At 67.3% G+C, this 56,786-nt stretch carries 50 protein-coding genes and 1 pseudogene; 28 read left to right on the top strand and 23 right to left on the bottom strand.

Annotated features, from left to right (window positions below):
* Positions 1–151: 151 nt before the first annotated feature.
* Positions 152–949: a sulfite exporter TauE/SafE family protein gene (locus V7787_RS29065; RefSeq protein ID WP_336090843.1), complete on the bottom strand. Its 798-nt coding sequence runs from the start codon at positions 947–949 to the stop codon at positions 152–154.
* Positions 950–1,224: 275 nt separating this feature from the next.
* Here V7787_RS29065 and V7787_RS29060 point away from each other — a divergent pair, with 275 nt between their 5' ends.
* The 4 genes from V7787_RS29060 (at position 1,225) to V7787_RS29045 (ending at position 6,038) form a co-directional block, all read left to right on the top strand.
* On the top strand, positions 1,225–3,297 hold the full coding sequence (locus V7787_RS29060; RefSeq protein ID WP_336090842.1) for a lytic transglycosylase domain-containing protein: 2,073 nt from the start codon (positions 1,225–1,227) through the stop codon (positions 3,295–3,297).
* 10 nt (positions 3,298–3,307) lie between these two features.
* Positions 3,308–4,204, top strand: coding sequence for a complex I NDUFA9 subunit family protein (locus V7787_RS29055; protein WP_336090841.1), 897 nt, complete (start codon positions 3,308–3,310; stop codon positions 4,202–4,204).
* Between the two features lie 186 nt (positions 4,205–4,390).
* Positions 4,391–4,768, top strand: a complete 378-nt coding sequence (locus V7787_RS29050; protein ID WP_336090839.1) for a PH domain-containing protein — start codon at positions 4,391–4,393, stop codon at positions 4,766–4,768.
* A 25-nt stretch (positions 4,769–4,793) separates the two neighbouring features.
* The gene (locus tag V7787_RS29045) at positions 4,794–6,038 is read left to right on the top strand and encodes a multifunctional CCA addition/repair protein (RefSeq protein ID WP_336090838.1); all 1,245 of its coding nucleotides are present in this window, start codon (positions 4,794–4,796) and stop codon (positions 6,036–6,038) included.
* Positions 6,039–6,577: 539 nt separating this feature from the next.
* Here V7787_RS29045 and V7787_RS29040 read toward each other — a convergent pair.
* The 3 genes from V7787_RS29040 to V7787_RS29030 all read right to left on the bottom strand — a co-directional run bounded on the left by V7787_RS29040 (position 6,578) and on the right by V7787_RS29030 (position 10,967).
* Complete coding sequence (locus V7787_RS29040) at positions 6,578–9,079, bottom strand: TonB-dependent receptor plug domain-containing protein (protein WP_336090837.1); 2,502 nt, start codon at positions 9,077–9,079, stop codon at positions 6,578–6,580.
* 284 nt (positions 9,080–9,363) lie between these two features.
* Positions 9,364–9,786: a hypothetical protein gene (locus V7787_RS29035; protein ID WP_336090835.1), complete on the bottom strand. Its 423-nt coding sequence runs from the start codon at positions 9,784–9,786 to the stop codon at positions 9,364–9,366.
* Positions 9,783–10,967, bottom strand: a complete 1,185-nt coding sequence (locus tag V7787_RS29030) for a class I SAM-dependent methyltransferase (protein ID WP_336090833.1) — start codon at positions 10,965–10,967, stop codon at positions 9,783–9,785. The genes V7787_RS29035 and V7787_RS29030 overlap by 4 nt, the downstream gene beginning before the upstream one ends.
* A gap of 170 nt (positions 10,968–11,137) precedes the next feature.
* Here V7787_RS29030 and V7787_RS29025 point away from each other — a divergent pair, with 170 nt between their 5' ends.
* Positions 11,138–12,013 carry a hypothetical protein gene (locus V7787_RS29025; protein WP_336090832.1) on the top strand — a complete coding sequence of 292 codons (876 nt, stop codon included), beginning with the start codon at positions 11,138–11,140 and terminating at the stop codon, positions 12,011–12,013.
* An 87-nt stretch (positions 12,014–12,100) separates the two neighbouring features.
* Here V7787_RS29025 and V7787_RS29020 read toward each other — a convergent pair whose 3' ends face one another.
* The 3 genes from V7787_RS29020 to tsaD all read right to left on the bottom strand — a co-directional run bounded on the left by V7787_RS29020 (position 12,101) and on the right by tsaD (position 14,811).
* On the bottom strand, positions 12,101–12,925 hold the full coding sequence (locus V7787_RS29020; protein ID WP_336090831.1) for a DUF6159 family protein: 825 nt from the start codon (positions 12,923–12,925) through the stop codon (positions 12,101–12,103).
* 404 nt (positions 12,926–13,329) lie between these two features.
* The gene (folB, locus tag V7787_RS29015; RefSeq protein WP_336090830.1) at positions 13,330–13,680 is read right to left on the bottom strand and encodes a dihydroneopterin aldolase; all 351 of its coding nucleotides are present in this window, start codon (positions 13,678–13,680) and stop codon (positions 13,330–13,332) included.
* Between the two features lie 108 nt (positions 13,681–13,788).
* The gene (gene tsaD / locus V7787_RS29010; RefSeq protein ID WP_336090829.1) at positions 13,789–14,811 is read right to left on the bottom strand and encodes a tRNA (adenosine(37)-N6)-threonylcarbamoyltransferase complex transferase subunit TsaD; all 1,023 of its coding nucleotides are present in this window, start codon (positions 14,809–14,811) and stop codon (positions 13,789–13,791) included.
* Between the two features lie 147 nt (positions 14,812–14,958).
* Here tsaD and rpsU point away from each other — a divergent pair, with 147 nt between their 5' ends.
* From rpsU to V7787_RS28985, 6 genes are all read left to right on the top strand, one after another.
* On the top strand, positions 14,959–15,174 hold the full coding sequence (gene rpsU / locus V7787_RS29005) for a 30S ribosomal protein S21 (protein ID WP_031371286.1): 216 nt from the start codon (positions 14,959–14,961) through the stop codon (positions 15,172–15,174).
* 163 nt (positions 15,175–15,337) lie between these two features.
* A complete protein-coding gene (locus V7787_RS29000) occupies positions 15,338–15,784 on the top strand; it encodes a GatB/YqeY domain-containing protein (RefSeq protein ID WP_336090823.1) in 447 nt (148 codons plus the stop codon).
* A gap of 117 nt (positions 15,785–15,901) precedes the next feature.
* Entirely contained in the window at positions 15,902–16,240 is a 339-nt protein-coding gene (locus V7787_RS53180; RefSeq protein WP_442965337.1) for an SEC-C metal-binding domain-containing protein, read from the top strand.
* A gap of 312 nt (positions 16,241–16,552) precedes the next feature.
* Positions 16,553–17,542, top strand: coding sequence for a YihY/virulence factor BrkB family protein (locus tag V7787_RS28995; RefSeq protein WP_336090821.1), 990 nt, complete (start codon positions 16,553–16,555; stop codon positions 17,540–17,542).
* A gap of 286 nt (positions 17,543–17,828) precedes the next feature.
* Positions 17,829–19,577 carry a DNA primase gene (gene dnaG / locus V7787_RS28990; RefSeq protein ID WP_336090819.1) on the top strand — a complete coding sequence of 583 codons (1,749 nt, stop codon included), beginning with the start codon at positions 17,829–17,831 and terminating at the stop codon, positions 19,575–19,577.
* 206 nt (positions 19,578–19,783) lie between these two features.
* Positions 19,784–21,205, top strand: coding sequence for a hypothetical protein (locus V7787_RS28985; RefSeq protein WP_336090818.1), 1,422 nt, complete (start codon positions 19,784–19,786; stop codon positions 21,203–21,205).
* Positions 21,206–21,250: 45 nt separating this feature from the next.
* On the opposite strand, the gene V7787_RS28980 is transcribed toward V7787_RS28985, so the two are convergent.
* Entirely contained in the window at positions 21,251–22,384 is a 1,134-nt protein-coding gene (locus tag V7787_RS28980; protein WP_336090816.1) for a dipeptidase, read from the bottom strand.
* Between the two features lie 243 nt (positions 22,385–22,627).
* Between V7787_RS28980 and V7787_RS28975 the strand changes: the two genes are divergently transcribed.
* From V7787_RS28975 to V7787_RS28960, 4 genes are all read left to right on the top strand, one after another.
* On the top strand, positions 22,628–24,607 hold the full coding sequence (locus V7787_RS28975) for a S9 family peptidase (RefSeq protein WP_336090815.1): 1,980 nt from the start codon (positions 22,628–22,630) through the stop codon (positions 24,605–24,607).
* Between the two features lie 159 nt (positions 24,608–24,766).
* The gene (locus V7787_RS28970; RefSeq protein ID WP_336090813.1) at positions 24,767–25,702 is read left to right on the top strand and encodes a DNA/RNA non-specific endonuclease; all 936 of its coding nucleotides are present in this window, start codon (positions 24,767–24,769) and stop codon (positions 25,700–25,702) included.
* A gap of 53 nt (positions 25,703–25,755) precedes the next feature.
* The gene (locus V7787_RS28965) at positions 25,756–26,130 is read left to right on the top strand and encodes a hypothetical protein (protein WP_336090812.1); all 375 of its coding nucleotides are present in this window, start codon (positions 25,756–25,758) and stop codon (positions 26,128–26,130) included.
* A 378-nt stretch (positions 26,131–26,508) separates the two neighbouring features.
* A complete protein-coding gene (locus tag V7787_RS28960) occupies positions 26,509–27,507 on the top strand; it encodes a bile acid:sodium symporter family protein (RefSeq protein WP_336090811.1) in 999 nt (332 codons plus the stop codon).
* A gap of 13 nt (positions 27,508–27,520) precedes the next feature.
* Here V7787_RS28960 and V7787_RS28955 read toward each other — a convergent pair whose 3' ends face one another.
* The 5 genes from V7787_RS28955 to V7787_RS28935 form a co-directional block, all read right to left on the bottom strand.
* Positions 27,521–28,843, bottom strand: a complete 1,323-nt coding sequence (locus tag V7787_RS28955) for a Xaa-Pro dipeptidase (protein ID WP_336090810.1) — start codon at positions 28,841–28,843, stop codon at positions 27,521–27,523.
* A gap of 151 nt (positions 28,844–28,994) precedes the next feature.
* On the bottom strand, positions 28,995–29,927 hold the full coding sequence (locus V7787_RS28950; protein WP_336090809.1) for a heme o synthase: 933 nt from the start codon (positions 29,925–29,927) through the stop codon (positions 28,995–28,997).
* Positions 29,927–31,105, bottom strand: a complete 1,179-nt coding sequence (locus V7787_RS28945; protein WP_336090808.1) for a COX15/CtaA family protein — start codon at positions 31,103–31,105, stop codon at positions 29,927–29,929. The genes V7787_RS28950 and V7787_RS28945 overlap by 1 nt, the downstream gene beginning before the upstream one ends.
* 64 nt (positions 31,106–31,169) lie before the next feature.
* Positions 31,170–31,763 carry a hypothetical protein gene (locus V7787_RS28940; protein WP_336090807.1) on the bottom strand — a complete coding sequence of 198 codons (594 nt, stop codon included), beginning with the start codon at positions 31,761–31,763 and terminating at the stop codon, positions 31,170–31,172.
* Positions 31,760–32,500, bottom strand: a complete 741-nt coding sequence (locus tag V7787_RS28935) for an SURF1 family protein (RefSeq protein ID WP_336090805.1) — start codon at positions 32,498–32,500, stop codon at positions 31,760–31,762. The genes V7787_RS28940 and V7787_RS28935 overlap by 4 nt, the downstream gene beginning before the upstream one ends.
* A gap of 93 nt (positions 32,501–32,593) precedes the next feature.
* Between V7787_RS28935 and V7787_RS28930 the strand changes: the two genes are divergently transcribed.
* A complete protein-coding gene (locus V7787_RS28930) occupies positions 32,594–32,821 on the top strand; it encodes a twin transmembrane helix small protein (protein WP_336090804.1) in 228 nt (75 codons plus the stop codon).
* Positions 32,822–33,224: 403 nt separating this feature from the next.
* On the opposite strand, the gene V7787_RS28925 is transcribed toward V7787_RS28930, so the two are convergent.
* The 5 genes from V7787_RS28925 to coxB form a co-directional block, all read right to left on the bottom strand.
* The gene (locus V7787_RS28925; RefSeq protein ID WP_336090802.1) at positions 33,225–34,103 is read right to left on the bottom strand and encodes a cytochrome c oxidase subunit 3; all 879 of its coding nucleotides are present in this window, start codon (positions 34,101–34,103) and stop codon (positions 33,225–33,227) included.
* 36 nt (positions 34,104–34,139) lie between these two features.
* Positions 34,140–34,805, bottom strand: a complete 666-nt coding sequence (locus V7787_RS28920) for a cytochrome c oxidase assembly protein (protein ID WP_336090801.1) — start codon at positions 34,803–34,805, stop codon at positions 34,140–34,142.
* Complete coding sequence (locus V7787_RS28915) at positions 34,802–34,945, bottom strand: hypothetical protein (RefSeq protein WP_336090799.1); 144 nt, start codon at positions 34,943–34,945, stop codon at positions 34,802–34,804. The genes V7787_RS28920 and V7787_RS28915 overlap by 4 nt, the downstream gene beginning before the upstream one ends.
* A gap of 74 nt (positions 34,946–35,019) precedes the next feature.
* On the bottom strand, positions 35,020–36,645 hold the full coding sequence (gene ctaD / locus V7787_RS28910; protein ID WP_336090798.1) for a cytochrome c oxidase subunit I: 1,626 nt from the start codon (positions 36,643–36,645) through the stop codon (positions 35,020–35,022).
* Between the two features lie 27 nt (positions 36,646–36,672).
* Entirely contained in the window at positions 36,673–37,638 is a 966-nt protein-coding gene (gene coxB / locus V7787_RS28905; RefSeq protein WP_336090797.1) for a cytochrome c oxidase subunit II, read from the bottom strand.
* A gap of 516 nt (positions 37,639–38,154) precedes the next feature.
* On the opposite strand from coxB, the gene putA reads away from it, so the two are divergent.
* The 4 genes from putA (at position 38,155) to V7787_RS28885 (ending at position 43,482) form a co-directional block, all read left to right on the top strand.
* On the top strand, positions 38,155–41,397 hold the full coding sequence (gene putA, locus V7787_RS28900; protein ID WP_336090796.1) for a bifunctional proline dehydrogenase/L-glutamate gamma-semialdehyde dehydrogenase PutA: 3,243 nt from the start codon (positions 38,155–38,157) through the stop codon (positions 41,395–41,397).
* Between the two features lie 361 nt (positions 41,398–41,758).
* Positions 41,759–42,406: a LysM peptidoglycan-binding domain-containing protein gene (locus tag V7787_RS28895; RefSeq protein ID WP_336090794.1), complete on the top strand. Its 648-nt coding sequence runs from the start codon at positions 41,759–41,761 to the stop codon at positions 42,404–42,406.
* 143 nt (positions 42,407–42,549) lie between these two features.
* A complete protein-coding gene (locus V7787_RS28890) occupies positions 42,550–42,933 on the top strand; it encodes a hypothetical protein (protein ID WP_336090792.1) in 384 nt (127 codons plus the stop codon).
* A gap of 96 nt (positions 42,934–43,029) precedes the next feature.
* Positions 43,030–43,482, top strand: a complete 453-nt coding sequence (locus V7787_RS28885; protein ID WP_336090791.1) for a DUF3574 domain-containing protein — start codon at positions 43,030–43,032, stop codon at positions 43,480–43,482.
* A 6-nt stretch (positions 43,483–43,488) separates the two neighbouring features.
* On the opposite strand, the gene V7787_RS28880 is transcribed toward V7787_RS28885, so the two are convergent.
* Both V7787_RS28880 and V7787_RS28875 read right to left on the bottom strand, forming a co-directional pair.
* Entirely contained in the window at positions 43,489–43,743 is a 255-nt protein-coding gene (locus tag V7787_RS28880) for a DUF2164 domain-containing protein (RefSeq protein WP_336090790.1), read from the bottom strand.
* Positions 43,744–43,780: 37 nt separating this feature from the next.
* Positions 43,781–44,479 (bottom strand): MOSC domain-containing protein, encoded by a 699-nt coding sequence (locus V7787_RS28875; protein ID WP_336090789.1) that lies wholly within the window; start codon positions 44,477–44,479, stop codon positions 43,781–43,783.
* 272 nt (positions 44,480–44,751) lie between these two features.
* On the opposite strand from V7787_RS28875, the gene V7787_RS28870 reads away from it, so the two are divergent.
* From V7787_RS28870 to V7787_RS28845, 6 genes and pseudogenes are all read left to right on the top strand, one after another.
* On the top strand, positions 44,752–45,393 hold the full coding sequence (locus tag V7787_RS28870; RefSeq protein ID WP_336090788.1) for a MerR family DNA-binding protein: 642 nt from the start codon (positions 44,752–44,754) through the stop codon (positions 45,391–45,393).
* Between the two features lie 233 nt (positions 45,394–45,626).
* Complete coding sequence (locus V7787_RS28865; RefSeq protein WP_336090786.1) at positions 45,627–46,646, top strand: HOASN domain-containing protein; 1,020 nt, start codon at positions 45,627–45,629, stop codon at positions 46,644–46,646.
* Between the two features lie 34 nt (positions 46,647–46,680).
* Positions 46,681–47,670 (top strand): HOASN domain-containing protein, encoded by a 990-nt coding sequence (locus V7787_RS28860; protein WP_336090785.1) that lies wholly within the window; start codon positions 46,681–46,683, stop codon positions 47,668–47,670.
* A 30-nt stretch (positions 47,671–47,700) separates the two neighbouring features.
* A pseudogene (gene purB, locus V7787_RS28855) lies at positions 47,701–49,035 on the top strand (adenylosuccinate lyase); the annotation flags it as partial.
* A gap of 118 nt (positions 49,036–49,153) precedes the next feature.
* On the top strand, positions 49,154–50,587 hold the full coding sequence (locus V7787_RS28850) for a class-II fumarase/aspartase family protein (protein WP_336090851.1): 1,434 nt from the start codon (positions 49,154–49,156) through the stop codon (positions 50,585–50,587).
* Positions 50,588–50,634: 47 nt separating this feature from the next.
* A complete protein-coding gene (locus V7787_RS28845) occupies positions 50,635–51,708 on the top strand; it encodes a class I SAM-dependent methyltransferase (protein WP_336090783.1) in 1,074 nt (357 codons plus the stop codon).
* 72 nt (positions 51,709–51,780) lie between these two features.
* Here the strand turns inward: V7787_RS28845 and V7787_RS28840 are convergent, their stop codons facing one another.
* Positions 51,781–53,169, bottom strand: a complete 1,389-nt coding sequence (locus V7787_RS28840; RefSeq protein WP_336090782.1) for an OmpP1/FadL family transporter — start codon at positions 53,167–53,169, stop codon at positions 51,781–51,783.
* 267 nt (positions 53,170–53,436) lie between these two features.
* Between V7787_RS28840 and V7787_RS28835 the strand changes: the two genes are divergently transcribed.
* Together V7787_RS28835 and V7787_RS28830 are read left to right on the top strand one after the other, a co-directional pair.
* A complete protein-coding gene (locus V7787_RS28835) occupies positions 53,437–54,132 on the top strand; it encodes a rhomboid family intramembrane serine protease (RefSeq protein WP_336090781.1) in 696 nt (231 codons plus the stop codon).
* 118 nt (positions 54,133–54,250) lie between these two features.
* Positions 54,251–54,565 (top strand): DUF1820 family protein, encoded by a 315-nt coding sequence (locus tag V7787_RS28830; protein ID WP_336090779.1) that lies wholly within the window; start codon positions 54,251–54,253, stop codon positions 54,563–54,565.
* 235 nt (positions 54,566–54,800) lie between these two features.
* Here V7787_RS28830 and V7787_RS28825 read toward each other — a convergent pair whose 3' ends face one another.
* Together V7787_RS28825 and V7787_RS28820 are read right to left on the bottom strand one after the other, a co-directional pair.
* Positions 54,801–56,267, bottom strand: a complete 1,467-nt coding sequence (locus V7787_RS28825) for a S41 family peptidase (protein WP_336090778.1) — start codon at positions 56,265–56,267, stop codon at positions 54,801–54,803.
* Between the two features lie 166 nt (positions 56,268–56,433).
* Positions 56,434–56,786: murein hydrolase activator EnvC family protein (locus V7787_RS28820; protein ID WP_336090777.1), on the bottom strand; the 353-nt coding region annotated here is incomplete at its 5' end.

The following is a 56,786-nucleotide window of genomic DNA, read 5'->3' as shown; positions in this document are numbered from 1 at the left end:
GATTGGCACACGCCGCGTTGCCGCCGAACGGCGGGACCTTGCAAGGTCCGCGAGGCCCGTTCAGGCTCGGCCGGACCCGACCTCGAGGCGGGCGGAAACGCGAGATCGGTCGCAGTGCCGGGCGGAATCGCGACGCGCGTGGACGCCGGACTCAACCGCCCAGCAACAAACTCACCGCGACCAGGATCAGGAATCCGGCGAACACCCGCTTCAAGGTGTCGCCATGCAGCTTGTGCGCCAGGCGGGTGCCGTAAGGCGCGGCGAACACCGAGGCGATCGCCACCCCGATCGCCGCCGGCAGATAGACGTAACCGATCGCGTGATCCGGCAACGCGCCGGGCGGCGCGTTGAAGGCGTAGCCGACCGCGCTGGCCAGACCGATCGCCACCCCGCAGGCCGACGACGTGCCGACCGCGCGCACCGGCGCCACCCCGCGCCAGACCAGCAACGGCACGGTCATGCTGCCGCCGCCGATACCGACCACCGCCGACACCGCGCCGATGCCCACACCGGCCGCGGTCAACGGCGTGCCTTGCGGCGCCGGCGCATCGGCCGCCAGCGCCGGGCGGTTCTTGCCGAACAGCAATTGCGCGGCGGCGATGAAGCAATACCCCGCGACGATCCAGCGCAGCCAATCGCCATCGATACGCACCGCGATCAAGCTGCCGAGCCAACCGCCGAGCAACAGGCCCGGCACCATCCAGCGCACCGTCGGCCACAGCACGCTGCCGCGCTTGGCGTGCGCGCGCGCCGATGCGGTCGCGGTCAGCACGATGCTGGCCAGCGAACTGGCCAAGGCGGTGTGCATGGCCGCTTCCTGCGGAATGCCGAACGCCGGCGCGATCCAGGCCAACGCGGCGACCAGCACCAGACCGCCGCCGACGCCGAGCAAACCGGCAAGGATGCCGGCGATGGCGCCGAGAACGAGGAAGACCAGCCAGATCGCCATGCGCATGCGTTCGGAGTGCGGATCCCCGATTCTGCACGCCCGTGCGCAAGCTGGATAGCCGACTGTAGGAGCTGCGCGAGCTGCGACCGCGTCAATACAACGACATCGAAGCCTGCGTGATCGATGCGGTTTCGCGGTCGCAGCTCGCGCAGCTCCTACAGTCGGCGCCCGCATCTACGCCGGCAACCGCTCGCCGCGCGACACGGTTCGCGATTCGCGCTCATCCATGCACCGCTCACATAAGACATTCATGCCCGCTCGGCTATAGTCCGACGATGCTCTCGCGCCCTCATTGCCTGCTGTTCGCCGCGCTCGCCGCGACCCTCGCCACCGCCGCCTGCGCGCAATCGCCGGCCGCCTCGCCGCCGCAGCCGGCGGTCAAGCCCGCGCCGGTGCGCAACGCCCTGCCCGCGCCCGCGGTCGATCCGTTGCTGCCGCGCGTGCGCGCCGCCATCGACGCGGCCGAACGCGGCCCGTTCGATGCCGCGCAATACGCCGACATCGCCCGCCACCCGCTGTACGGCTGGGTCGAATACCAGGCGCTGCGCCGCGGCATCGACACGCTCAACAACGGCCAGGCCCAGGACTTCCTCAATCGCCGCGGCCGCGAAGCCTCCGGCGATGCATTCCGCGACCTGTGGCTGGCCGCGACCGCGCGGCGCGAAGACTGGACCGGATTCCTCGCCGCGTGGTCGCCCAAGACCTTGGCCGGCAAGGACCGCAGCGTGGCGCTGCGCTGCGCCGAATTGAACGCGCGCCAGGCCCTGGGCCGGGTCGACGCGCAATGGACCGCACAGGCGCAGACGATCTGGCGCAGCAGCGGCAAGTCGCTGCCCGACGGTTGCGATGCGCCGTTCGCGGTGCTCGCCGCGCAGGGCGGATTGACGCCGGAGCTGCGCTGGGAGCGGATCGATGCGGCGGCGGCGGAGTGGCAGCCGGCGGTGATGCGCGCCGCGGCGCGCGGGTTGCCGGCCGATCAGTTGGCTCAGGCGAACGACTACGCGGCGTTCCTGGATAACGTGAATGAACGCGCGCTCGGCTGGCCCAAGACCGATCGCAGCCGCAAGATCGCCTCCTATGGCCTGGCCAAACTGGCCAAGGCGCAGCCGGCCAGCGCCGAAGCGCAATTGCCCAAGTACGCCAACGCGCTGGCCTTCACCGATGAAGACCGCGGCCGCGTGCTGTACCAGACCGCGCTGTGGTCGGTGGCCTCCTACGACGCCGAATCGGCGCGCAGGCTCAACGCGGTGCCCGAGGTCGCCTACGACGAACGCCTGCACGAATGGCGCGCGCGCGAAGCGATGTCGCGTTCGGACTGGGCCGGCGCGCTCGCCGCGATCCGCAAGATGGGCGCCAAGCAACGCGACGAATCGCGCTGGGAGTATTTCGAAGCGCGCCTGAGCGAACGCGCCGGCGACAAGGCCACCGCGACCCGGCTGTACCGCGAATCGGCCAAGAACGCCGACTTCCACGGTTTCCTCTCGGCCGACCGGCTCGGCGCGCCGTACACGCTGTGCCCGATCCAACCCACCGACAGCGCCGCGGCCAAGGCCGCGATCGCGCGCGATCCGGCGCTGATGCGGGCGATGGGCCTGTTCCAGATCGAGCGCACCGCCTGGGCGATCCGCGAATGGGACGACGCGCTGACCCGCTTGGACGACACCCAGCGGCGCATCGCCATCGAAGTCGCGCAAAGCTACAACTGGTTCGACCGCGCGGTGTTCTCGCTCAACAAGACCCCGCAGGAACAGCGCCTGTATTACTTGCGCTTCCCGCTGCACCACGGCGAAACCATCCGCCGCGAATCGCTCAAGAACGGCATCGACCCGGCCTGGGTCGCGGCCGAAATCCGCGCCGAAAGCATCTTCAACCCGACCGCGCGCTCCGGCGCCAATGCCATGGGCCTGATGCAGGTCCTGCCGGGCACCGGCGCGCAGGTGGCCAAGAGCCTGGGCCTGCCCTGGGGCGGCGCGGCCAGCCTGTACGACTCGGACACCAACATCATTCTGGGCACCGCCTACCTGCGCCAACTGCTCGACAAGTACGGCGGCCAGCCGTATTTCGCCATGGCCGGCTACAACGCCGGGCCGGCGCCGTTGTCGCGCTGGCAGTCGCAGCGTCCGGGCATGGACCCGGATTTCTGGATCGAGACCATCAGCTACAAGGAAACCCGCGAATACGTCGCCCGCGTGCTGGCCTTCAGCGTGCTCTACGACTGGCGCCTCAACGGCGATGCGCTCAACGTCAGCGACCGCATGCGCGGGGTGACCCAGGCCAAGCGCAAGTCCTTCGTCTGCCCGACCGCCGCGGCCACCGCCGCCGCGCCGCTGCCGTCCGAGACCGAGTGAGCCGCGCGCGATGGCCCAACCTCATGTCCTGATCCTGGGCGGCACCGGTTTCGTCGGCCGCCATCTGGTCGAACATCTGCTGCGCGAGCGCTGCCGCGTCACCGTGCTCAGCCGCGGCGTCGACCCGCACAAGAAGAAGCTGCTCTCGCGCGAGGCCAGCATCATCGAAGGCGACATCGGCAATCCCGATTTCCTGCGCGCGGTGCTCGACGACGTCGACGCGGTGGTCAATCTGGTCGGCATCCTCAACGAGACCGGCGACAGCGGCGCCGGGTTCGAACACGTCTACGTGGAACTGCTCGAAGCGCTGATCCAGGCCATGCGCGACATGGGCGTGATGCGCCTGCTGCAGATGAGCGCGCTCAACGCCGGCACCGGCCACAGCCATTACCTGGAGTCGCGCGGCCGCGCCGAGCAGCGCGTGCGCGCCTCCAAGCTGTCCTGGACGCTGCTGCGCCCCTCGGTCATCGCCGGCCCCGGCGACGGCCTGTTCTGCCGATTCGACGCGCTGCTGCGCTACGCGCCGGTGCTGCCGATGGGCCGCGCCGACGCGCGTTTCCAGCCGGTCTGGATCGGCGATGTCACCCAGGCCTTCGTCAACGCCTTGAACGACGACAGCCATATCGCCCGCAGCTACAACCTGGTCGGCCCGGACGTGATGACCCTGGGCGAGATCGTCCGCGCCAGCGCGCGCGGCCGCGGCCGCCTGCGCGCGGTGCTGCCGCTGCCCGAGGCGCTGGGCAAGCTGCAGGCCGAGATCGGCGAATACCTGCCGGGCAAACCGATCAGCCGCGACAACTGGCGCTCGTTGCAAACCGATTCGACCAGCGTGGAGAACGGATTGCTCAAGCTGGGCATTACCCCGACGCCGGTACTCCCCCGCCTGCCCGAAATACTCGGCACCTGACTTGTAGGAGCTGCGTCCCACGGGATTTCCTTCGGTCACGAGCTGCGACCGCGAAACCGCAGCTACGCCGTAAGCGTGGTTTCGCGGTCGCAGCTCACGCAGCGCCTACAGGGCGCCACCGCAACGACATCGCATCGACCCGCCTGCGCTAGGATGCGCGGCACACACACGCGAAAGGAACGCGCCATGGGTCTGCTCGACACCCTGCTCGGCCACGCCGGCGAAAAATCCACCGACAAGGTCAACGACGACTTCGCCCCGCTGCTGGCGCACGGCGAAACCGTGCAGCGCGCGTTCGGCGAAATCCGCGACCTGATCGTGTTCACCGACCGCCGCCTGATCCTGGTCGACAAACAGGGCGTGACCGGGCGCAAGACCGAATTCCTCAGCCTGCCCTACCGCAGCATCGTGATGTTCTCGCTGGAAACCGCCGGCCATTTCGATCTGGAATCCGAACTGCGGCTGTGGGTGTCGGGCCAGCCCAATCCGATCGTGCGCCACCTGGGCCGCAGCGCCGGCGCCGAGGACATCATCGGCTTGCTGGCGCAAAACGCGCCGCGCTAAGCCGCGCGCATTTGAGGTAATGAAGATGAAGGTGTACCTGGTCGGCGGCGCGGTCCGCGATTGTCTGCTCGGCCTGCCGGCCGGCGATCGCGATTACGTGGTCGTCGGCGAAACCCCCGAGAGCATGCTCGCCGCCGGCTTCAAGCCGGTGGGCAAGGATTTCCCGGTGTTCCTGCATCCGGACACCGGCGAGGAGTACGCGCTGGCGCGGACCGAGCGCAAATCCGGCCGCGGCTACCGCGGCTTCGTGGTCGACGCCGATCCGTCGGTGAGCCTGGAAGACGATCTGGGCCGGCGCGATTTCACCATCAACGCGATCGCCCGCGACGAAAGCGACGGCCGTCTGGTCGACCCTTACGGCGGCGCGCGCGACCTTCAGGCGCGGGTGCTGCGCCACGTCGGCCCGGCCTTCGTCGAAGACCCGTTGCGGGTGCTGCGCGCGGCGCGGTTCATGGCGCGCTTCCAGCCGCACGGCTTCACCGTCGCCGCCGAAACCATGGCGCTGATGCGGCAGATGGCCGAGTCGGGCGAACTGTCGGCCCTGGTCGCCGAACGGGTGTGGCAGGAACTGCGCCGCGCGCTGACCTGCGCCGCGCCGGCGGCGTTCGTGCGCACCTTGCACGATGCCGGCGCGCTGGCGGCGGTGCTGCCCGAGGTAGAGGCGCTGTACGGCGTACCGCAGCGGCCCGAATACCATCCCGAAGTCGATACCGGCGTGCACACCGAGATGGTGCTCGCGCAGGCCGCCAAGCTCGCGCCCGGCGACGACCTGATCGGCTTCGCCGCGCTCACCCACGACCTGGGCAAGGCGCTGACCCCGGCCGAGCTGCTGCCGCGCCACCACAAGCACGAGCAGGCCGGCCTGGAACCGTTGGCGGCGTTGTGCGCGCGGCTGAAAGTGCCGACCGAACACCGCCTGCTCGCCGAAGCGGTCTGCCGCGAGCACCTGATCGTGCATCGGTTCGACGAACTGCGTCCGCGTTCGGTGTACGAGTTGATCGCGCGCTGCGATGGTTTCCGCAATCCCAAGCGGATCGAACAGATGACGTTGGCTTGCGAGGCCGACAAGCGCGGCCGTTTGGGCTTGGAGGACACCCACTACCCGCAAGGCGCGGCGCTGCGCGAAGCCTTGCGTGCTGCGTTGAGCGTGCGCGCTGGCGATCTCGCGCCGGGTTTGAGCGGGCCCGCGGTGGGCGAGGCGATGCGGCGGGCGCGGATCGAGGCGATCGCGGTGGTGATCAAGGCGGCGAAGGACAGCGCAGGGCCGTAAGGTGTTGGCCTTGTCGCCTGCGCTGCTCCTACACAGCGGAGAACGCACTCATCCAGCAAAAAACAACGCACTCACCTACCGTCATTCCCGCGAAAGCGGGAATCCAGTGCCTTTCGTGCGAGAACGCTTGCAGTCGCTGGATTCCCGCGTTCGCGGGAATGACATTCTGGAGAGAGCGCTGAAGTCTCTGGATTCCCGCCTGCGCGGGAATGACGTTCTGGAAAAATGGCGCTGAAGGCTTGAGGCTCGCGCTTTCACTTCTGACTTGAGCGTGCACGACAAGAAACCGCACACCTACCTACCGTCATTCCCGCGAAGGCGGGAATCCAGGGCCTTTCGTGCGAGAACGTTTGAAGTCACTGGATTCCCGCGTTCGCGGGAATGACGTTCTGGAGAGATGACGCTGAAGTCTCTGGATTCCCGCCTTCGCGGGAATGACGTGCTGGGAGATACTCGGCAAACAGAAAAACGCCGCGCGAAACCCGCGCGGCGTTTTCATGTTCGAGCATGGCGACAGCCGAAGCCGCCGCCCGCCCCACTCAGAACCGGTAGTCGATCCGAGCGTAGTAGCTACCGCCGTTCATGCCGAACGGCAGCGTTTCCCAACCGTACTTGAAGCCCAGTTGCGGGAACGGCGCGCCGGTGTTCGGATCCCACTTGTCCGGGTAGGTGTCGAAGATGTTGTTGCCGCCCACCGACACGCTCAGCTGGTCGCTGAACTTGTAGCGCACCGCCAGGTCGGCCAGCCACTTGCCGCTCCAGGTCTGCTTGATCCCCGGGGTGAAGCCTTCGCCGGTGACCGGGCCGTAGTAGTTGGCGCGCGCGGTCCATTCCCAGGCGCCGGTTTCGTACACGCCCTGCAGCACGTGGTGCTGACGCGGCTGGCCCTTTTCGATCAGGGTCACCTGGGTGTCGTCGAACAAGGCGCTCGGCGAGAGGATGTTGGACTGCGAACGGCGCGCCTTCACTTCGGTCTTGTTGAAGTGCACCAACGCGGTCAGGTTCAACTTGGAACCGCCGGCGAATTCGGTGTTGTGGTTGGCGACCAGGTCGATGCCGGTGGTCTGGGTGTCGATGGCGTTGGTGAAGAACAGCACCTGGCCCACGCCGATCGGATCGAGGATCGCGCGGATCGGGCAGTTGCCGTTGCCCGGCGCGCACGGCTGGCCGTTGGTGCCGACGCTCTCGGGCTGGATGTTGCTGGAGAAGATGATGCGGTCGTCGATGTCGATGCGGAACACGTCCAAGGTCAGCGAGAAGCGATCGCTGGGCTTGAGCACGAAACCGATCGAACCGCTCTTGGAGGTCTCTTCCTTCAGCGGCTCGATGCCGAACGCGCGGGTCACCGCGCTGTCCTGACGCGCGGTCAGGGTATCGGTGAGCACGCCGGCGGCGTTGAGGTTGGTCGAGCGCTGGCTGTAGAACAGCTGCTGCACGCCCGGCGCGCGGAAACCGGTGGACACGGTGCCGCGGATCGCGAATTGCTCGGTCGCGTCGAAGCGCGCCGACAACTTGCCGGTGGTGGTGTTGCCGAAGTCGGAGTAGTCCTCGTAACGCACCGCGCCGCCGAGCAGGAAGCGATCGCTCAGGTTGGTTTCGGCGTCCAGGTACACCGCGTAGTTGTGGCGGCCGTCGTCGACCGCTTCGTTGGGCGAGAAGCCCGGGAAGCCCTGCATGCCCGGCTGCGCGGTTTCGCCGGCCTGGCCGAGGATCGGAATCGTGCGGTTGTCGGTGCGGCCGTAGGTGTAGGTCACCGGCGCGCCGGGGGTGATCTTGTACTCGTCCTTGCGGTATTCCACGCCGGTGCCCAGGTACAGCGGGTGATCGCCGAAGCCCTGCAAGGTGCCGCGGAAATCCAGGTTGAAGGTGGTCTGATCGGCCTGCAGGGTGCCGGTCTTGGCGCGGGTCGGCGATTCGGCGTAGATGCCGCCGCCGGGCTTGGGCTCGTACCACCAGCTGACGTTGACCGAATTGCTTTCTTCGAAGCCGAACTTGTTGCGGCCGCGGTTGATCGAGATGTCCCAATCCCAGTTATCGTTGATCGCCGCCTTGTAGCCGACCGCCAGCGAGGTGTCGTCGACCTTGGTCAGGATGTTGGGCAGAAAGCCGTTGGGATAGATCGCCGGCACCGTGCGGTTGTCGCCGGGGCTGCGGAAGAAGCCGGAGGAATCGCCCTTGCGCTTGGACAGGCCGCCGAACCAGTACAACTCGCCCTTGCCGATCGGCAGGCCGCCGTTGAACCAGAAGTAGGCGTCGGTGGCGTCGGCGTCGCCCAGGCGCTGGGTCACCCGCGGCGGATTCACTCGCGCGCTGTCGGGACCGGCGCGGTTGGTTTCGCCGCGATCGCGGTACTCGGCGCTGAGGTTGAGGTAACCGCCGTCGCCGCCGAGCTTGACCCCGGTGTTGGCCGAGATCGAATAGTTTTCGCCGTCGCCGGCGTAGTACTGGCCGGCCTGGAACGACAGCTGAGTTTCCTCGGTCTGCTTCTTGAGGATGATGTTGATAACGCCGGAGATCGCGTCCGAGCCGTACTGCGCGGCGGCGCCGTCGCGCAGCACTTCGATGCGGTCGATCGCCGACAGCGGAATGGCGTTGATGTCGGTGCCGGCCGAACCGCGGCCGATGGTCTGCTGGACGTTGACCAGCGCCTGCTGATGGCGGCGCTTGCCGTTGACCAGCACCAGCACCTGATCGGGGCCGAGCGAGCGCAGCGTGGCCGGGCGCAGGATGTCGGTGCCGTCGCTGACGAAGGTGCGCGAGAAGTTGAACGAGGGTTCCAGCATCTGCAGGATCTGGCCGATCTCGGTCGCGCCGGTGGCGTTGAGTTCTTCCTTGCCGATCACGTCCACCGGCGCGGCGGTGTCTTCCGCGGCGCGGCCGCGGGCGCGCGAACCGGTCACCTGCACCGCATCGAGCGTCGTCGCCTCGCGGGAGGCCGGAGCCGGCGCGGCGTCCTGGGCGTAAGCGGTGGGTACGAGGGCGCTGGCGGCCATGGCGGCGGCCACGGCCAGCGCCAAACGGTTGCGGTGCACTGAGGGCATGAGTCGTTGTCCTTGCGAAGGTGAGGTGGGCTCCCGTGGCCCGGGCTGAGCCTCACAAGTTATTAACTTTTTCGCAATACGCCGCGTGACTGTGCCGACTTTGGCTTTGTGACAGATTTCCGATATTGGCGAAGCGGCTGTTTTCGCAAAGCCCGTGAATACAAGGCCCGCCGTCCAAACCGGCCCGCGCCGTCCGTTCGTCGGTTACGCACTCGGTAAGTAGAAAGTTCATGCCGGCTGCATCGCCCATGCAGCCGGATTTCTCAGGCCGCGGCCCGATCGGTTCAGTATTTGCGCGAAATCCGCCGATCCACCCGCTGCAGCCACAACGCCACCGGCGTGCGCGCCACCCACAAACCGCACAGTGCGCCCAGGCTGTTGGCGAGCGCATCGACCGCATCGCCGCTGCGCGAATCGGTCATCGTGGCCTGCGCGTATTCCAGGCCGATGCCCATCGCGATCAGCCCGGCCACCGCGAGCGCCTGCGGCCGCAGCCGCGCGAACAACATGCCGGCGTAGCTCGACATCGCCAGATACGCGCCGAAGTGCTCGATCTTGTCGAAGTGCGAGAACGGCGTCGGCGGCAGATCGCGCGCCGGCAGCAGGCAAGTCGCGATCACTGCGCCAATCATCGCCAGCCACAGCGCGCACCACAGCCACGGGCGCTCGAACTCGCGCAACCACGCGCGCGACGGCGCGCCGCTCACAGACGGTGGCTCAGATCGCCGGCCAGAAAAGCCACGCCGAACTCGACGTCCTTCTCCAATCCCATCACCTGAAAGCGCTCGCCCATTTCGCTGGGCAGGGTCAGCTTCTTGACCTCGGTCAGCCGCCGCTGCTTGTCCACTTCGTCCTTCAAGCCTTCGATCCGCTGCAATACGCCGGCCAGACCGTTGCCGAGCAGGAAGCTGGCCTGCGAGCAGTAACCGGCCAGATCGAATCCCGCCGCCACGCCGGCCTCGGCCAAGGCGGTGAAATCCACCGACGCGGTCAGATCCTGCAAGCCCGGCCACAGCAAGGGCTCGCCGTGCACGCGATGGCGGTAGAACGCGCGCAAGGTGCCGTCGCTGCGTTCGGGCGCGTAGTACTCGGCGCGGGCGTAGCCGTAATCGACGAACAACATCGCGCCGCGACGCAGGCCGCCGGACACCGCTTGAATCCAGTACGGCAACTGCGGCAACAGTTCGGAGCGATAACCCTCAGCGAACGGACGCTCCAGCCGGCGTTCGGCATGGCGCACCGCGTTGGCGAGGAAATCGTCGGCCGGCCGCCACTGCCGGGCGAAGCCCTCGCCATCGAGCACGATGTGCTCTTCGAAGATTTCCTCATCGCGGATTTCGAAACGCGGCGTGGGCAGCGCGTCGATCACCTCGTTGGCGAACAGCACGCCTTCCCACTCGTCGCCGAACGGGCCGTCGGGCCACTCCAGCAGTTCGAACAACGGCGGCACCAGACGTTCGCGCAAACGCTCGCGCTGGCGGTGGCGCAGCTCGGCGCTGGGCTCCAGGATCGCGTAGCGGTCCGGCAGCGCGTCCAGTTCCATCAAGCGCTTGAGCGCGACCTCGGCGAACGCGCCGGTGCCGCCGCCCAGTTCGAGAAACCGCGCCTGCGGCCCGATCTGCCGCAACACCGGCGCCACCGATTCGGCCACGCAGGCGGCGAAGATCGGGCCGAGCTCGGGCGCGGTGACGAAATCGCCGCTGGCGCCGAACTTGCTCGCGCCGGCGCTGTAATAGCCCAGGCCCGGCGCGTACAGCGCCAGCTCCATGTAGCGCGAGAACGGGATCGCGCCGCCGTGGGCGTCGATCTGCGCGCGGATCAGCTGGGTCAGGCGTTCGCTGTGGGCCAGCGCGTCGGCGTCGGGAGGCGGCAGATCGAAGGATTTCACGGACAAGGCTTGCGCGGATGCTGCGGTGGGGAGGTCAGGATAAAGCAGGCTAGCGCTTTGGTACTAAAAACCGGGTATTTGCCCGCGCCTCGGCCCGCCGCCCGCTTTATTTTCACTATTCCCGTGCAAGATGGCCGCGCGCGATCCCGCGCCGACACGGAACCGTCGCCATGAGCACCGTCGATCCCGCCGTTGCGCGGCGCCGGCAACAACTGCAATCCGGCCCGACGCGGGTGGCGCACCTGCGGCTGTGGAGCTTCATCGCGGTGTATGCCGGCCTGTGGGCGATGCTGGGCTACGGCATCGCCGATACGATGGCCGCCGGGCTGAGCTCGGCCTATTCGCGCTCCGCCGCGCAGGCGCCCGGCGAAACCTCGCCGCTGTTCTGGATGCTGATGGTCGGCGGAATCGGCGGCGGAATCCTCAGCCTGTTGATCACCGCCGTCCTGGACCGGGTCTACGGGATGGCCGCCGGCACGCGCGCCACGTTCGCGATCAATCTCGGCGCGATCGCGCTGGGCTTCTGGCGCGGCGCCAGCGACCGCTGGCCGCCGCCGCAACGGGTCGGCTTCAGCGACCTGCCCGGCGCGAACGCGCAGCCCTGGGACGCCGCGACCTGGATCGGCTGGACCTCGCAGTACTGGGCGCCACTGCTGTTGCTGGCGATCGCGGCGGCGCTGACGGTCGGCGCGGTGCGCGCTTACCGCAAGCAGCGTTTGCGCGAGCAGCGCATCCAGCGCGTACTCAGCCAGGGCATCCGCGTGGCCGGCACGATCACCGAACTGCACAGCACCGGCGTGGAGATCTACAACCAGCCGCGGATCCGCTTGGTGGTGAAGTTCGTCGACCACGTCGGCACCGAGCGCTGGGTCACCAAGACCGAGTTGTTCGATCCGCTGGCACTACCGCGCGTCGGCGATGGCGCGCATGTCTGGTTCCACCCCGATTCGCCCGGCGAGCAGGATCTGATCGCAGTCGGCTTCGGCAGCGAGGACGATGCGCAGCTCGCGGAAACGAGCGCGGGGCGGCGTGGTTCGGGCAGCTGAGCCGCGTACGCGTATCGAATGCGCGAGATCGCAAACGACGAAGGCCGCCCTCGGGCGGCCTTCGTTCGAGCGCCGTCTGCGCGCGAATCAGCGCCGCGGCGCTTCCAGCGACAGCCCTTCGAAGCCGCGCGGCACTTCGCCGTCGACCGCATAGCGATACAACGCGGCCGAATACACCCCGCCGAGCGCGCTCTGATACACCGCCAGCGCCAGCAGCGCGAGCACGGTCGCCGCGCCGATCAGCACCGCCAGCGCCGAGGACACGAACCCGAGCAAGAAGGCCAGGCCGAACCCCGCCGCGGCCAACGCCAGCATCGCCACGAAGCAGGCCAGGCCGATACCGATCATGCCGGCCGCGCTCTCGCCCCAGGTGCGCTTGAACATCGCCACGCTGCGCTTGATCGCATCGGCCGGGCCGACGTCCTCGGCCACCAGCACCGGCACCACCAGGAACGTCGCCATGGTCCAGGCCGCGCCGAGCGCGCCGCCGATCATGCGCACGATGAAGTTGTTGTCGCGGCCCTTGAGCGCGTTGAGGATCATGCCGACGGTGGCGGCGATGGCCGCGTACCCGGCGATCGCACCGACCCGCGCGCGCGCGGCGTTGAAGCCGTCGGCGACGCTGGGATTGCCGCCTTCCAGCCGGATCATCGCCGCGCTGACCAGGGCGCAGTTGCAGAAGACGATGGCGAAGTACTGGCAGAAATAGAACGCGAAGGCGAACAACAGCGACCCCACGCTGTAGCCGCCGGCGAACAGATCGAAGGCGATCGCCGGGATCAGGAAGGTGGCCAGCACCACCAGCACGCAGATCGCCGATACCACCGGGAACACCAGCAGTTCGCGGTCGGAATTGAGCACCGAGGCGCTGGCCTTGGCCAGCTCCCAGCTGCGGGTGATTTTCTCGAACATCGCCTGCTCCCCCAGGACGTGGATCGGGGCATCGTCTGTGCTGCGGGGGGAATGCGCAAGTGGGTGGTGGGCGAAGGACTCGCGGCTAAGAGCGCCCTCATCCGCCCTTCGGGCACCTTCTCCCGCACGCGGGAGAAGGACTCTTCGGGAGAGATTCGCTATGTCCGGCGCGCTTGTCTCCCTCTCCCGCTTGCGGCGCCCGAAGGGTGTGCAAGGCTGAGAGGGTTGGGGTGAGGGCCACGCGGCGGAGAGCGCCCTCATCCGCCCTGCGGGCACCTTCTCCCGCACGCGGGAGAAGGGCTCTTCGGGAAAGATTCGCTATGTCCGGCGCGCTTGTCTCCCTCTCCCGCTTGCGGCGCCCGAAGGGTGTGCAAGGCTGAGAGGGTTGGGGTGAGGGCGCCGCCTCAGCGGCTGCGTTCGATCGAAACGCCCACCGCCCGCGCATTGCGAATCGCCGCAGGCTTGCTCAACTTCAACCGCACCCGGCTGACCTTGAACTCATCGAGCACGATCGCCGCGACCCGCTCGGCCAAGGTCTCCACCAGCCCGAACTCGGACTGCGCGACGAACTGGCCGATGCGTTCGCACACCGCCGCGTAATCCAGGGTGTCGCCGATGGCGTCGCTGGCCGCGGGCACGCGGTTGTCGAACGCCATCTCCAGATCGAACACCAGCGGCTGGCGAATCTTGCGCTCCCAGTCGTAGATGCCGATGACGGCTTCCAGTTCGAGACCTTCGATGAAGACGTGATCCATGTGCGAGCCGGGATTCGGGATTGGGGGATGGAATCAAGCGGCGCAGGCGCGGCTTGTGAGTGCGCATGCTACCGGTGCATCAGCGACGCGTCATCGCTCTGGCGCCGGTCAAACCGCTTCCAACAACGCCATATCCCAACGCGGCGTCACTTTCACCGACGCATCCGCGCGCTGCCCGGCCAGCAGCCGCAACGCACCGGCGTAGGCGATCATCGCGCCGTTGTCGGTGCAGAACATCGGCCGCGGGAACGCGACCCGGCCGCCGCGCTTTTCGGTCATCGCCGCGAGCTTGGCGCGCAAGCGCTTGTTGGCGCCGACGCCGCCGGCGACCACCAGGGTCTTGCAGCCGGCCGCATCCAGCGCGCGTTCGCACTTGATCGCCAAGGTGTCGACCACTGCGTCCTCGAACGCGCGGGCGATGTCGGCGCGGGTCTGCTCGGTCTTGTCGCTGTTCTGCCAGGCCAGCAACACCTGGGTCTTGAGCCCGCTGAAGCTGAAATCCAGGCCCGGCCGGTCGGTCATCGGCCGGGCGAACTTGAACCGTCCGGGCACGCCGAGCTCGGCCTGCGCCGCCAATTGCGGGCCGCCCGGGTACGGCAGGCCCATCAGCTTGGCGGTCTTGTCGAAGGCTTCGCCGGCGGCGTCGTCGAGGGTCTCGCCGAGCAGCCGGTATTGGCCGATCCGGTCGACCGCGACCAGTTGGGTGTGCCCGCCGGACACCAGCAAGGCCACGAACGGCGGCTCGGGCCGGCCCAGCGGGTCGTCCTCCATCAGCGGCGCCAGCAGGTGGCCTTCCATGTGGTGCACGCCGATCGCCGGCAGCTCCAGCGCCCAGGCCAGCGCGCGCGCGACCCCGGCGCCGACCAACAGCGCCCCGACCAGGCCGGGCCCGGCGGTATAGGCCACCCCGTCGAGGTCGTCGGCGCGCAGGCCGGCGTCGGCCAGGGTCTGGCGGATCAGCGGCAGCAGCTTGCGCACGTGATCGCGGCTGGCCAGCTCGGGCACCACCCCGCCGTACTCGGCGTGCAGGGCGATCTGGCTGTACAGGCCATGGGCGCGCAGGCCGGTGTCGGTGTCGTACACCGCCACGCCGGTCTCATCGCAGCTGGTCTCGATGCCCAGAACCTTCATCGGCGGGCCTGTCGGGCTGCATTCGCGGCCGGTTTCTGGAAGAATGTCGCGTTCATGGGGGTGTATGTTGCACCTTCCGCCCAAGCATCGCTATAATGCGCGGCTCTCCCGGTCTGCCCGGGCCGGTCCCCGTTAACGAGATTACGTATGCCCAGCGTCAAAGTCCGCGAAAACGAGCCTTTCGAATTTGCCCTGCGCCGTTTCAAGCGCACCTGCGAAAAGGCCGGTGTTCTGGCCGAAACCCGCAAGCGCGAGTTCTATGAAAAGCCGACGCAGGAACGCAAGCGCAAGGCCGCCGCTGCGGTGAAGCGTCAGGCGCGCCGCGCCTCGCGCGACGTCACCAAGCGTCAGCGCCTGTACTGATCGCGCGTTTCGCGTCGGCCAGGCCTAACCGCCGGCTTGCGCGAAGCGACCATCAAGCCGGCTGCGCCTCGGGCGCTGCCGGCTTTTTGCGTTTGCGTTTTGCGAATGCGCCGTCCCGGCGCGCCTCCACCTTCGATTCACCGATCCACGCAAAGGTCCGACCATGAGCCTCAAGCAACGCCTCACCGAAGACATGAAGGCCGCGATGAAGAGCGGCGACAAGCAGAGCCTGGGCGTGATCCGCCTGATCAACGCCGCGCTCAAGCAGAAGGAAGTCGACGAGCGCATCGAACTCGACGACACCGCCGTGATCGCGATCCTCGACAAGATGGTCAAGCAGCGCCGCGACTCGGTCGCCCAGTACGAAACCGCCGCGCGCGAGGATCTGGCCCAGATCGAACGCGACGAGATCGTGGTGATCGAGCGCTACATCCCGGCCAAGATGGGCGAGGCCGAGATCCTGGCCGTGCTCGAGCAGACCATCGCCGAAGTCGGCGCCACCGGCCCGGCCGATCTGGGCAAGCTGATGGGCCCGCTCAAGGCCAAGCTCGGCGGCAAGGCCGACATGGGCCTGGTGTCGACCCTGACCAAGAAGCGTCTGGCGGGCTGAACCCCGCCCGGCCCGCCGCCGGACGCGGCGGGCCCGATTTTCCCGACGCCGCCGCGCGGCGTCGGGCTCACCGCCCGCAAGGGCCGCACACCCGGAGGTGCTCCATGAAACGCCGCAATCCCCACGCCGCCTGCTTTCAGGCCGCTCGCTGATCCGCTGACCGCCACCGCAGTCGCTGGATTCCCAGCCGTCACCGAAACGGCCGATGCCGCGGATTTCGACGCCGCGCCGTTCCAAGCCGCGCCCGCGCTCGAACTCACCCGCAAACGCCGCAAGGGCTATCCCTCCGAAACCCAGGTCCGCCGTGGCCGCCGCTGGGTCCACGGCGACAAGGAACTGGTCGAAAAGCTCGGCCGCAACGATCCCTGCCCCTGCGGTTCCACCCGGAGGTTCAAGGAACTGTTGCCTGCGCGCCGGCTTGTTCGAAGGCTCCGAGCGCGACGATTACTTCCGTGAGTGAATCCACGCAAGCTCGCGCGATCGCAGCCTGAGGATGGCGCAAACCACGGCCGCGCAACGCCCGTTGCGCGGACGTTTTGGTTTCGCGGTCGCGGCTTGCGCCGTTCCTACAGGGAGCAAGCGCGGCAATGCAGCAGTCCTGTAGGAGCGGCGCAAGCCGCGACCGCGAAAGCGCGACCACGACGCGCCTCCCACTGACCCGCTCCGCCACTGAACCGCGCCCCCAATCTGCACACCGCGCCCACGCATCGCTAACCCGCTTCCCGGATACTGAACAGCGACGCCGCACCCGCCGCCAGTCTCCGCCGCATGCCCGCCCAAGACGAACGCCCGCTCACGCCGCCTCCCAGCCACGACGCGCCCAGCGAGCGCCCGGGCCGCGCCCCGGTCTCCGCCGCCGGCGAATTCGCCCAAGACGCGCTGGAGCGGGTGCAGGCGCTGCAGGCCCGCCTGGAGCAAAGCTGGCCGGGCAAGTTCGCGCAGCGCTTTATCGACTACGACATCCTGGCGCTGGCCGCGGCGCTGTCGTTCTACACCCTGCTCTCGCTGGCGCCGCTGATCCTGATGGTGCTGTGGCTGACCACCGCGCTGTATCCGTCGGCGCAAGAAGAATTCTTCCGCCAGATCGGGCTGCTGGCCGGCACCCAGGTTGAAAGCACCGCGCGGCTGATCGTGGCCAATGCCGAAAACCGCCCGGGCACCGGTTCGTTCGCCGCGCTGCTGGGCACCGTCGCGCTGTTGGTCGGCGCCTCGGCCGTGTTCGGCCAGTTGCAGGCCGCGTTGAACCGGGTGTTCCGCAGCGACGCCAAGCGTCTGGGCGGGTTGATGGCGTGGCTGCGCAAGCGCCTGCTGTCGTTCGGCATGGTGATCAGCGTGGGCTTCCTGCTGGTGGTGTCGATGGCGGTGCAGGCGGCGCTGCAATTGCTGATCGCCTACGTGCCCGATCTGCTGCCGGTGTTCGCCGCGGTGGCTTCGTTCGTGTTGTATGCGCTGGTGTTCGCGGCGATGTATCGCTGGCTGCCGGACCGCCCGGTCAGCCGCGGCCGCGCCCTGTTCGGCGGCGCGTTGACCTCCGGTTTGTTCATGCTCGGGCGCAGCGCGATCGGGCTGTATCTGGGGCAGGCCAGTTTGGGTACGGCGTATGGGCCGGCCGGCGGGTTGGTGATCATGTTGGTGTGGATGTACTACTGCGCGGTGGTGTTTCTGCTTGGCGCGCTGATTACCGCGATGCTCGATGAGCATGCGCGGGTGCGGCGGCGGTTGAGCGAGGAGCGGGTGGCGGCGGGGTTGCAGCAGTAACCTCGGCTGGGGCAAATCCCCCGCGCTGCGGTTATGCGGGAAACCCAACGGACGCCGGGCGCAGCCCCCTTTTGCAAAGGGGGCACCGACTTGCGTGCGCTCACGCCACAACGCCCCCACCTACCGCTTCCCCCCTTTGAAAAAGGGGGGCCAGGGGGGATTTGCTTTTGCTTTGCTTTGCCCTGGCCGCGGCTTCATCACCCCACCCGCCCATCCACCCCGCCCCATGGCATCCTAGTCGCCGATCCGCAACGAGCATCCGCCGCCCTCCCAGGCGGCCCCCGGCATGGCCCGCATCCCCGACGGCTTCATCGACGACCTCCTCGCCCGCACCGACATCGTCGAGGTGATCGGCGCCCGCGTGCCGTTGAAACGCCAGGGCAAGGAATACTCGGCGCGCTGCCCGTTCCACGACGAACGCTCGCCCTCGTTCACGGTCTCGCCGACCAAGCAGTTCTATCACTGCTTCGGCTGCGGCGCGCACGGCACCGCGATCAGCTTCCTGATGAATTACGACCGCCTCGAATTCCTCGATGCGGTCGACGAACTGGCCAAACGCGTCGGCGTGGAAGTCCCGCGCGACACCCGCGCGCGCAACGAGAATTCCGACACCGCCGATCTGTACACCGCGGTCGAAGCCGCGCAGCGCTTCTTCCTCAAGCAATACGCCGCCAGCGGCAAGGTTCAGGGTTATCTGGACAGCCGCGGGGTCAGCAACGAGATCCGCGACCGCTTCGGCATCGGCTATGCGCCCGACGGCTTCAACGGCCTGCGCGATGCGCTCGCGACCGACGATCGGCGGATGAAACTGCTCGACCGCGCCGGCCTGTTTTCCAAGAACGACAGCGGCCGCGTCTACGACAAGTTCCGCGACCGGGTGATGTTCCCGATCCACGACCGCCGCGGCCGGGTGATCGCCTTCGGCGGCCGCGTGCTCGACAAGGAAGACGGGCCGAAATACCTCAACTCGCCGGAAACCCCGCTGTTCCACAAGGGCCGCGAGTTGTACGGCCTGTGGCAGGTGCGCCAGACCCACAACAAGATCCCCAAGCTGATCGTGGTCGAGGGCTACATGGACGTGGTCGCGCTGTTCCAGCACGGCGTCGACACCGCGGTGGCCACCCTCGGCACCGCGACCACGCCCGATCACGCCGAGCTGCTGTTCCGCAACGCCGCCGACGTCTACTTCTGCTTCGACGGCGACCGCGCCGGACGCGGCGCGGCGTGGAAGGCGGTGGAGTCGGTGCTGCCGCGGATGAAGGACGGGCGCCAGGCGTTCTTCCTGTTCTTGCCCGACGGCGAGGATCCCGATTCGCTGGTGCGCCAGGAAGGCGCGGAAGGTTTCGACCGGCGTCTGCGCGATGCGACCCCGCTCTCGCAATTCCTGTTCGACTCGCTCGCCGCCGACGTCAACTTGAACACGCTCGAAGGCAAGGGCCGCCTGGCCGAACGCGCCAAGCCGCTGCTCGCGCAGATTCCCGACGGCGCCTTCGGCGATTTGATGAAGCAGCGCCTGACCGAATTGACCGGCGTCGGCGCGCGCGCGTCCTCGCCGGACACCCACGTGCCCACCCAGCGCGCGCATTCGGGCTCGCGCCCGGCGCCCACGCCCAAGCGCTCGCTGGTGCGCAGCGCGATCGGCGTGCTGCTGCAAAAGCCTTCGCTGGCCGCCGCGCTGGAACCGCCCTACCGCTTCGCCGCGCTGCGCCAGCCCGGCATCGAGTTGCTGGTGGAAATCGTCGAGGTGGTGCAACAGCGCCCGGAAATCAGTACCGGCGCGCTGCTGGAGCATTTCGCCGCGCACGAGCAATCCGGCGCGCTGCAAAAACTCGCCAGCCAGACCTTGCCCGGCGGCGAGGAAACGCTGCAGCGCGAATTCCTCGACGCGATCGGCCAACTGGAAAAGCAGACCACGGTGCAACGCCTGGAGGAACTGCAGGCGCAGCAGCGCGAAGTCGGCCTGGATGACGCCGGAAAACGCGAACTGCTGGCGCTGCTGCAGGCGCGGCTGGCCACGCCGCGCGGGCCGGGCTGAGATCGCGGTGCGCGCGATGCGCATCGTCGGTCGCGAAACTTGTCCCGGCTGACTGGAAAATCTTCGCCCGCTTCCGGCAATCGAGCGCGACCGCGCCAAGCTTCGCGCGCGGTCGCAGATAGTCCGCGCCCGGCCCTCTAGCGTGCCCTTCCTGCCAGGTGCTGCGGCGATCGGCGCCGCGGACCGATCCGATGAGGAGCGCCCGCATGGACGTAAAGGAAGCCACCCGAACCATCCAGAGCAAACTCGACGACAGCGGTTTTCTCGACGACGTCACCCACGCCGAACTGCGCGACATCAACCGCGTGTTCGGCGAGCTGTCGGGCCAGGACGCGCGCCAGGTCTACGACCAACTCAAAGCCGACGGCAAACTCGACAAATGGGTCGAGGAAATGAACAGCGGCGGCTGGTTCGGCACCGGCGGTTTGTCGGCGGGCGAGAAGACCGATCTGTTCAACCTGCTGGCGGGAAAACTCAGCGGCGCGCAATTGGCGGATTTCTCCACCCATTTGAGTCCCGACGACGTTATCGCCCTGGGCAAGTCGGTGGCATCGCATGCCGATGGCGCTACCGCGGTGGAGTACGTCAAGGCTATGGCGCCGCGCACCACCGAAGGCGAGCGCGTGCACACCGACACCCATGCCCGCACCGCCAAACTGACCGTCGAAGATCCCGAAGCCCGCGCCGTCGGCGAGGTGCTGGCGTCGTTGCCGCCGAGCGCTTTCAACGAAGCGATCAAGAGTTTGACGCCGGCCCAGTTGGATGCGGTGATCAAGACCGCCGCCGCGGGCAGCAGCACGCTGACCGCGAACCGCGCCATCGGCAGCGACGAAATCGATACCAGCCACAGCGTGGACCACGACCCGACGCTGATGGTGCAGATTCTCGACAATGCGGCCCGATCCGGCGACCCGTCGATCAAGGCCAAGGTCTTTCTGGCCGCATCCACGCAACTCAAGCAAATGCGCGCCGACCTCGCCCCGACCAGTACCTACCTCGACAAGGACCAGGATTTGCGCGCCGTCGCCGATGGCATGACCCGACTGCTGCGCAGCGACACCAACGGCGTGCTGTACGAACTGGAAAGCAATCTGGATCGCGACGGCGGCGGCATGATTCCCTACACCAGCGAGATGGTGGCGCAGGGGCGCGGCCAGGATCTGCGCGAGATCATCATCGATCTGCACAAGGGCCAGGGTCGCGACGAAGACCCGATCTTCCGCTTCGCGTTCGGCAAGCAAGTGGGCATGCAAGGCCAGAAAGAAATCTATCACCCCAATGCGCAGACGCTGGGCTATTTCATCGGCACGGTGCAAGTCGGCATGCAGGCCGAAGCCGACGGCGCCAAGGCCAGCGGCGATCTGCTCAAGAATATTTTCGGCACCGTGGCCGGCGCCGCCGGCGCGGCCAATCCGGTCGCCGGCGCGATCGCCGCCAGCGCGAACGGAGTGTTCGCCTATTCGGCAGACAGCGTCGTCGAGTCGGTGGCCAACGAGGGCAAGGACGCCACCAAGGCCTTGCGCGAACTGGCGTTCCCGCGCGACCCGGAGACCGGCCATCTCTACCAGGGCCCGGCCGAGAACGACTACGACGCCACCGCCAGCCGGGTCGTCAATGCCAATCGCTGATGCCCGACTGGACGCGCGCGGCGAACCGCCGCGCGCGTGGTTCGCTCACCCCCAAACCTCGCCCATCACCCGAGCGAAATTCCCGCCCAGCACCTTGCCGATCACCCCGTCGCTGTGCCCGCGCTGCGACAACAACCCGGCGAGGGTTTCGAACCGCCGCGGCGTGTTGAGATCGGGGATGAACAAATACACGGTTTCGCTTTCGCCCGGCGCGGAGATGCCGAGTTTGCGGCGTTCGCGGATCGATTCGGCGTGCTGGCGCTTGTACTTCTCGGTCAACGCGACCGGCGAGACGATGTTGTCGGTGCCGATGCCGACATGGTCCTCGCCGCAAACCTTCAATGCGTGTTCGATATGGCGGATGACGTCGGCCGCCATCGGCTGGCCGCTTTCGCGCAGGAACGGCATCAGATAGATCCCGACCACGCCGCCGCGCTCGGCGACCGCACGCAGTTCCGCATCGGTCTTGTTGCGCGGCCGGTCGACCAGCGCCGCGCAACCGGTGTGGCTGATCAGCATCGGCGCCTTCGACGCGGCGATCGCCTCGGTCGCGGTGCGGCGGCCGCTGTGGGCCAGGTCCAGCAGAATCCGCCGCTCGTTCAAGCGCTCGATCAGGCTGTGGCCGAACTTGCTCAGGCCCGCGTCGCCGGCCTCCATGCAGCCGTCGCCGGCCAGGTTGCGCACGTTGTAGGTCAGCTGCACCGTGCGCAGGCCCAGACGATAGAAGTCGTCGATGCGTTCGAGCTTCTCGCCGATCGGCGCGCTGTCCTGGAACTGATAGACCACGCCGGTCTTCTTCTCGCGCCGCGCCCGCTCCAGATCGGCGCCGGTGCGGACCTGGGCAAATACGTCCGGATGACGGACGATTTCGTTTTCCCAGTAGGCGATATCGCGCACCGCCGCCTCGAACGCATCCTCGTACTGCGCGACCGGGCCGACGGTGGTCTGCAGCACCCGCAAGCCGCTGGCCCGCACTTGTTCGACCAGCTTGGACGACAAGGCTTCGCCGGGCTGGGAATCCGCGTCGCCGACGAAGCCGCAACCGTCGATCACCATCGCCTCGGCGTACGGCGCCCAGCCCGGCGCCGCGGCCGCGCGCAGCGGTCCGGCCCAGCCGCCGGCGAGCGCGCCGGCACCGGCCAACGCGCCTTGAATCAAGAACGTTCTGCGATCGAGCATCGAACCCCTCTCCCGTGTGGATTTCGTCGCGGCGCGACTGCGCGACGTCGCTGCGTAGCGCGACCGCGAAAGCCCGCGCACTGATTGCAATCAACGCACTCTAAGCCCGCCAGCGGCCGCGCGCGGCCGTGACTTTCGGGGGAGATCGCCGGACGCCCGCGCGGCGTTAAGCTCATGGTCCATGCGTCCGCGCTCCGGCCCGGACGCGGCCCTCGCACCGTCCGCATTACCGGGAGAACGCCGATGCCGTTGCGCCAGATCCTGACCGTCACCGCGCTGGCCTGCGCCTGCTTGAGCACCGCCCACGCCCAGCGCGCGGCCGCGCCGAACGAGCGCGTGGTCCAGGGCAATCGCACCAGCGAAAACGTTCCGGCGATTCCGGCCGAACTGAGCGAGCGGCTCAATCGCTACCAGAACACCCGCGGCGCCAGCTTCAACGGCTGGACCCAGGACGGCTGTCTGCTGATCGGCACCCGCTTCGCCGAAACCAGCCAGGCCCATCGGGTCTGCCAGCCGCTGGGCATGCGCGAGCAACTGACCTTCCACGCAGAACCGATCAACTCGCTCACCGCCGCGCCCGCGCCCGACAACGGCTTCGTGTTCGGCAAGGACGTCGGCGGCAACGAGTTCTGGCAGTTGTATTACTTCGATCTGGCCAGCCGCCAGACCCGCCTGCTCACCGACGGCAAGGCGCGCAACGAAGACCCGCTGTTCTCGCGCGACGGCAAGCAGTTCGCGTACAGCAGCACCGTGCGCAACGGCAAGGACACCGACGTGTGGGCGATGGACTTCGCCGCCGGCAAGGCGCGCGCGGTGGTGACCGAGGGCGGCAACTGGAGCGCGCAGGATTTCTCGCCCGACGGCAAGCAATTGCTGGTGATCAAGTACGTGTCGGCCAGCGAGTCGTATCCGGGTCTGGTCGATCTGGGCAGCGGCAAGCTGACCTTGTTCCCGGTCGACGGCGGCAAGGCCGCGATCAGCGATTTCCGTTTCTCCCGCGACGGCCGCGCGGTGTATTTCGTTTCCGACGAGCCGGTCGACGGCAAGCCGCAGGAGTTCCGCACGCTACGCCGGCACGAACCGGCCAGCGGCAAGTTCGAGGTGCTCAGCGCGGACATTCCGTGGGACGTGGATCAGCTGGCGCTGTCGGACGACGGCAAGCATCTGTTGTTCGTCAGCAACGAGGACGGCATCGGCAAACTGCATGTGCTGTCGCTGCCCGGCCACAAGCCGGTGCGCCTGCCCGCCTTGCCCATCGGCGTGATCGGCCGCGCCGGGTTCTCGCCCGACGGCAAGCGCATCGCGCTGGCGATCAACACCGCGACCTCGCCCAGCGACGTGTACGTGATCGATCTGGCCGGCGCGCGTCTGGAGCGCTGGACCCGCAGCGAAGTCGGCGGCCTGGATTCGGCGAAGTTCGTCGCGCCGAGCCTGATCCGTTATCCGACCTTCGACCAAGTAGACGGAAAGCCGCGCACCATCCCGGCGTTCTACTACAAGCCCGCCAATTTGCCGGCCGGCAAGAAAGTCCCGGTGGTGATCCAGATCCACGGCGGCCCGGAAGCGCAATCGCAACCGACCTTCAGCGCCAACGCGCAGTTCCTGGCCAACGAGCTCGGCGTGGCGATGCTGGTGCCGAACGTGCGCGGCTCCTCCGGTTACGGCCGCACTTACCTGGGCCTGGACAATGCGGAAAAGCGCGAAGACTCGGTCAAGGACATCGGCGCGCTGCTCGACTGGATCGCCCAGCAACCCGAGCTCGACGCCAAGCGCGTGGGCGTGTACGGCGGCAGTTACGGCGGTTACATGGTGCTGGCCTCGCTGACCCATTACAGCGACCGCATCCGCGCCGGCGTCGACGTGGTCGGCATTTCCGATTTCAGCACCTTCCTCAAGAACACCGAAAGCTACCGCCGCGATCTGCGCCGCGCCGAATACGGCGACGAACGCATTGCGGAAATGAAGGCGGTGTTCGACCGCATCTCGCCGCTGAAGAACGCCGGCAAGATCGCCTCGCCCTTGTTCGTGGCGCAGGGCAAGAACGATCCGCGCGTGCCCTATACCGAGGCCGAGCAGATCGTCAAAGCGGTGCGCGGCAACGGCCAGCCGGTGTGGTTCCTGATGTTCGACGATGAGGGCCACGGCTTTCAGAAGAAGGCCAATACCGATTACTTCGGCGCGGCGATGATGGAGTTCTGGCAGCGGCATTTGATCGGCGGCTGAGGGCCGCACCGATACGGCGCCGCGCGCGAAGGCCGCGCGGCGCCGCCCGAATCGTACGAAGTCATTGAACCGTCACGGATTCCTGGGGTTTTCCCCACTGGGTGGCGGCGCACTTTGTCGATAATTTGAGCGCCTGATAAGTACCGATCAGGCACCGACATGACCGACCCGATCTCCTCCGGCCCCGCCCTGCGCCTGCCGCCGCCGCTGGAGCCGGTTCAGCCGACGCCCGAAACGCTGGCCCAGGCCGCGCCGGAGCAGGCGCGGGCCCAGGTCGATGCGCTCGCGCCGCCGCAACTGGCCGTGTTGCGCGAACAGGTCGATGCACTGCCGCTGGCCGAGCGGCAAACCCTGGCCAACGATCTGGCCGGGCGCCTGGACGCCGGCCAGTTGCGCAAGCTGGAAACCGCGTTCGGCCGGGACACCATCGCCGCCGCGGTCGAGCGCGGCGCCAGCGCCGAGGTGCGCGAAGCCTACGCCGCGTTGCCGCGCGAGGGTGGCGATGCCGACAGCTTCATCGACACGCTCAAGGACGCGTTGGGCCTGAACCGCGCGTCCACCGGCGCGAATCACGAGATCTCCGCGGTGGTGACCAACCCCGACAGCGGCGAGATCAACGACGCCACCTGGACCGTCGACGCGCAAGGCCGTCCGGTGCATGCCGAGGCCACCCTGCGCACCGTGTTCAGCAAGATCGAGCGCAGCGACGCGGAAACCGACGCCCAGCGCGCCGCCGCCGACCGCGGCGTCGACGGCGACCAGGGCGGCCACGTGTTCGGCCATCGCTTCGTCACCGACCAGGGCCTGAAGAACCTGTTCCCGCAGAACGGCAACTTCAACATGGGCGCCTACAAGACCCTGGAGAACGAGTGGGCGGCATGGGTCGACAAGGGCATGGACGTGCGGATCCAGATCGATCTGACCCCGCGCAACGTCGACCGACCGGACCGGGTTCGCATTTCCTATGAGGTCATCGACCCGAGCGACGGCGGCAGGGTTTACGATCAGCGCGTGAGCTTCGACAACCGCGCCGGCCAGCATTACGACCGGGTCGACGCCCCGCAGATGGACCAGATGATCGCCGCCAGCGCCTGATCGGCGCGGCGCGGATCGATACGTTGGCAACCGACACGGCCACAAGGCAGGACATGAACAGAGACGAATTGCTCGGCGAAATCGCGCGTTTGATCGTGGTCGATCCCAAGGCCAGCGAGCGCCCGTGGGATGGCTACTCGTTGATCGCCTGGTACGGCGAAGGCATCAGCCGGCTCAACGGCTTCCGTTACGACAAAGGCCAGCCGGGCGAGGCGCTGACGCCGTCCGGGGTGGACATCGAAAACCGCCTGGAAGAGCTGCGCCGGGTCACCCAGACCAAGGACAAGGCGCCGTGGCGGGTGTGCATCGTGCGGATCAACCGCGAAGCGGCCGAGGTGGCGATCGACTTCGAGTACGAGGAACCGGGCAAGTGGTATGTCACGCCCGACAGCGCGGCGGAGATCGCCGAGCGGGTGCGGCCGGTTTGAGTCGCGGTTTGGGCCGGGACGTGCGCAGGTGCTTTGCGTCGTTTCGGCTCTCTCGGTAGCGCGCCACGGCAACAGCAACAGCAAAAGCAAAATGGATTCCGGCTTTCGCCGGAATGACGGGATAGTGAGGAGTCGGCGAGGTCATGCCGATCCACCAGTCCGTCATTCCGGCGAAAGCCGGAATCCATTTTGCTGTTGCTCCTACGCAATCAATCCAGCAGCGCCCCCCCACCGCCCGCACCTGAACCCCGCCCGCCACGTCCCGACATAGACCCCACACCCAACCCCGGCCAGAATTAGGCTCAGGCCCGCTACGCCGCACGCTTAAGGACGACCGCATCGGCTCAGCGCCCTTCCCTCTCGGCAAGGCGGCAACCGATGTCCTGGCTCAAGCGACTGCGCGTGGACACCTTCACCCTGGCCCTGCTGGCCACGGTCGCGCTGGCCTGGAAATTCCCGCTGCACGGCCTGCCAGCGCAGTGGATGGACGATTTCACCGACCTGGCCATCGCCGCGCTGTTCTTCCTGCACGGCGCGCGCCTGTCGCGCGAAGCGGTGCTCGCCGGGATGCTGCACTGGCGCTTGCACCTGGTGATCTTCGCCAGCACTTTCATCCTGTTTCCGCTGCTGGGCCTGGCGCTCAAGCCGTTGTCCGGGCATCTGCTGACGCCGGAGTTGTACCTGGGCCTGCTGTTCCTGTGCACCCTGCCCTCGACCGTGCAGTCGTCGATCGCCTTCACCTCGATGGCCGGCGGCAACGTGCCCGCGGCGGTGTGCAGCGCTTCGGCGTCGAGCCTGCTCGGCGTGTTCCTCACGCCCTTGCTGCTGAGCGCGCTGGCCGGCGCGCACGGCGGCATGGCCGATCCGACCGAAGCGATCGGCAAGATCATGCTGCAGTTGCTGGTGCCGTTCGTGGCCGGGCATCTGCTGCGGCGCTGGATCGGCGGCTGGGTCGAACGCCAGCGCGCGGTGCTGCGCTACACCGATCAGGGCACGGTGTTGTTGGTGGTCTACACCGCGTTCTCGGCGTCGATGAACAGCGGGCTGTGGCAGAGCACGCCGTTGATCGCGCTGTACGTGCTGATCGGGGTGTGCGCGCTGTTGTTGGCGGTGGTGATGGTGACCACCACCTTCGCCGCGCGCCGGATGGGTTTCTCGCGCGAGGACGAAATCGCGATCGTGTTCTGCGGCTCGAAGAAGAGCCTGGCCACCGGCGTGCCGATGGCCAAGATTTTGTTCGCCAGCGGCGCGCTCGGCGCGATCGTGTTGCCGGTGATGATCTTCCATCAGATCCAGCTGATCGTTTGTGCGCAGTTGGCGCAGTGGTATGCGCGCAAGGCGACGATGCGAGCCGCGGTGGAAGAAGCGGCGGATTGATGGCGGGACGCGCTCAGCGCGCGTCCTTGACCACCTCGCCGCCCTTGATCACCACCGGCACCGATTCCAGCAAGCGCACGTCCTGGGTCGGGTCGCCCGCGACCGCGATCAGATCGCCCCAGCGGCCCGCCTCGACGATGCCGAGGTCCTTGCGGCCCAGCGCGTCGGCGGCGTTGAAGGTGGCGGTCTGGATCGCCTGCGCCGCGCTCATGCCGTAACGGGTCATCACCGCGAACTGGCGGCCGTTGAGGCCGTGCGGGTACACCCCGGAGTCGGTGCCGTACACCAGCTTGACCCCGGCGGCATGCGCGCGGCGGAAGTTTTCGCGCTGGATGTCGGCGACTTCGCGGTCCTTGCGCAGGTTGTCTTCGAGCACGCCGTTTTTCTTGCCTTCGGCCTGGGTGTAGTCGGTGTTGTAGATGTCCATCGACAACCAGGTGCCGTGTTGCTTGGCCAGACGGATGCCTTCTTCGTCGATCAGGCTGGCGTGCTCGATGGTGTCGATGCCGGCGCGGATCGCGTCCTTGATCCCGGAGGTGCCGTGCGCGTGCGCGGCCACCCGCAGGCCCCACTGGTGCGCTTCCTCGGCGATCGCCTTCATCTCCTCCAGGCTCATCTGCTGCTGGCCGGGTTCGGTGTTGCGCGAGAACACCCCGCCGGTCGCGCAGATCTTGATCACCGTCGCGCCGTACTTGCGCAGCTCGCGCACTCGCTGGCGGCCCTGTTCGGGCGAGTCGGCGTTGTAGGGATTGCGCTGCGCCATCGACGGCGGGAAGAAGGTCGAATCGCAATGGCCGCCGGTCGCGCCGAAGCCGTAACCGGCGCCGACGATGCGCGGGCCGGGTATCTGGCCTTCGTCGATGGCTTGACGCAGGCCGATGTCGTTCCAGGCGTCGGCGCCGAGGTTGCGGATGGTGGTGAAGCCGGCGTCCAGGGTCTGGCGCGCGTGCTTGACCGACAGCATCGACCAGAAGCGGTCGCCGAATTGCAGATAGGTGTAGCCGCCGTACTGCGGATCGGCGTCGATGTGGGTGTGCATGTCGATCAGGCCCGGCAGCAAGGTCATGCCGGGCAGATCCAGGCGTTTGACGCCCTCGGGCGCGGCGTCGCCGATGCGGCCGACTTCAGCGATCCGCCCATCGCGGATCAACACCTGCGGCCGCTCGACCGTGCGTCCGCTGCGGCTGTCGAACAGCCGTTCGGCGGTGACCAACAACGTACCCTGCGTCTGCGCCGCGGCCGGCAACGCCGCCGCGATCAACAACAGCGCCGACCACGCGCGTTTGCCCGGCTTGCGCGATTCGCGCTTGTGCTGCACCGCCCCACCCATCGTCATGACCTGCGCCCCCCAGCGAAAAGTGCTGCGAGTATAGGCATGCGACGGCGGCGCTCCGCCAGTGCACGCAGCGCCGCGGCGACCGGCTCGGTAGCCGATGCCGGCGCGCACTTTCAGTTTGATCCGGCGCGGCGCGGGAAGGTGGCCCGCGTCAGCGGACCGGCAGAAGCTGCAAGCTCGCTTCGGGCTGCAGCACCGGCAACAGCCAGTGATCGATCAGCAGGAACGCGAACAGCGCCATCAGATAGACGATGGAGTAGTTGAACACCTTCATCGCATACAACTCGTCCGGCGGGTCCATCAGCTTCCAGGCGTAGTACAGGAACATCGCGCCCAGCACCATCGCCCCGCCGAGGTAGAACAAGCCGCTCATGCCCACCGCCCACGGCAGCACGGTCACCGCCACCAGCAGCACGGTGTAGAACAGGATCTGCCAGCGCGTGTACTGCACGCCGTGGGTGACCGGCAGCATCGGCACCATCGCCCGCGCGTAGTCGGCGCGGCGGAAGATCGCCAAGGCCCAGAAATGCGGCGGCGTCCACACGAAGATGATCAGCACCAGCAACAGCGCATGCGCCCAATCCCACGGACCTTGCATGCCGGTGACCGCGGCCCAGCCCAGCAGCGGCGGCGCCGCGCCGGCGATGCCGCCGATGACGATGTTCTGCGGCGTGGCGCGCTTGAGGTACACGGTGTAGATCACCGCGTAACCGATCAGCGAAGCGAAGGTCAGCACCGCGGTGATGGTGTTGACCCACAGCACCAGGATCGCCATCGACAACGCCGCCAACACCAGCGCGAAGACCAGCGCCTGGGTCGGGGTGACTTGCCCGGCCACGATCGGCCGCCACGAGGTCCGCGCCATCTTCGCGTCGATGCGCGAATCCAGCAGCTGATTGATCGCCGCGGCCGACGAGGCGGCCAGCCAGATGCCGAGGAAGCCGAGCACCGATTCCTTCAGCGGCGGCCAGCCCGGCACCGCCAGGAACATGCCGACGATGGCGGTGAACACGATCAGCGCGACCACGCGCGGCTTGGTGAGATCCCAGTACTGCTTGGCGGTGGGGCGGCTGGCGGCGTTCATCACGGCTCCGGCGTGCGCAGGCGCGCGAGCAAGGACACCAACACGAACAACAGCAGCGCGGCGCCGCCGTTGTGCGCCACCGCGACCGCCAGCGGCAGGCCCAGCTTGACGTTGGCGATGCCCAGAGCGACTTGCAGCAGGGTCAGCGCGATCAGCAGCGTGGCCCAGCCGCGCATGCCCGGGGTGCGCAGCAACTTCACCGCCAGGCCGAGCAGGTAGAAGAACACCACCACCGCCATGATCCGATGCGAAAGCTGGATGGCGATGCGCGCCTCGCCGTCGAGGATGCCGCCCTCGTAGTCCACGCCGATTCCGCGCCACAGCACGAAGGCTTCGGCGAAATCGTGGCGCGGCCACCACTGGCCGACGCAGGTCGGGAAGAAATTGCCGCAGGCCAGCGCCGCGTAATTGGCGCTGGTCCAGCCGCCCAGAGCGATCTGCACGCCGAGCAAGGCGATGCCGATCATGATCAGGCGGCGCACGCCGGTCGCGTCGGCCAGCCGGATCGGTTGATTGATCGCGCGCCAGGCGATCCACACCAACAGCGAGAAGGTCAGCAAGCCGCCGAGCAGATGCGCCATCACCACGATCGGCTTGAGCAGCCAGGTCACCGTCCACATGCCCAGCAGGGCCTGGAAGATGATCACCGCCAAGGTCAGCGACGACGCCCGCGACAGATCGGTGTTGCTCCATCGCAGCGCCGCGGCCAGCAAGATGCCCTCGCCCACGATCGCCAACGCCGACGCGGCCACGTGCTGGCCTTTCATGTATAGCGCAATGGCGATGGCGATCACCGCCGCCGCCGCGATCACTTGCAACACGCCCTTGTTGCGGCGGCGCGCCGACACCAGCGCCAGAGTCAGCACCAGCACGCCGAGCAGGCCGGCGATCATGCGATGGAACTGCTCGCGCCAGGCCTTGTGCACTTCGACCGGACGGATCTGGGTGGCGACGTGGTCGGCGGCGTCGGCGGCGTGGGTCGGCCACGCGGCGCGGCCGTAGCAGGTCGGCCAATCCGGGCAACTCAGGCCGGCGTTGGACAGGCGCACGAACGCGCCGAAAACGATCACGCACAACGCCAGCGCCACCGCCAGCCAGGCGATGCGGTGGAAATGCTTGTTCATGCTGGTCAAGGCCGGACCGGAACCGCCCAGGCCGGTGATGCTGTTTACGCTCATTCGAAAACTCGTTCCCGCTCGATGCTCGCGACCCGGTCGCCGGCGCCCCGCGCCGGCGTGCCGGTCACATCAATTTCAGCAGTTTGGCCAGATCGGCGCGCAGGCCGCCCGGTTCGAAGCCGGGAGGGTAACGCAGAATCACGAAGCCGTTCGGGTCGACCACATACACCGGCGGCCCGGCCGGGTCGTCCGCGCGCGGCAGCCGGGCGCGCAGTTCCGGCGCCGGCGCCAGCACCCGCAGCGAGGCCGGACGCGCCGCGCCGGCCGGCGGCTCGCCGATCCACAGCAGCTCGACCCGGTCCGCATCTTTGCCGAACAGCTGCCAGACCGTGTCGAGCTGGCGCGACAATCGGACGCAGCGCTTGGCGCAATCGGCCGGCGGCGCGACCAGGATGCGCCAGACCCGCGCCGGCGGATTCCACGCATACGTCTGGCCGTCGGCCAGCCGCGGGCTCAGCGCGCGCAGGTCCGGCTTGGGCTCCAGCAACTCGCCGTGCTGGCGGTTCACCGCCGGATGATGATCGGTGAAGCGCAGCAGGCCGGCGATCAGCATCGGCACGAAGAAGAACGCGGCGATCAGGATCAGCACCCAGCGGTTGCGATTGCGCTGGCGCAGGAACGCCGGATCGGCGGAGGCGGGTTGCTTGGGATCGGTCATGGTCGGTCGGACTCCGGACGGGTCCGCTTGCGGCGGAATGTGAGGATCAACGCGGTCGCCAACACCGCCGCGGCCAGCGCGAACCACTGCAGCGAGTAGCCGCGGTGCTGCTCGGGCGGCAGGGTGTTGGCGAGCAATTCCAGATCGCGCTCGTAGCCGAGCTTGAGCGCGGGGTCCAGGCGCAGCACCCGCGGCGCCAGCGGCACCGACAGGCCGGTCTCGCGCGCGATCGCGGCCGGATCGACCCGGGTCAGCAGCCATTGCTGGCCTTCGCGGCCGATGCCCGGCCCGAGCGCGATGCCGCTCGAGGGCGGCGCGGTCAGCAGGCCCGACAGCGCCAGTTCGCCCTCGGGCTGGGCGATGACCGGCAGCTTGCGGTCGCCGCCCAGCGGCAGCCAGCCCAGATCGACCAGCAACGGCTCGCCCTGCTGGGGCACGAAGATCCGATAAGCGCGCACGCCGGCGCGGCCGCCGCGCTGCTGGTTGTCCAGCAGCAACGCGCCGCGGTCGTCGAAATGGCCCAGGCCCGCGGCCCAGTCGTAGGCGCGAACGCGCGCGGCGTCGCCGGCGGCGGACAACGGCCGCGGGATGCGATCTTTCAACACCGCCGCGGCGGCATCGAGCATGGCCTGCTTCTCGACCGCGCGCCGCGCCTGCCACAGCCCCAGGTGCACGAACAGCGCGATCGTCGCCAGCGCCAGGATCCAGCCGAACCAATACCCGCCGCGCGCCTTCATCGGCGGCCTCCGGCACGCACGCGCGGCCGGCCGAACTGCGATAATCCGCCGATCGCATCCGCGCGCGCGCCGCGCGCACCCGAGGAGGCCGCGATGAACGAGTCGCTGAAGATCCTGCTGGTTGTCGCCTTCCTGATCGTCATCGTGTGGAATCTGGGCGCCGGTCTGTATTACATGCTGGTGGACAAGGGGCAGAGCAAGCGCACCGTCAACGCGCTGACCCGTCGTATCGTGCTGTCCGTGGCGTTGATTCTGATCATCATCCTGGCGATCTATATGGGTTGGATCACGCCGCATGGCGTGGGGTCCAATCCGAATTGAGCCGGTCTTGCCTGATGGTTACGAGCCGAATCGAACAACCTTGCTCGGCGTCTGGATACTGACGATCTGACGTCTCTCTCCAGACCGTCATTCCCGCGAAGGCGGGCTCCGCTTTACTTCGGCGGAGCCGAACATCCAGTGCCTTTCGTGCGAGAACGTTTCAATCGCTGGATTCCCGCTTTCGCGGGAATGACGACCTGGAGAGATGGCGCTAAAGACTCTTGGCTCTGGATTCCCGCCTTCGCGGGAATGACGTTCTGGTAGGAATGCATCCATCCGAATTACACGTCTTCGGCCACGCCCGCGACAACCGCGGCAAAGCCCAACCCGCCCAACCACCACAAAAACGAAAGGCCGGCAGCGCCGGCCTTCGTCGTGATTTTACCGTATCGCGTCGTCGCGCTTACAGCACGTACACGAACAGGAACAGGCCCAGCCAGACCACGTCGACGAAGTGCCAGTACCAGGCCACCGCCTCGAACGCGAAGTGGTTGTCCTTGTCGAAATGGCCCTTCAGGCAGCGGAACCAGATGATCGCCAGCATCAGCGTACCCAGGGTCACGTGCAGACCGTGGAAGCCGGTGAGCATGAAGAAGGTCGAACCGTAGATGCCCGAACCCAGGGTCAGGTTCAGCTCGGTGTAGGCGTGGATGTATTCCTCGGCCTGGAAGAACAGGAACAGGCAGCCCAGCGCCACGGTCAGGCCCAGCCAGAACAGCAGCGCCTTGCGGTGGCCGCCCTTGAGCGCGTGGTGCGCGGCGGTCACGGTGCTGCCGGAGGTCAACAGGATCAGGGTGTTGAGCAGCGGCAGGCCCCAGGCCGGAATGGTCTGGAAGCTGCCGCCGACGCCGGCCGGGCCGCTGCTCGGCCAGGCCGCGCTGAAGTCCGGCCACAGCAGGCTGTTGGTCATCACGCCGTCGCCGTCGCCGCCGAGCCACGGCAAGGCCAGCGTGCGCGCGTAGAACAGCGCGCCGAAGAACGCGGCGAAGAACATCACTTCGGAGAAGATGAACCAGACCATGCCCATGCGGAAGGACACGTCGACCTGCTTGTTGTAGTTGCCGCGCACCGATTCGCGGATCACATCGCCGAACCAGCCGAACAGCACGCCGATCATCATCGCGATGCCGACGAAGAAGGTGGGCTTGCCCCAGCTGACTTCGTTGAGCCAGCTGGCGACGCCGATCATGGTCGTGAACAGACCGATCGAACCGAGGAACGGCCAGCGGCTGCTATGCGGGACGAAGTAGATGTTGGCGTCTGGCGTGTGAGCGTGGGCCATGGCGGCGTTCCGTGATTAAAGTGGTGCTGAGCCAGCTCAAGGCGCGGCCAGCGGCGAGGACGGCGTCTTGGAGACCGCGCCTTGCTGCAGCCGTGCGGTGAGCACGTCGTTCTTGAAGAAAGTGTAGGACAGCGTGATGGTGTGCACGTCGGCCGGCAGGTTCGGGTCGACGATGAAACGCACCGGCATTTCGCGCACTTCGCCGGCCTGCAAGGTCTGGGCGGTGAAGCAGAAGCATTCGGTCTTGTTGAAATAGCCCGACGCGCGCGCCGGCGCCACCGAGGGCGAGGCGCTGCCGACGATGGCGCGGTCGGTGGCGTTGCGGGCGTGGTAGGTGGTCTCGTACTGCTCGCCCGGACGCACCTTCATGCTGAACTGGTTGGGCTTGAAGTCCCACGGCAGCTTGGAATTGACGCTGCCGTCGAACTGCACCGTCACCAGCCGGTCGGCCACCGGCTTCATGCCCTGACCGGCGTCGGCGACCGCGCCGCGGTCCAGGCGGATGCCGAACACCTTTTCGCAGGCGATCCGGTACATCGGCACCAAGGCGAAGGTGAAGGCGAACGCGCCCAGGGCGACGAACACCATCAGCCGGGTCATCTTCGGGCTGGCTTGCACGCGCGCTTGGTCCAGCCGCGCCTGCTCGGCCTGGACCTGTTCGAGGTCCTTCGAGGAATCGCGCGGAGCACCGGCGTCGCTCACAAAGCCCCCGTCGCGCCGAGCACGCCGCTGAGGATGAACAACGCATACACCGCCACCGCGGCCAGCCCGAACCACAGCGCGGTGCGGCGGGCGGCCGAACGGCGTTGGGCGAGATCGTGCTGATCGTTGGGCTGGGTCATGACTCTCCGTCTCGGATGGCCGGGGCCGCCGCGGTCGTTACCGACCCGGCGCGCCGCCGCTCACCCATTCTGGATCAATGGGTGATGTCGCCGTGGGCCAGATCGCCGTCGCGGATGACCGGCGGCGTGCCGAAGGTGTGGTGCGGCGCCGGGCTCGGCACGGTCCACTCCAGGCCCTTGGCCGCTTCCCACGAACGCGCGTCGGCCTTGGCGCCGGCGACCTTCGAATGCCACAGGATGCCGAGCATCATGAACGGGGTCAGGAACATGCCGAACGCGCCGATCGAGCTGATCAGGTTCCAGTCGGCGAACACCACGTTGTAGTCCGGGATGCGGCGCGGCATGCCGGCCAGGCCCAGGAAGTGCTGCGGGAAGAACAGCAGGTTGACGAAGACCATCGTCCACCAGAAATGGAACTTGGCCAGCGGCTCGCTGTACATGCGGCCGGTCCACTTCGGCCACCAGTAGTAGACCGCGGCGATGATCGAGAACAGCGCGCCGGTCACCAGCACGTAGTGGAAGTGCGCGACCACGAAGTAGGTGTCGTGGTACTGGAAGTCGGCCGGCACGATGGCGAGCATCAGGCCGGAGAAACCGCCGATGGTGAACAGGATCACGAACGCGATCGCCCACAGCATCGGCGCCTCGAACGAGATCGAGCCGCGCCACATGGTGGTGACCCAGTTGAACACCTTCACGCCGGTCGGCACCGCGATCAGCATGGTCGCGAACATGAAGTAGATCTCGCCACCGAGCGGCATGCCGACGGTGAACATGTGGTGCGCCCACACGATGAACGAGAGGAAGGCGATCGAGGCGGTGGCGTAGACCATCGCCTGATAACCGAACAGCGGCTTGCGGCTGAAGGTCGGGATGATCTCCGACACCACGCCGAACGCCGGCAGAATCATGATGTAGACCTCGGGGTGACCGAAGAACCAGAAGATGTGCTGGAACATCACCGGGTCGCCGCCGCCGGCCGCGTTGAAGAACGAGGTGGCGAAGAACTTGTCGGTCAGCAGCATCGTCACCGCGCCCGCCAGCACCGGCATCACCGCGATCAGCAGGAACGCAGTGATCAGCCAGGTCCAGCAGAAGATCGGCATCTTCAACAGGTCCACGCCCGGGGCGCGCATGTTGAGGATGGTGGCGATGACGTTGATCGCGCCCATGATCGAGCTGATGCCCATCATGTGGATGGCGAAGATCGCGAAGGCCACGTTGGAGCCGCCCTGCAGCGACAGCGGCGGATACAGGGTCCAGCCGCCGGCCGGCGCGCCGCCCGGCAGGAACAGGGTCATCAGCAGCAGGGTGAAGGCGAACGGCAGGATCCAGAACGACCAGTTGTTCATGCGCGGCAGCGCCATGTCCGGCGCGCCGATCTGCAGCGGAATCATCCAGTTGGCCAGGCCGACGAAGGCCGGCATCACGCCGCCGAAGATCATCACCAGCGCGTGCATGGTGGTCATCTGGTTGAAGAACTCGGGCTTGACCAGCTGCAGGCCCGGTTCGGCCAGTTCGGCGCGGATCACCACCGACATGGCCGCGCCGATGATGAACATCACGAAGCTGAAAATCAGATACAGCGTGCCGATGTCTTTGTGGTTGGTCGAGAAGAACCAACGCTCGACGAAACCCTGCTTGTGGGTATGGTCATCGTGATGATCGTGGTGATCGGCGACGGGGTGCGTGGCTGCCATGGCCTACCTCTGATTAATGCTTGACGATCAACCCGCGACCGCGGCGCCCTTGGGGGCGGCGGTCGGGGCGTCGGAGTTCGGGGTGGTCGCCGCGGCCGCAGCCGGAGCGGCTTGGGTCGGGGCGGCGGCAGGCGCAGCAGCCGGAGCGGCGGCGGGCGCGGGCGCAGCGGCGGGCGCGTTCTTCGCCTTCTGCTCGGCCAGCCACTGCTGGTATTCGGCCTTGGGCACCGCGCGCACCACGATCGGCATGAAGCCGTGGTCCTTGCCGCACAGCTCGGCGCACTGGCCGCGGTAGATGCCCGGTTCCTTGATGTCGGTCCAGGCCTCGTTGACGATGCCCGGGATCGCGTCCTGCTTCCAGCCCAGCGCCGGCACCCACCAGGCGTGGATCACGTCGTCGGCGGTGATCACGAAGCGGATCTTGGTGTCGGTCGGCAGCACCAGGACGTTGTCGACGTCGAGCAGGTAGTGCTCGTGGTCGGCCTTGGTGACCAGCTTGCCGCTCTGGCGCAGCTGGTCGCTCTTGCGGTCCAGGCGGCTGGTGAGGGTCACGCCCTCGTTGAGGTACTCGTACTTCCACATCCACTGCACGCCGGTGACCTTGACGGTCATCACCGACTCGCGGGTGTCGTACATGTTGATCAGCTTGCTGGTGGCCGGGAAGGCCATCAGCACCAGCAGCGCCACCGGCACGACCGTCCAGACGATCTCCAGCTTGGTGCTGTGGGTGAAGTCCTTGTCGGGCACGGCGCCCTTGGACTTGCGGAACTTGAACATGGCCACGGCCATCGCGCCGAAGACCAGGATGCCGATCACCACGCAGATCCACAGCGCGAGCATGTGGGCCGAGTAGGCGTTCATCGACTGGGCGGTGACGCCTTTGCCCATATTCAGCTGCCACGGCTTAGGGTCCGCAGCCTGAGCAAACGCGAGGACCGGCAGCGCCATCATGGCGATGCCCGCTGCCCACTGCTTGAAACGACCGGCTTTCATCAGTTCGAGCCCCGAAAAATCAGTGTGGTGATCTAACGCGCTCCGCGGGCTGCCTCCGCTCCCTGGGCCGGCCGCGCCTGAAAGGGCGAACGGGCCGTGCGGGGGCTAAAGGTGGCTGGCGAGCCCTGGCCGGGCCCATCACGCCGGCATCGGCGCTACGGATAACCGAGAAATGGTAGCGGCCGACCCGCCCTGCGGCAACCCGCCACTTGTGCCGAGCCTGCTGGGCGAAAACCGCGCGAAGCCCGCAGCGACGCGGTTTCGGCCCAGGTTCGGCCGACTGTTCGGCTTCGCGAAACGGGCCGCGCAAACGTGACGGATGCAAGTTCCGGTGGCGATCCGGCGCGGCCGGCCCGCGCCAGCCCCGCCGCAACGACCCCACGCACCCAACCCGGCGAGGCCGGCGACAGTACTCCCACGCACGGGCGACCGGCCCGGCAACCGGCCGAAAAAGTGCAGATGGCGCCCGAGAGAAAGCTCTAAAATGGCGGACTTCCCACCCCAGTCCCGGGCCCGATGTCCATCAACGCCTCCTCCACCGTCGCCAGCGACGGCTCGCCGCCGCGTCCCGGCGCCCAGCCGCTGTCGAACGCAATGATCAGTCCCGAATTGCCGCCGCCCACCCACGGCCCGCGCGCCGCGCTGACCGCCGGCTGGGTCCGCGACGAAGCCGAGCACGTGCGCCACCTGCTCGAACTCGCCCGCCTGCCCGACGCCGACCGCGCCGCCGCCCAGGCGACCGCGGCCGATCTGGTCAAGCGGGTGCGCGCCCGCGCCCAGGACCAGGGCGCGATCGAAGCCTTCATGCGCCAGTACGACCTGGGCAGCGATGAGGGCGTGCTGCTGATGTGCGTGGCCGAAGCGCTGCTGCGCATTCCGGACCAGGAGACCGCGGACAAACTCATCCGCGACAAGCTCGGCGACGCCGACTGGAAGCGCCACCTGGGCCAATCGGACTCGGTGCTGGTCAACGCCTCGACCTGGGGCCTGATGCTGACCGGCAAGCTGGTCGATCTGGCCGACGACACCAAGCGCGACGTGCACAACGCCTTCAAGCGTCTGGTCGGCCGGGTCGGCGAACCGGTGATCCGTCTGGCCGTGCGCCAGGCGATGCGGATCATGGGCCACCAGTTCGTCATGGGTCGCACCATCGGCGAGGCGCTGTCGCGTTCGAAGAAGGGCGACAACGCCAACTACCGCTACTCCTTCGACATGCTCGGCGAAGGCGCGCTGACCACCAAGGACGCGCTGCGTTACCAGCAGGCCTATCGCGACGCGATCCACGCCATCGGCAAGAGCGGCAATTATCTGCAGGCCGACGTGTTCGCCACGCCGTCGATCTCGGTCAAGCTGTCGGCGCTGCACCCGCGCTACGAACACGCCAAGCGCGAACGCGTCTTCGCCGAACTGACCCCGCGCGTGCTGGAACTGGCGCAGTTGGCCAAGAGCTACGGCATCGGCTTCACCATCGACGCCGAAGAAGCCGACCGCCTGGAAATGTCGCTGGATCTGATCGCCGCGGCCTACAGCGACAAGTCGCTCGACGGCTGGGAAGGCTACGGCCTGGCGATCCAGGCGTACCAAAAGCGCGCGCCGGAAGCGATCGACTTCATCGCCGATCTGGCCCGCAAGACCGGCCGCCGCATCCCGGTGCGCCTGGTCAAGGGCGCGTACTGGGACAGCGAGGTCAAGCGCGCCCAGGTCGACGGCCAAACCGGCTACCCGGTGTTCACCCGCAAGCCCAACACCGACGTGTCGTATCTGGCCAACGCGCGGCGCATGCTGGAAGCCTCGGATGCGATCTATCCGATGTTCGCCACCCACAACGCCCAGACCATCGCCACCATCCACCAGCGCGCCAAGGCGATGGGCCGCGAGAAGCACTTCGAGTTCCAGAAGCTGCACGGCATGGGCGACGACCTGTACGCCGAAGTGATCCCGGCCGACCGCTTGAACGCGCCGTGCCGCGTGTACGCGCCGGTCGGCTCGCACGAAGACCTGCTGCCGTACCTGGTCCGCCGCCTGCTCGAAAACGGCGCCAACTCCAGCTTCGTCAACCGCATCACCGACGAAGCCATCGCCATCGACGAGCTGATCCAGGACCCGGTCGAAACCGTCTCCGGCTTCGACAGCATCCCGCATCCGCGCATTCCTCTTCCCGCAGATTTGTATCGCAGCTTCGGCTTCGACAGGACCAATTCCATGGGCGTCAATCTCGCCAACGATCAGCAATTGCAGACCCTCGCCGCCGACGTCAACGCCGCCGCTTCCGCCGACTGGCGCGCCGCGCCGCTGGTGCCGGGCGCGAATCCGGCCGGCCCGGACATCGCCGTGACCAATCCGGCCGACCGCCGCGAAATCGTCGGCCAGTGGAAAGCCGCCGACAGCGCCACGGTCGAGCTGGCGCTGAAGAACGCGGTCGCCGCGCAGGAAAGCTGGGACGCGACCCCGGCCGCCAGCCGCGCCGCGATCCTGGAACACGCCGCCACCCTGCTCGAACAGCGCATGCCGCAGTACATCGCGCTGTGCACCAAGGAAGCCGGCAAGACCATTCCCGACGGCGTCGCCGAAGTGCGCGAAGCGGTCGACTTCCTGCGCTACTACGCCGCCCAGGCGCGCAAGCTGTTCGCGCCGGAAGCCCTGCCCGGCCCGACCGGCGAATCCAACACCCTGCACCTGTCCGGCCGCGGCGTGTTCGTCTGCATCAGCCCGTGGAACTTCCCGCTGGCGATCTTCGCCGGCCAGATTTCCGCCGCGCTCGCCGCCGGCAACAGCGTCATCGCCAAGCCGGCCGAGCAGACCAATCTGATCGGCTACTACGCGGTCAAGCTGCTGCACGAAGCCGGCGTGCCCGAAGCGGTGCTGCAGTTCCTGCCCGGCGACGGCGCCACCGTCGGCGCGGCGCTGACCCGCGATCCGCGCGTGGCCGGCGTGGCCTTCACCGGTTCCACCGACACCGCGCGCGCGATCAACCGCGCGCTGGCCGCGCGCGATGCCGCGATCGGCGTGCTGATCGCCGAAACCGGCGGCCAGAACGCGCTGATCGCCGACTCGTCCTCGCTGCCGGAACAACTGGTCAAGGACGCGATCGGCTCGGCCTTCACCTCCGCCGGCCAGCGCTGCTCGGCCGCGCGCGTGCTGTTCGTGCAGGACGACATCGCCGACAAGGTCACCCACATGCTCGCCGGCGCGATGGCCGAGCTGAAGGTCGGCAACCCCGGCCTGCTGTCGACCGACGTCGGCCCGGTGATCGACGAAGACGCGCTGAAGATGCTGGTCGACCATGCCGCGCGCATGGACAAAGAAGCCAGCAAGATCGGCGAAGTGCCGGTCGACGCCGACAGCGCCCACGGCAGCTTCTTCGCGCCGCGCGCGTACGCGCTGAAGTCGCTGGACCAGTTGCACAAGGAAGTGTTCGGCCCGGTGCTGCACGTGATCCGCTGGAAGGCCGATCAGCTCGACGCGGTGATCGACGCGATCAACGCCACCGGTTACGGCCTCACCCTCGGCATCCACTCGCGCATCGACGAAACCATCGACCGGATCAGCGCGCGGGTGAAGGTCGGCAACTGCTACGTCAACCGCAACCAGATCGGCGCGGTGGTCGGCGTGCAGCCCTTCGGCGGCCAGAACCTGTCCGGCACCGGCCCCAAGGCCGGCGGCCCGCACTACCTGCCGCGCTTCACCACCGAGAAGACCATCACCGTCAACACCACCGCGGCCGGCGGCAACGCTTCGTTGCTGACGCTGGGCGATTGATCGGCAGACGCTTCTGCGCCGCATGAAACCGTGAAACGGCGCGATCTTCGGATCGCGCCGTTTTTCATTCCGCGTTGCCGCAACAGCTCCCTGTAGGAGCGGCGCGAGCCGCGACCGCGACATCGCGCATACGACGCAAGCGAGGTTTCGCAGTCGCGGCTCGTGACCGAAGGAAATCCCTGTGGGACGCCGCTCCTACAGGGAGCTAACGCCCCCCGCGACCTTGCGATGCCCGGGATCACCCTAGCTAGGGTCCGTCCCAACTTCCGCAACCGCGCCCGAGCCACAACACTGTCCCGCAAACGCAGTCAGGGGGCTGCTCTCCGAATCCGGCTTCAACGAATCCGACGGGAGAGTCTCCATGATCCACAACATTATCCGCGGCGACACGCTGTCCGAAATCGCCCTGCGTTACGGCACCAGCATCGAGCGCTTGATGTCGCTCAACGCGCAGATCAAAGACCCGGACCTGATCTACGCCGGCCGCACCCTCAACATCGAAGGCCGCGGCGGCCCGGGCGGCAGCGGCGGCCCCGGCGGTCCCAGCGGTGTGGAAGGCCCGGAAAAAACCGGACGCCCCAGCGGCACCGGCAACGGCAACGCCGCCGCGATCGCCAAGCAATACATCGGCCGCGACGCCAGCGACCTCAAGCGCAGCGGCGAATTGCCGATGAACCCGAACGTGCCCAGCAACGTGTGCTGCGCCAACTTCGTCACCGCCTGCCTGCAAAAAGCCGGCGCGATCGACTGGCATACCGACTCGGTGCGGGTGCTGCGCGACAAGCTGCAAGCCGAGGGCTGGCAACGCGTGGACGTCAGCCAGGCCAAGCCCGGCGATGTGGTGATCATGCAGAACTCGCGGCAGTCGCATACGGTGTTGTTCGCCGGTCTGGACGGCAACGGCCGCCCGCAATTCATCGGCTCCAACAACCGCAACGCCGACGGCACCCAGGAAATCAGCTGGGGCGGCGCCTCGGGCGATTGGTACATCCTGTCGCGGCCACGTTGAGCGTCGCTGCTCGCATGCGCGCGGCCGCACCCAAGTACAGCCGCGCCGCTGCGCAAACGCGCGGCGCGGTGCGCGGACCGCTGAGGCCGTCCGCGGTTATGCTCGGCGGCGTGCTCGTCGCAATTTTCGCCTGCGGAGGCGCCATGAATTCGTTCGCACAACCTCGCCTGCAAGCCCTGAACGCCGCCGACGCGGACTACCGCGCGGTGCTGGAACTGGCGGTTCCGCAAGCGCGCAAGGCCACCGGCCTGGCGCTGAACCTGCGCGTGGACGAACTCGACCGCCTCGGCGATTGGGCGTTCCTGCGCGCGCAGATGCGCGGCGCCGACGGCCAACGCCCGAACTGGAGCGCCAGCGCCTACGTCGAACAAGCCGCGGCCGGCTCGATGTCGGACACCTACGCGGCCTTGTTCAAGCGCGCAGGCGACGGCTGGACGCTGATCGACGAAGCGGTCGCGCCGGGCGATGTGGCCTGGGAATCCTGGCCGCAGGACCATGGCGCGCCGGCGGAGCTGTTCGGTTATTGAACGGCCTGCGACCGCCATCGCAGATCGACAGCGTCATGCCCGATGCGTCCCCGCGCTTGCTGCCAAGATAGGCGCAATCCCCGGGAGATGCGGACCATGTCCTGCAAGCCGTTGCTGCTGACGACGCTGTTGTGCGCCCTCACCGCCTGCGCCTCGCTCGCGCCGCTGCCGGTCAAGCCCGGCGATCCGAGCGCCTGCAACCAACGCCGGCAGGATCGGGTGCTGTTCGGCATGAACAGTCCGGACGGCCCGGTCAGCGAAGCGCAATGGCAGGCGTTCCTGGCCGAGGTGGTGACGCCGCGTTTTCCCGCCGGGCTGACGGTGTATCAAGCCCGCGGCCAATGGCGCGGCGACAGCGGCCAAGTCGAACAGGAAGATTCGCGCGCGATCGATCTGATCCACCCCGACACCGCCGAAGAACGCCAGCGCGTGGTCGAAATCGCCGACGAATACAAACGGCGCTTCAAGCAGGAAGCGGTGCTGATCGTCAGCACGCCGGCGCGGGCGTGTTTCGCCGGCGGCGCCGTGCCGGTTCAGCCTGCGGGTTGATCGCGCTCAGCGCTTGAAATCGGTGCGCTGCTCCAACTGCAGGATCGCATCGCCCAGATCGTCCAGCTTGGCCGACAGCACCGCCTGCGCGTCGTACAAGCCGCGGTTGTAGTAGTAGCCGCCGATTTCCTCGGAAATGAAATCGAGCAGGAACTCCGCGTCGAAGCGGCCGATCTGCTGGCTCAGCTCCTCGCTGAAGTAACGCTGCAGCTTGGCGGCCAGCAGCGCTTTTTCTTCGTTGGAGAATTTGATCGCGCTCATGCGGGGGTTCCGTTGATTGCGTAGTGGCCGCGCCGGTTCAGTCCGCCGCCGGCCCATCGATGCGCGGCCGCCAATCCTCGACCGCGCCGCGCGCCAGCCGCGCCTGCACCAGCTTGCGCCACGACGGCACCAGCGGCAGCGCCAAGGCGGCGCGCAACTCATCCAGATCCAGCGTGCGCGTGTACAACATCGTGGCGATGCGCTGCAGCGTCCACTGCGGCCACGGCCGCTCGACCAGCGCCAGAGTTTCGCCGGCGGCGATCTCACCGGTTTGGACCACCCGGTAATACCAACCGGTGCGGCCGCTGGCTTGCACCCGCCGCGCCATGTCGGCGACGCCGAAACGGTCGTTGAGCTTCCAGCACGGTTGCCGGCCCTGGCTCACTTCCAGCACCACCGCGCCGATGCGGTAGCGATCGCCCAGACACACCAGGGTCTCATCCAGCCCGTGGCTGCTGAAGTTCTCGCCGAACGCGCCGGGCTCGCGCAACAGCGGATGCTCGCCGATCTGTTCGCGCCACCACGGGTAGTGATCGCGCGGGTAGTGATGCACCGCTTTGTCCTCGCCGCCGTGATAGCGAAGATCGCCTTGCTCATCGCCCTGCAAGCCCAGGGTGTCGACCCGCACCGGCCCTTCGAACGGCATCTTGGCGATCGCGCTGACGCTGCCCGGACGCGTATACGGCCGGGCGCGGCCGCGCAGCAACGAATCGACGACGACGGAACACTGAATCAAGACGGCGCTGCTCTCTTTCTAAGTGATCGATGCGCAATGATCGCCAGGCATCCGGGCAGACGATCGACGCGATGGCGGCCGCCGATCTTCATCGGCCTTCCCACGCGGGGAAGGTCGAGACAATAGTATCGAAACGGGATTGAAGTCACGTCGACGACGATGCATTCGTTGCGGTTTGACCCCGAATCGAGACCAAGCGAAGGCTTGACTCTGGACTATAGTCCAGGCCGGACACTGCCCCAATACCGCCACTGTGGACATGGAGGTGCGCAATGAAGATTGGCGAGCTCGCGCAACGCGCCGGGGTCGGGATCGACACCGTGCGTTACTACGAACGACGCGGATTGTTGCCGCTGCCGATGCGGCAACTGTCGGGCTATCGGCGCTTCGAGGCCAAGGACATCGCCCGCCTGCAGTTCGTGCGTCGCGCTAAAACGCTTGGATTCACCTTGGAAGAAATCCGCGAACTGCTGGCCTTGTCCAGCCGCCGCGGCGGCGACATGGCCGGGGTCAAGGCCACCACGACCCAGAAGCTGGCCGACCTGGAATCCAAGATCGTCGAACTCACCCGCATACGCAACGGGCTACGGATGCTGCTCAATTCGTGTCCCGGCCACGGAGCGGTCGAATGCTGTCCGATTCTCAACGCCCTGGGAGGGGATGAAAACATGAGCGGTTCGCAATCCTCGGACAAGCCGTCCGACACCAGCGGCAACGCCGCGCGCGAGTGTTGCTCCGCCGCGCGGACGTGCCAGGACACGGCGCCGGCTCCCGCGCTCAGCGGCCTGGACCCGATCTGCGGCATGCAGGTGGATCCGCAAACCACGCCGTACCGCACCGCGCAGGCAGGCGTCGACCACTTCTTCTGCTCGGCGGGTTGCCTGCAAACCTTCGTCGCTACCGCCGCACGCTGAGTTCCATCGGGCCAGGGGCAAAGCCCGAACCGCGCGGACTGCAGGGGACCGCGCAACACGCAGCAACGGCCGCGCGCCGATAGAGCGCCGATTCCGCGGATAACGCGGAGACTGGGCGCGGCCTTTCGCATCATCGATTGCACACCCATCAGGTCGCGACCGGATCGCGGCGCGGCCGCTTGCGCGCCGCCGATTCGCAGCCAGCGACCCTTCGCCAGCAAACGGGGACACTCATGAACGAAATCAGCACGTTTCGCGATGCGCAACACCCTCGCACGTTCTCCCATCCGGCCGGGGCGAACACCGGCGAGGCTTCGGCCTTGTTGGACCAAGCGCTGCAGCCGGGCGCCACGCACGCCCGCGTCGCCGTCGCCGCCGATGCGCTGACCGCGCTCGCCGAGCGCGGGCTGTCCGGAGACGCCGAGGCTTACGCGCACTACCAATCCATTCTTCTGCAGCTGCATATTCCCGGCGATCCGGCCACCGAACCGACCCGGCGTTGGTTGGCGAGCCAGATCTATCGGGTCGAAGACCGCTTCGCTCCCGAGCTGACCGATTTCACCTTTCTGCCGGTGGATCAGTTCCGCGCCAGGATCGACGCGGAGATTCAAACGCGCACCCGGGTCAAGCACCCGATGTCGCTGCACTTGTTCCAGGGCACGCCGCCGCACCGCGACGTGCGCTTGTTCCTGCAGCACCACTGGACCCGCTCGTACAACTTCTACAGCTTGCTGGCCGAACTCGCGTTCCGCTTCGAGGCCATCCACGACGCCTCGGTGTTCTACCGCAATCTCTACGGCGAAGCCGGCGCGGAAACGCCCGACCGCTCGCATCCGGCGCTGCTCGCGCAGCTGATGGAGCACTTCGAAATCCCGCTGCGGATCGACTTCGCCTCGCTCGATCCGCTGGAAATGGCCTACCTCAACAACCGCATCCGCTGCGTCCGCCACACCGACGTCGCCTGGGGGCTGTCGCTGCTGTACGCGGTCGAGTCGGTGAGTTGCGTCAACCATCTGCGGATCTACCAGCTGTTGCAGCGGATGGGCGTGCCGGAGGGTCCGTGCGAGTTCCATCGCCTGCACGGCACCCAGGACGAGATCGACACCGAGGAGATGTGGGACTTGATCGCCAAGTTCGCCCACGACGAATCCTTCCAGCGCACCTTCATGCAGTCGCTGACCCGCCACTTCGACATCAACCGCGCCTACTTCGACATGTTGTGGCGCCAGATGCAGCAACAGCCCGTCCACTGAACCCATTCCGCACGGCGCACGCCAAGGAGCGCGCATGACCAGCACCCGCAACCATTCGCTGCAACAACTCCAAGCGCTGCAGAGCAACCGCGCGCGCATCCTCGCCCGCGCGCTGGAGCCCAACGCCTCGTTCGCGCACGTGGAGACGGCGGCCAAGACCTTGTCCGAGCTCGCCGAGACCGCGCTCAAAGGCAATCGCGACAACCACGCCGAGTACCAGAAGCTGCTGTACATCCTCTCGCTCAGCGACGACACCGACACCGCCCTCGCCCGCCGCTGGCTGTCGAACTGGGCCTATCGGGTCGAGGAACGCTTCATTCCGGAAGCGGACGTGCCCCAGCCGTTGTCGGAAGCGGAGTTTCTGGCCCGGATCGAGCAGGAAGTGGCGTCGCGTTCGCGCGAAAAACATCCGATGTCGCAGTTCATCTTCGAAGGCTCGGCATCACGCGCGCAGTTGCAGGTGTTCCTGCGCCGGCAATGGTTCCGCACCTTCCGCCTGTACCGGGAAGCCGCGGACCTGCTGGTGAATCTGGCCGATGTCGACGAAGCCGCCGCGCTGGGCCGTTATCTGCACGGCGAACTCGGCGAAGAAGACGAACTGCGCTCGCATCCGCGGCTGCTGGCCAAGTTGCTCGGCGCGGTCGACCTGGAAGCGGATTTCCAGGCGATCAGCACCATGCCCGAGGAAATCGCGTACTTGAACAACCGCGTGCGCAGCTTCCGCAATCCCGACGTGGGCTGGGGGCTGGCGGTGTTCTACATCACCGAGATCGTGGTGCCCGGCAATCACGAGAAGCTCTACAACGCGCTGCTGCAAGCGGGCATCAGCGAAGACGCGGCCGAGTACTACAAGATCCACGTCAGCCTGGTGCCGCCGCGGGCCAAGCGCGAATGGCAACTGATCTCCAGGCGGATTCCCGATCACGCCTTCCAGAAGTCGTTCCTGACTTCGCTGCAACAGCACTTCCGCATCGAGAAGGCCTACTACGACGCGGTGTGGGAAGAGATGCAGAGCGTGAAGTAAGCCCCTCCACCGCCAGCCGAGCCAGCCAGCATGCCCAGCCACGTCACAGAATCGCGCATTTACGGGGGCGTTTATTCCGACCCCGAATTCGCGGCGATCTTCTCCGATTCCAATCAGGTGCAGAAGTGGCTGGACGTGGAGCGGGCGCTCGCGCTGACTCAGGCGGAGATGGCGCTGATCCCGCGGGAGGCCGCGCAGGAAATCGCGCGCAGAACCCATGTCGAATTGTTCGACCTGGAACGGCTGGGCCGGGAGAGCCGCGAAACCGGGCACATCCTGATTCCCACCATCTGGGCCCTGGCCGAACGCTGCCAGGGCGGCTGGGGCGAGTACGTGCATTACGGCGTGACCACTCAGGACATCCTCGATACCGGACTGGTCCTGCAAATCGCCGAGGCGTGGGAGTTGGTGCTGGCCCGCTTGCGTTCGATCCAGTCGCACCTGCTGGCGTTGGCGCGCAAGCACAAGCGCACGCCGACGGTCGCGCGCACCCACGGCCAGCACGCCTTGCCCACCACCTTCGGCTACAAGGTCGCGGTGTGGCTGGATGAGATCGACCGGCATCTGCGCCGTTTCGATGAGGCGCGCGCGCGGGTGATGGTGGGCAACCTGACCGGCGCCGTCGGCACCTTGGCCTCGTTCGGCACGCAAGGCTTCGAGATACAGCGGCGGACCCTGGCCAGTCTCGGCCTGGCCGCGCCCCGCACCAGCTGGCATTCGGCGCGCGATCGGATCCTGGAAGTCGGTGGGTTGTTGCTGCAGACCTCGGTGACGCTGGGGCGGATCGCCAACGAGATCTACCACCTGCAGCGCACCGAGATCGACGAAGTCCGCGAAGGCAACGCGCCGGGCAAGATCGGCAGCAGCACGATGCCGCACAAGCAGAACCCGTCGACCGCCGACCTGGTCAGCGCCTTGTCGCGGCTGATCCGGACCCAGATGATCGCGCTCACCGACGCCGCGTTCCACTTGCACGAACGCGACGGCACCGCCTGGCGGATCGAATGGGCCGCCCTGCCGGAACTGTTCGTCTACACCGGCGCGCTGCTGGCGCGGATGGACGAAATGTTGGCGGCCGGTCTGGATATCCGCGAACAGCGCATGCGCAGCAACCTGGATCTGCTCGGCGGCTTGATCTTGTCCGAGCGGGTGATGCTGGCGCTGGGCGATCGCTTCGGCAAGCAGACCGCGCACGAATTGGTCCATGAAATATCCATGCAGGCCCGGCGCGATGAGGTGCCGTTCCGCGAGGCCTTGCTCACCGACGCGCGCCTGCGCGACAGCTTCACCGCGCAATCGCTCCAAGACCTGCTCGATCCCGTCACCTACGCGGGGCTGGCAGCGGAAATGGTCGACCTGGTCGCCGCGCAGGCCGCCGACCAACTCGGCGAGCGATGTTGAACGCACCCGGACACCAACGCAGTTTCCAGTCAGCCCAGTCTTGAACGGAGGGTGTGTGATGGAACCACAAGTATTGGAAGCGATGCCGCATCCGGCCTTCGCCGCGCGCCGGAGCCATCCGGTCGGCGAGCCGATGGCGGCGGAGAGCTGCAAGCACGAACACAGCCATATCCTGGATTCGAAAGTGCACGGCGGCGGTTACGCCTGCGCGGTGACCCGGGCGATCTTCTGCAGCCGATGTCGGCTGCAACGTTGGCTGGACGTGGAAGCCGTCATGGCCATGGCCCAGGCCGAAGTCGGCATGATTCCGCTGCCGGCGGCGCTGGAGATCCAGCGCGCGGCGAAGCTGTCGACGATGAATCTGGAACACGTCGCCGCCGGCGTGGCCAAGACCGGACATTCGCTGATGCCGTTGCTGCGCGCGTTGCAGGACAATTGCAGCCCCAGCGCCCGCGAGTACGTCCACTACGGCGCCACCACCCAGGACATTCAGGACACCGCACAGTCGCTGGAGATGCGCGACGTGCTCGACACCGTCGATGTCGCGCTCGATGCCCTGATCGAAAAACTCGCGGCGCTGGCGGGCACCCACCGCAGTTCGCTGATGGTCGCCCGCACCCACTCGATCCCGGCTTTGCCCACCACGTTCGGTCTGAAAGTGGCGGGCTGGATCGACGAACTGCTGCGCCACCGCGACCGTCTCGCCCAGGCGCGCCAACGGGTGCTGGTGGTGCAGCTGTTCGGCGGCGTCGGCACCATGGCCGCGTTCGGTCCCGACGCGATGGCGCTGCTGAGCGTGTTCGCGCGCCGGTTGTGTCTGGGCGTGCCGCATGCCGGCTGGCACGTGGCCCGCGACCGCGTCGCCGAGTTCGTCAGCGCGCTGGCGATGATGACCGCGTCGCTGGCGCGGGTGGCCGATGAGATCCGCACCTTGAACCGCTGGGAGATCGCCGAGGTCGAGGTGGGCTGGTCGGATCAGCAGATCGGCAGCAGCACCATGCCGCACAAACGCAACCCGGAAGGCTGCGAGCAGGTGGTGGTGATGGCGCGGCTGGCCAAGGCGCAGGTCGCCTTGGCGCTGGACGCGATGATTCTGGAACACGAACGCGATTACCGCGGCACGCGCCTGGAATGGTGCGCGGTCGCCGACGTGTCCCATTACGCGCTGATGGCGCTGTCGCTGCTGACCGACACCGTCGGCACCCTGACCGTCAACGACAAGACCATGGAACGCACCGCCAACGATTACTGCGATTCGATCTGCATGGAAGCCTTCGTGTTCGAGATGGCCAAGAAGCTCGGCAAGAGCAGCGCCTACGAAATCATCTTCGAGCTGACCCAGGCCTGCCAGCGCGACCGGGTCTCGATCCGTTCGGCGGTCGAATCCGATCCGCGCGTGCTCGCCGCGGTCGATGAGGACCAACTGGCGCGATTGTTCGAACCCAAGGCCCACCTGGGCATGGCCGAGACCATCGTCGACAGCGTGCTGGTCGAAGCCGGCGCGCGCCGCTACTGAAACAACCCAGACACCATGCCACCGCAGCACCCATCGGGGAGATAGGAATGTCAGCGATCATGCAAGCCGATCCGGCCAAGGTTCAGCAGTTCTCGGCCCGGATCATGGAGGACTACGGCAACACCTTGCGCGGCGCCATGCTCTACATCGGCGACCAACTGGGTCTGTTCAAGACGCTCGCGCAGACCGGCGCGGTCACGCTGGAAGAGTTGACCGAGCACACCGGCCTCAACGCGCGTTACCTGCGCGAATGGCTGGGCAGCATGGCCACCGGCGACTACGTGACCTACGACGCGCACAGCAAGCGCTATCGCCTGCCGGCGGAATTCGCGCCGGTGCTGGCCGATGAGGATTCGCCCTACTTCGCCGGCGGCGTGATCCAGCTGAGCGTCCGGTTCGTGTCGATGGCGCCGCGGATCGTCGAAGCCTTCCGCCACGGCGGCGGCGCGCCGGAAGAGGATTACCCGATCGAAACCTGGCAAGGCATGGAACGCATGACCATGCCTTGGTACAAGCATTTCCTGGTCCAGCACTGGATTCCCTCGCTCGACGGGGTCCAGGAAAAACTCGAAGCCGGCGGCAGCGTGCTCGATTTCGGCTGCGGCAGCGGCCTGGCCGCGATCACCATGGCCCAGGCGTTTCCCAACGCCACCGTGCTCGGCTGCGACTTCCACCTGCCCTCGATCGAACGCGCGCGCGCCAACGCGCAGGCCGCCGGCGTCGGCGACCGCGTGCGTTTCGAAGTCGCCGGTTCCGACGCGCTGGCCGGCAAGACCTTCGACTTCGTCACCACCTTCGTGGTGATCCACGATGCCGCCGATCCGCAGCAGATGATGAAGGACCTGCGCGCGGCGACCGCCGACGACGGCACCTATCTGATGGTCGAGCTCAACCTGTCCGAAGAACTGCACGAGAACATGAATCTGTTCGGCCGGGTGATGTATCCGCAGAGCACGCTGTACTGCATGACGTGTTCGCTCTCGCACGGCGGCGCCGGGCTCGGCGCGTTCATGGGCGAAACCCGCGCGCGCGAGATGGCCGGCAAGGCCGGTTTCAGCCGCGTGCGCAAGGTGCCCTCGGACCGGCCGCCGCTGCCGGCGTTGTTCGAACTGCGGCCCTGACGGCGCGGCGCGCGGCGCAGAAAAAAAAACCCCGCCGAAGCGGGGTTTTTCTTTACCCAGCGATGGCGCAGATCAGAACTTGTACTGAGCCGCGATGCCGAACAGATCGGCGTGGCCGGAGAAACGGCCCTTCAGCGCGATGCCCGTGCGCGGGCTGTACAGATCGATGTTCGGGCTGTCGATCTCGATGCGGGTGTACGCCGCGTCCACGCTCAGGTGCTCGTTGGCGTTCCAGGTCAGGCCCAGCGAGTACAAGGTGCGGTCGTTGTCGGGCAGACGCGGAGTGCGCGCGTGGTCGTTGGTGGGCGATTCGTCGAGCGCGACGCCGCCGCGCAGGGTGAAGGAATCGTTGAAGTCGTACTCGGCGCCCAGCGCGTACATCATCGTGTCTTCCCAGTTGAAGGCTTCCTGGGCGACGCCGATGCCGTTGGAGCGCACGATGTCGACCGACTTGAGCGAATGCCAATCGGTCTTCTGCGCGTCGAACATCATCCGGAACTGGTCGGTGAACTTGTACGACACGCTCAGCGTATCGGTGCTCGGCGTGGTCAGCGCCGCGCCGCCGGGGCCGTTGTCGTAGTCGGTGACGCCGCCGGCGGCGAAGATCGCGGCGATGTTGCCCGGCTTGGTGAAGGTGATGTTGCCCTTCAGATCGTGGTCGATTTCCGAGCGGTGCGAGTAACCGATCGACAGCGCGTCGGTCGGCTTCCACTGGAAGCCCAGGATCCAGCCGATGCCGGTGTCGTCGCCCTTGACCTTGGCCAGGCCGTCGTTCTTCTGCGGACCGTAAGCGGCCGTGGCCGGCGTCGGGGTCAGGCACAGCGGGCGGGTTCTGACGTTGGCGCAAACGCCGCTGCCGAAATCCACCGCGTTGGTCAGCGTCGCCTCGGCGCGCTCGTAGATGAAGCCGGCGCCGATCGAGAAGCGGTCGGTGAGCTTGACCGCGGCCGACAGGGTCAGGTCGATGGTCTTCACTTCCGACTCGATCGCGTTGTAGCGGCCGACCCAGTTGGCGTCGTATTCGGTCTTCAGGCCGAACGGCGCGCTCAGCTGAGCGCCCAGGGTCAGCTTCTCGAACGCGCCATGCAGCGGCACCACGATCGACATCGCCGGCACCGGGGTGATGTCGCCCGGGTCGCCGCCGTTGCCGCCGGTCAGCGGGCTCTGGAACGGCGAACCGGTCGCGGCGGTGCCGCCGCCGCGGAACTTGGCGGTCAGATCGATCGCGGTCACATCGCCACGAACGGTCACCGTATCCAGGTTCACCATCGCGGCAGGATTGTTGGCGACCACCGAGGCGTCGCCTTCGGCGACCGCGCTGCCGGCGAAGGAACGGCCCTGGTTCTTGACGCTGTTTTCGCGAATCTGGAAGCCCGAAGCGCCGGCCGAACCGACGCTGATGACGCCAGCGATGCCGAGCGCGATCGCGGTCAGGCGGGTGTAGCGGTGTGAGGGTTGCATGCGTGTAGTCTCCGTTGGAGTATTTTTCGTCAGTCTCGGCCGTGTGCCCGCGGCCGCCGGAGCGAACCGCGAAGCCGCCGGAAACCCCTCCCGACGTACGACGCCGTATGCACTATAGCGCGGCCATTAACCGAACGCTAACAATACGCCCAAGACCGCAAACCCGTCTCATATCGATGTCGCAAACCCTGGCGTTACAGAGACTTATGCAGTATTTCTGCCTTAACGGGGGCACCATTCACATGCCCGTCGAGCGGAGCTGAACCGGTGTTCGTCGCTATACCCTCGCGAGAGCGCACCCGCCTGCGTTGGGCCACGCCGCTGCTGTTCGCCTTGCTGTGGCTGTGCTTCATCGTCTCGGCGGTGGTGTTGCCCGACCCGGACCAACGCCGGCTGATGCTGGAATGGGGCGCGTTGTCGGGCGGTTTGGCCAGCCCGTCGGCGTGGTGGGATGCGATCCGCGACGGCAGCGCGCTGCGCCTGTTCAGCGCGCTGTTCCTGCATGCGGACTGGGCGCATCTGCTGGGCAATCTGGTGTTCCTGCTGATCTTCGGGCTGCCGGCCGAGCGCGCGATGGGGCCGTGGCGGCTGTTGGCGTTGTTTCTGCTGGGCGGCGCGGTGGCGAATCTGGCCGCGGTGATCGCCATCGCCACGCCGGACCGTTTGATCATCGGCGCCAGCGGCGCGGTGTCGGCGTTGATCGGCGCTTACCTGGCGCTGTTTCCCGGGGCCAAGCTCGGCGTGGTGGTGCCGCTGGGTTTGTTCCTGCAGTTCGTGAAGGTGCCCGCGCCGTTGTTGATCGGCGTGTGGGCGTTGCTGCAGGTGTTGTTCACCTTCATCGGCCCGGCGTTCGGCGCGGTGGCGTGGTCGGCGCATCTGGCCGGGTTCGCGTTCGGCGGCGCGTTCGCGTTGATCGCGCGCGCGGGTATCGCGCGGCGGTTGCGGCGCAAGCGCGGGTTTTGAGGACGCGGATCGAAGCTGCGCAGGCTGGATCGCTCTTGAGTTGCTTGCGCATGGCCCCACGCTAACCACACGCAGCGGCGTCGCCGTCGCCCATCCCGAATCTCTCCTTGCGAATGCCATGGCTCTCTACAAAGTCACCTTCCTCAACGCCGGCAAGATCTACGAGCTCTACGCGCGCAAGATCGGCTCGGGCGCGCTGTGGGGCTTCACCGAGATCAGCGAGTTGGTGTTCGATCTGCACGAGGGCGTGGTGGTCGATCCCACCGAGGAACGATTGCGCGATGAGTTCGGCAGCACCCGCGTGCTGCATCTGCCGATGCAGAGCATCGTGCGGATCGAGGAAGTCGAGCGCAAAGGCCAGTCGGCGATCCGCGATGCGGCGACCGGCGAGAAGGTGGTGACGCCGTTTCCGTTTCCGCCGAAGCCGCGCTGATAGCCGCCAGACTGATAGTCACCAGTAAGACCGCGCTACTTCCCTACCGTCATTCCGGCGAAAGCCGGAATCCATTTTGACGTTGCTGTTGTCGCTGTTGAGCGTTGGAGCAACGGCAAGATCAAAATGGATTCCGGCTTTCGCCGGAATGACGGTAGGGAAGTGTCTTCGCGGCCGATTAGACCCGCGGCCGATGAAGAAGCGATAGCCGGCGCTGCCGACTATCGCGCACGGCTCAGCGCTTAACCGCCCCAGCCGCCTTCGCCACCGGCTTCTTCAGCTCCAACAACGCCGACGCGATCGGCGCATCGCCTTCCAGCACTTCGCCGGCGTTGGCGCCCGGCGCGCCTTCGTCGTCGCCGTGCAGGTGGCCGGGCAGATTGGCTTCGGTGTAGCTCAGGCGCGCATCGTCTTGCTTCGGCTTCGGCGCGCGCAGCACCACGTCGGGGACGATGCCCAAGGCCTGGATCGATTTGCCGCTGGGCGTGTAGTAACGCGCGGTGGTGAGCTTGACCGAATCGCCGTTGTCCAGCGGCAACACCGTCTGCACCGAGCCCTTGCCGAAGGTGCGGCTGCCGACCACGCGCGCGCGGCCGTTGTCGCGCAAGGCGCCGGCCAGCACTTCCGAGGCGCTGGCCGAACCGGCGTCGACCAACACCACCAGCGGCGCGCCGTCCAGGCGATCGCCCGGGGTGGCGCCGAATTCGGCGTCGCTGATGGCGATGCGCCCGCGGGTGCTGACGATCTTGCCGCTCTCGAGCAAATCGTCGGCGATCTGCACCGCCGAGGTCAGCAGGCCGCCGGGATTGCTGCGCAGGTCGATCACCAGGCCGCGCAGCTTGCCGCCGGCCTGGGTCTTCAACTTCTCCAGTTGGCTCTCGAAATCGGCGGCGGTGTCGGCCTGGAAGGCGCTGACCCGGACATAGCCGTAACCCGGTTCGAGCATGCGGCTTTTGACGCTGGCCACGCGGATGGTCTCGCGCGCGACGGTCACGTCGAAGGCTTTGTCGCGGCCCTCGCGAACGATGGTCAGCACCACCTTGCTGCCGGCCGGACCGCGCAACGGGCCGGAACTGTCGCCGTCGTCGACCTTGAACGGCTTGCCGTCGATCGCGGTGATCAGATCGCCGGCCTTGATCCCGGCGCGCGCGGCGGGAGTGTCGTCGATCGGCGAGATCACCCGCAGCATGCCGTCGGGCTGGCGCTGCAGTTCCACGCCGATGCCGTCGTAGTTGCCGCGCGATTGCTCGTCGAAATCCTCTGCGGCGACCTTGTCGAAATACACGCTGTGCGGGTCGAGATCGAACAACAGACCGCGAATCGCCGAATGCATCAGCTTGGCGTCGTCGACCGGTTCCACATAGGCCTGCTTGACCGCGTTGTAGACAGCGACGTAGCGGCGGATTTCGTCGATCGGCACCTTGGAATCGGAACCGTCGTCCTTGGCCGTTTTGCCGGCGGCCTTGGCCGGCGCCTGCGCGGGCGCGACCGGCGCGGCGTCTTCGCCGTCGTCGTCTTGCGCGGCGGGCTGGGTCGGCGCCGGCGCGTCTTTCGCCGGCGCCGGCTTGGGCGCGGCGGGAGACGGTTGTTCGGTCGGCGGCGCGGCCGGTTGGGGCGCGGGCGTCTGCTGGGCCAGGACCGGAGCGGCGCTCAGCGCCAGGATCAGCGGAAACCAGCTACGCGAGGGGTGACGCAGGGACATGCACGGCGCTCCGAAACAGGTAGCGGTTGGACCGCATGAAGCGGCCCGGGTTCGATGGTTTATCTGCGCACGTTAAGCGGGCCGGTTGCAAGCTTTTGTTAAACCCGTCGCGACGCGCGCGCGCGATTCACCCGCCAGTGCGGGTGGCCGGCGCTGCACGCCCGGCTCAGCGCCGCAACCAGGTATTGGGATTGACCGGCTGGCCGCCGCGCCGCAGTTCGAAGTACAGCGCCGGCCGGCCATGGCCGCCGGAGCTGCCGACCGTGGCCACCGCCTCGCCCTTCTTGACCGTCGCGCCGGCATCCTTGAGCAGGGCGTCGTTGTTGGCGTACAGGCTCATGTAGCCGTTGCCGTGATCGACGATCAACAGCAGGCCGTAACCGGTCATCCATTCCGAATACACCACCGTGCCGTCGGCGACCGCCTTGACCGTGGCGCCGGCCGGCGCGCCGATCAGCAGGCCTTCGCTGCTGCGCCCGTCGGGCATGGTGCCGCCGAAACCGGCCAGCAACGCGCCCG

It is taken from the genome of Pseudomonas sp. CGJS7, assembly GCF_036961695.1.
This window is presented reverse-complemented; position numbering and strand designations above follow the sequence as displayed.

Bases quoted from the DNA above. Each gene is read 5' to 3' on its own strand.
- V7787_RS29065 (WP_336090843.1), bottom strand. From the start codon at position 949: ATGGCGATCTGGCTGGTCTTCCTCGTTCTCGGCGCCATCGCCGGCATC.
- V7787_RS29060 (WP_336090842.1), top strand. From the start codon at position 1,225: ATGCTCTCGCGCCCTCATTGCCTGCTGTTCGCCGCGCTCGCCGCGACC.
- V7787_RS29055 (WP_336090841.1), top strand. From the start codon at position 3,308: ATGGCCCAACCTCATGTCCTGATCCTGGGCGGCACCGGTTTCGTCGGC.
- V7787_RS29050 (WP_336090839.1), top strand. From the start codon at position 4,391: ATGGGTCTGCTCGACACCCTGCTCGGCCACGCCGGCGAAAAATCCACC.
- V7787_RS29045 (WP_336090838.1), top strand. From the start codon at position 4,794: ATGAAGGTGTACCTGGTCGGCGGCGCGGTCCGCGATTGTCTGCTCGGC.
- V7787_RS29040 (WP_336090837.1), bottom strand. From the start codon at position 9,079: ATGCCCTCAGTGCACCGCAACCGTTTGGCGCTGGCCGTGGCCGCCGCC.
- V7787_RS29025 (WP_336090832.1), top strand. From the start codon at position 11,138: ATGAGCACCGTCGATCCCGCCGTTGCGCGGCGCCGGCAACAACTGCAA.
- V7787_RS29020 (WP_336090831.1), bottom strand. From the start codon at position 12,925: ATGTTCGAGAAAATCACCCGCAGCTGGGAGCTGGCCAAGGCCAGCGCC.
- folB (WP_336090830.1), bottom strand. From the start codon at position 13,680: ATGGATCACGTCTTCATCGAAGGTCTCGAACTGGAAGCCGTCATCGGC.
- tsaD (WP_336090829.1), bottom strand. From the start codon at position 14,811: ATGAAGGTTCTGGGCATCGAGACCAGCTGCGATGAGACCGGCGTGGCG.
- rpsU (WP_031371286.1), top strand. From the start codon at position 14,959: ATGCCCAGCGTCAAAGTCCGCGAAAACGAGCCTTTCGAATTTGCCCTG.
- V7787_RS29000 (WP_336090823.1), top strand. From the start codon at position 15,338: ATGAGCCTCAAGCAACGCCTCACCGAAGACATGAAGGCCGCGATGAAG.
- V7787_RS28995 (WP_336090821.1), top strand. From the start codon at position 16,553: ATGCCCGCCCAAGACGAACGCCCGCTCACGCCGCCTCCCAGCCACGAC.
- dnaG (WP_336090819.1), top strand. From the start codon at position 17,829: ATGGCCCGCATCCCCGACGGCTTCATCGACGACCTCCTCGCCCGCACC.
- V7787_RS28985 (WP_336090818.1), top strand. From the start codon at position 19,784: ATGGACGTAAAGGAAGCCACCCGAACCATCCAGAGCAAACTCGACGAC.
- V7787_RS28980 (WP_336090816.1), bottom strand. From the start codon at position 22,384: ATGCTCGATCGCAGAACGTTCTTGATTCAAGGCGCGTTGGCCGGTGCC.
- V7787_RS28975 (WP_336090815.1), top strand. From the start codon at position 22,628: ATGCCGTTGCGCCAGATCCTGACCGTCACCGCGCTGGCCTGCGCCTGC.
- V7787_RS28970 (WP_336090813.1), top strand. From the start codon at position 24,767: ATGACCGACCCGATCTCCTCCGGCCCCGCCCTGCGCCTGCCGCCGCCG.
- V7787_RS28965 (WP_336090812.1), top strand. From the start codon at position 25,756: ATGAACAGAGACGAATTGCTCGGCGAAATCGCGCGTTTGATCGTGGTC.
- V7787_RS28960 (WP_336090811.1), top strand. From the start codon at position 26,509: ATGTCCTGGCTCAAGCGACTGCGCGTGGACACCTTCACCCTGGCCCTG.
- V7787_RS28955 (WP_336090810.1), bottom strand. From the start codon at position 28,843: ATGACGATGGGTGGGGCGGTGCAGCACAAGCGCGAATCGCGCAAGCCG.
- V7787_RS28950 (WP_336090809.1), bottom strand. From the start codon at position 29,927: ATGAACGCCGCCAGCCGCCCCACCGCCAAGCAGTACTGGGATCTCACC.
- V7787_RS28945 (WP_336090808.1), bottom strand. From the start codon at position 31,105: ATGAGCGTAAACAGCATCACCGGCCTGGGCGGTTCCGGTCCGGCCTTG.
- V7787_RS28940 (WP_336090807.1), bottom strand. From the start codon at position 31,763: ATGACCGATCCCAAGCAACCCGCCTCCGCCGATCCGGCGTTCCTGCGC.
- V7787_RS28935 (WP_336090805.1), bottom strand. From the start codon at position 32,500: ATGAAGGCGCGCGGCGGGTATTGGTTCGGCTGGATCCTGGCGCTGGCG.
- V7787_RS28930 (WP_336090804.1), top strand. From the start codon at position 32,594: ATGAACGAGTCGCTGAAGATCCTGCTGGTTGTCGCCTTCCTGATCGTC.
- V7787_RS28925 (WP_336090802.1), bottom strand. From the start codon at position 34,103: ATGGCCCACGCTCACACGCCAGACGCCAACATCTACTTCGTCCCGCAT.
- V7787_RS28915 (WP_336090799.1), bottom strand. From the start codon at position 34,945: ATGACCCAGCCCAACGATCAGCACGATCTCGCCCAACGCCGTTCGGCC.
- ctaD (WP_336090798.1), bottom strand. From the start codon at position 36,645: ATGGCAGCCACGCACCCCGTCGCCGATCACCACGATCATCACGATGAC.
- coxB (WP_336090797.1), bottom strand. From the start codon at position 37,638: ATGAAAGCCGGTCGTTTCAAGCAGTGGGCAGCGGGCATCGCCATGATG.
- putA (WP_336090796.1), top strand. From the start codon at position 38,155: ATGTCCATCAACGCCTCCTCCACCGTCGCCAGCGACGGCTCGCCGCCG.
- V7787_RS28895 (WP_336090794.1), top strand. From the start codon at position 41,759: ATGATCCACAACATTATCCGCGGCGACACGCTGTCCGAAATCGCCCTG.
- V7787_RS28890 (WP_336090792.1), top strand. From the start codon at position 42,550: ATGAATTCGTTCGCACAACCTCGCCTGCAAGCCCTGAACGCCGCCGAC.
- V7787_RS28885 (WP_336090791.1), top strand. From the start codon at position 43,030: ATGTCCTGCAAGCCGTTGCTGCTGACGACGCTGTTGTGCGCCCTCACC.
- V7787_RS28880 (WP_336090790.1), bottom strand. From the start codon at position 43,743: ATGAGCGCGATCAAATTCTCCAACGAAGAAAAAGCGCTGCTGGCCGCC.
- V7787_RS28870 (WP_336090788.1), top strand. From the start codon at position 44,752: ATGAAGATTGGCGAGCTCGCGCAACGCGCCGGGGTCGGGATCGACACC.
- V7787_RS28865 (WP_336090786.1), top strand. From the start codon at position 45,627: ATGAACGAAATCAGCACGTTTCGCGATGCGCAACACCCTCGCACGTTC.
- V7787_RS28860 (WP_336090785.1), top strand. From the start codon at position 46,681: ATGACCAGCACCCGCAACCATTCGCTGCAACAACTCCAAGCGCTGCAG.
- V7787_RS28850 (WP_336090851.1), top strand. From the start codon at position 49,154: ATGCCGCATCCGGCCTTCGCCGCGCGCCGGAGCCATCCGGTCGGCGAG.
- V7787_RS28845 (WP_336090783.1), top strand. From the start codon at position 50,635: ATGTCAGCGATCATGCAAGCCGATCCGGCCAAGGTTCAGCAGTTCTCG.
- V7787_RS28840 (WP_336090782.1), bottom strand. From the start codon at position 53,169: ATGCAACCCTCACACCGCTACACCCGCCTGACCGCGATCGCGCTCGGC.
- V7787_RS28830 (WP_336090779.1), top strand. From the start codon at position 54,251: ATGGCTCTCTACAAAGTCACCTTCCTCAACGCCGGCAAGATCTACGAG.
- V7787_RS28825 (WP_336090778.1), bottom strand. From the start codon at position 56,267: ATGTCCCTGCGTCACCCCTCGCGTAGCTGGTTTCCGCTGATCCTGGCG.